General features: G+C 61.2%; 50 protein-coding genes, 2 tRNA genes, 1 other RNA gene and 1 pseudogene (2 of these 54 cut by a window edge). 22 read left to right on the top strand and 32 right to left on the bottom strand.

The window, feature by feature from the left end; all coding sequences use genetic code 11:
* The 13 genes from ftsY to ACKXF9_RS07285 form a co-directional block, all read right to left on the bottom strand.
* On the bottom strand, positions 1–750 hold the 5' portion of the coding sequence (ftsY, locus tag ACKXF9_RS07345) for a signal recognition particle-docking protein FtsY (RefSeq protein ID WP_418265718.1). 201 nt of this gene lie to the left of the window's left edge; 750 of the gene's 951 nt are visible here — the first part of the coding sequence; it begins with the start codon at positions 748–750; the stop codon falls past the left edge of the window.
* Between the two features lie 31 nt (positions 751–781).
* Positions 782–4339 carry a chromosome segregation protein SMC gene (gene smc, locus ACKXF9_RS07340; RefSeq protein WP_418265717.1) on the bottom strand — a complete coding sequence of 1186 codons (3558 nt, stop codon included), beginning with the start codon at positions 4337–4339 and terminating at the stop codon, positions 782–784.
* Complete coding sequence (gene rnc / locus ACKXF9_RS07335) at positions 4340–5014, bottom strand: ribonuclease III (protein WP_223451991.1); 675 nt, start codon at positions 5012–5014, stop codon at positions 4340–4342.
* Between the two features lie 18 nt (positions 5015–5032).
* Positions 5033–6049, bottom strand: a complete 1017-nt coding sequence (plsX, locus tag ACKXF9_RS07330) for a phosphate acyltransferase PlsX (RefSeq protein WP_418265716.1) — start codon at positions 6047–6049, stop codon at positions 5033–5035.
* Between the two features lie 15 nt (positions 6050–6064).
* Complete coding sequence (gene trmFO, locus ACKXF9_RS07325) at positions 6065–7441, bottom strand: methylenetetrahydrofolate--tRNA-(uracil(54)-C(5))-methyltransferase (FADH(2)-oxidizing) TrmFO (protein WP_249238342.1); 1377 nt, start codon at positions 7439–7441, stop codon at positions 6065–6067.
* Positions 7442–7581: 140 nt separating this feature from the next.
* A complete protein-coding gene (topA, locus tag ACKXF9_RS07320; protein ID WP_249238341.1) occupies positions 7582–9666 on the bottom strand; it encodes a type I DNA topoisomerase in 2085 nt (694 codons plus the stop codon).
* Positions 9667–9793: 127 nt separating this feature from the next.
* A complete protein-coding gene (gene dprA, locus ACKXF9_RS07315) occupies positions 9794–10930 on the bottom strand; it encodes a DNA-processing protein DprA (RefSeq protein ID WP_418265715.1) in 1137 nt (378 codons plus the stop codon).
* Positions 10927–11709 (bottom strand): TrmH family RNA methyltransferase, encoded by a 783-nt coding sequence (locus ACKXF9_RS07310; RefSeq protein ID WP_418265714.1) that lies wholly within the window; start codon positions 11707–11709, stop codon positions 10927–10929. The genes dprA and ACKXF9_RS07310 overlap by 4 nt, the downstream gene beginning before the upstream one ends.
* Positions 11710–11885: 176 nt before the next feature.
* Positions 11886–12236, bottom strand: a complete 351-nt coding sequence (gene rplT / locus ACKXF9_RS07305) for a 50S ribosomal protein L20 (protein WP_005928218.1) — start codon at positions 12234–12236, stop codon at positions 11886–11888.
* A 55-nt stretch (positions 12237–12291) separates the two neighbouring features.
* Positions 12292–12495 (bottom strand): 50S ribosomal protein L35, encoded by a 204-nt coding sequence (gene rpmI, locus ACKXF9_RS07300; RefSeq protein WP_005928215.1) that lies wholly within the window; start codon positions 12493–12495, stop codon positions 12292–12294.
* A gap of 18 nt (positions 12496–12513) precedes the next feature.
* Positions 12514–13065 (bottom strand): translation initiation factor IF-3, encoded by a 552-nt coding sequence (gene infC / locus ACKXF9_RS07295; RefSeq protein ID WP_212792169.1) that lies wholly within the window; start codon positions 13063–13065, stop codon positions 12514–12516.
* 478 nt (positions 13066–13543) lie between these two features.
* The gene (locus ACKXF9_RS07290; RefSeq protein ID WP_418265713.1) at positions 13544–17236 is read right to left on the bottom strand and encodes a UvrD-helicase domain-containing protein; all 3693 of its coding nucleotides are present in this window, start codon (positions 17234–17236) and stop codon (positions 13544–13546) included.
* Entirely contained in the window at positions 17233–20589 is a 3357-nt protein-coding gene (locus tag ACKXF9_RS07285; protein WP_418265712.1) for a PD-(D/E)XK nuclease family protein, read from the bottom strand. The genes ACKXF9_RS07290 and ACKXF9_RS07285 overlap by 4 nt, the downstream gene beginning before the upstream one ends.
* A 142-nt stretch (positions 20590–20731) precedes the next feature.
* Here ACKXF9_RS07285 and ruvX point away from each other — a divergent pair, with 142 nt between their 5' ends.
* Entirely contained in the window at positions 20732–21163 is a 432-nt protein-coding gene (ruvX, locus tag ACKXF9_RS07280) for a Holliday junction resolvase RuvX (RefSeq protein WP_418265711.1), read from the top strand.
* A 30-nt stretch (positions 21164–21193) separates the two neighbouring features.
* Here the strand turns inward: ruvX and ACKXF9_RS07275 are convergent, their stop codons facing one another.
* Positions 21194–21922, bottom strand: coding sequence for a peptidylprolyl isomerase (locus ACKXF9_RS07275; protein WP_418265710.1), 729 nt, complete (start codon positions 21920–21922; stop codon positions 21194–21196).
* Between the two features lie 239 nt (positions 21923–22161).
* On the opposite strand from ACKXF9_RS07275, the gene ACKXF9_RS07270 reads away from it, so the two are divergent.
* From ACKXF9_RS07270 to ACKXF9_RS07260, 3 genes are all read left to right on the top strand, one after another.
* Positions 22162–22476, top strand: coding sequence for a DUF1292 domain-containing protein (locus tag ACKXF9_RS07270; RefSeq protein WP_249238333.1), 315 nt, complete (start codon positions 22162–22164; stop codon positions 22474–22476).
* Positions 22477–22498: 22 nt separating this feature from the next.
* Positions 22499–22703, top strand: a non-coding RNA gene (ssrS, locus tag ACKXF9_RS07265) — 6S RNA.
* A gap of 93 nt (positions 22704–22796) precedes the next feature.
* Positions 22797–23444: an AhpC/TSA family protein gene (locus ACKXF9_RS07260; protein WP_418265709.1), complete on the top strand. Its 648-nt coding sequence runs from the start codon at positions 22797–22799 to the stop codon at positions 23442–23444.
* 60 nt (positions 23445–23504) lie between these two features.
* On the opposite strand, the gene ACKXF9_RS07255 is transcribed toward ACKXF9_RS07260, so the two are convergent.
* From ACKXF9_RS07255 to ACKXF9_RS07240, 4 genes are read right to left on the bottom strand one after another with little or no spacing between them, the layout of a single operon-like run.
* Positions 23505–23714 carry a DUF378 domain-containing protein gene (locus tag ACKXF9_RS07255; protein ID WP_243111425.1) on the bottom strand — a complete coding sequence of 70 codons (210 nt, stop codon included), beginning with the start codon at positions 23712–23714 and terminating at the stop codon, positions 23505–23507.
* A 59-nt stretch (positions 23715–23773) separates the two neighbouring features.
* Positions 23774–24649, bottom strand: coding sequence for a 4-(cytidine 5'-diphospho)-2-C-methyl-D-erythritol kinase (gene ispE, locus ACKXF9_RS07250; protein ID WP_418265708.1), 876 nt, complete (start codon positions 24647–24649; stop codon positions 23774–23776).
* Between the two features lie 10 nt (positions 24650–24659).
* Entirely contained in the window at positions 24660–25844 is a 1185-nt protein-coding gene (locus ACKXF9_RS07245) for a pyridoxal phosphate-dependent aminotransferase (RefSeq protein ID WP_348583828.1), read from the bottom strand.
* Positions 25844–26323: an Lrp/AsnC family transcriptional regulator gene (locus ACKXF9_RS07240; RefSeq protein ID WP_005935606.1), complete on the bottom strand. Its 480-nt coding sequence runs from the start codon at positions 26321–26323 to the stop codon at positions 25844–25846. Before ACKXF9_RS07240 ends, ACKXF9_RS07245 begins: the two co-directional genes overlap by 1 nt.
* Positions 26324–26556: 233 nt before the next feature.
* Between ACKXF9_RS07240 and ACKXF9_RS07235 the strand changes: the two genes are divergently transcribed.
* The 10 genes from ACKXF9_RS07235 to ACKXF9_RS07190 all read left to right on the top strand — a co-directional run bounded on the left by ACKXF9_RS07235 (position 26557) and on the right by ACKXF9_RS07190 (position 35582).
* Positions 26557–26826, top strand: a complete 270-nt coding sequence (locus ACKXF9_RS07235; protein WP_418265707.1) for an ACT domain-containing protein — start codon at positions 26557–26559, stop codon at positions 26824–26826.
* 24 nt (positions 26827–26850) lie between these two features.
* Positions 26851–28212 (top strand): PFL family protein, encoded by a 1362-nt coding sequence (locus ACKXF9_RS07230; protein WP_374121318.1) that lies wholly within the window; start codon positions 26851–26853, stop codon positions 28210–28212.
* Positions 28213–28298: 86 nt separating this feature from the next.
* Positions 28299–28664 (top strand): endonuclease domain-containing protein, encoded by a 366-nt coding sequence (locus tag ACKXF9_RS07225; protein ID WP_418265706.1) that lies wholly within the window; start codon positions 28299–28301, stop codon positions 28662–28664.
* A 165-nt stretch (positions 28665–28829) separates the two neighbouring features.
* On the top strand, positions 28830–29447 hold the full coding sequence (locus ACKXF9_RS07220; protein ID WP_418265705.1) for a stage II sporulation protein R: 618 nt from the start codon (positions 28830–28832) through the stop codon (positions 29445–29447).
* 52 nt (positions 29448–29499) lie between these two features.
* A complete protein-coding gene (locus tag ACKXF9_RS07215) occupies positions 29500–29970 on the top strand; it encodes a peptidoglycan-binding domain-containing protein (protein WP_418265704.1) in 471 nt (156 codons plus the stop codon).
* A gap of 261 nt (positions 29971–30231) precedes the next feature.
* Complete coding sequence (locus ACKXF9_RS07210) at positions 30232–31374, top strand: exonuclease SbcCD subunit D (RefSeq protein WP_418265703.1); 1143 nt, start codon at positions 30232–30234, stop codon at positions 31372–31374.
* On the top strand, positions 31371–34175 hold the full coding sequence (locus ACKXF9_RS07205; protein ID WP_418265702.1) for an AAA family ATPase: 2805 nt from the start codon (positions 31371–31373) through the stop codon (positions 34173–34175). Before ACKXF9_RS07210 ends, ACKXF9_RS07205 begins: the two co-directional genes overlap by 4 nt.
* A 67-nt stretch (positions 34176–34242) precedes the next feature.
* Positions 34243–34683, top strand: coding sequence for a hypothetical protein (locus ACKXF9_RS07200; RefSeq protein ID WP_249238323.1), 441 nt, complete (start codon positions 34243–34245; stop codon positions 34681–34683).
* Positions 34684–34776: 93 nt separating this feature from the next.
* Complete coding sequence (locus ACKXF9_RS07195; protein WP_120079997.1) at positions 34777–34998, top strand: YdbC family protein; 222 nt, start codon at positions 34777–34779, stop codon at positions 34996–34998.
* Between the two features lie 2 nt (positions 34999–35000).
* Positions 35001–35582, top strand: coding sequence for a hydrolase (locus ACKXF9_RS07190; protein ID WP_418265701.1), 582 nt, complete (start codon positions 35001–35003; stop codon positions 35580–35582).
* A 181-nt stretch (positions 35583–35763) separates the two neighbouring features.
* Here ACKXF9_RS07190 and ACKXF9_RS07185 read toward each other — a convergent pair whose 3' ends face one another.
* The 5 genes and pseudogenes from ACKXF9_RS07185 to ACKXF9_RS07165 all read right to left on the bottom strand — a co-directional run bounded on the left by ACKXF9_RS07185 (position 35764) and on the right by ACKXF9_RS07165 (position 40152).
* Positions 35764–36303, bottom strand: coding sequence for a hypothetical protein (locus ACKXF9_RS07185; RefSeq protein WP_418265700.1), 540 nt, complete (start codon positions 36301–36303; stop codon positions 35764–35766).
* Positions 36304–36334: 31 nt separating this feature from the next.
* Positions 36335–37501 carry a cell division protein FtsZ gene (gene ftsZ, locus ACKXF9_RS07180; protein WP_249238320.1) on the bottom strand — a complete coding sequence of 389 codons (1167 nt, stop codon included), beginning with the start codon at positions 37499–37501 and terminating at the stop codon, positions 36335–36337.
* A 109-nt stretch (positions 37502–37610) separates the two neighbouring features.
* Entirely contained in the window at positions 37611–38300 is a 690-nt protein-coding gene (locus tag ACKXF9_RS07175) for a hypothetical protein (protein ID WP_418265699.1), read from the bottom strand.
* 97 nt (positions 38301–38397) lie between these two features.
* Positions 38398–38916, bottom strand: a pseudogene (locus tag ACKXF9_RS07170) (UDP-N-acetylglucosamine 1-carboxyvinyltransferase); the annotation flags it as partial.
* A 153-nt stretch (positions 38917–39069) separates the two neighbouring features.
* Positions 39070–40152 carry an FtsW/RodA/SpoVE family cell cycle protein gene (locus tag ACKXF9_RS07165; RefSeq protein ID WP_418265872.1) on the bottom strand — a complete coding sequence of 361 codons (1083 nt, stop codon included), beginning with the start codon at positions 40150–40152 and terminating at the stop codon, positions 39070–39072.
* Between the two features lie 174 nt (positions 40153–40326).
* On the opposite strand from ACKXF9_RS07165, the gene ACKXF9_RS07160 reads away from it, so the two are divergent.
* Entirely contained in the window at positions 40327–42216 is a 1890-nt protein-coding gene (locus tag ACKXF9_RS07160; protein WP_418265698.1) for a peptidoglycan D,D-transpeptidase FtsI family protein, read from the top strand.
* A gap of 119 nt (positions 42217–42335) precedes the next feature.
* Here the strand turns inward: ACKXF9_RS07160 and ACKXF9_RS07155 are convergent, their stop codons facing one another.
* Positions 42336–42929 (bottom strand): xanthine phosphoribosyltransferase, encoded by a 594-nt coding sequence (locus tag ACKXF9_RS07155; RefSeq protein ID WP_249238316.1) that lies wholly within the window; start codon positions 42927–42929, stop codon positions 42336–42338.
* Positions 42930–43154: 225 nt separating this feature from the next.
* Between ACKXF9_RS07155 and ACKXF9_RS07150 the strand changes: the two genes are divergently transcribed.
* A complete protein-coding gene (locus ACKXF9_RS07150) occupies positions 43155–44024 on the top strand; it encodes a patatin-like phospholipase family protein (protein ID WP_418265697.1) in 870 nt (289 codons plus the stop codon).
* An 86-nt stretch (positions 44025–44110) separates the two neighbouring features.
* On the opposite strand, the gene ACKXF9_RS07145 is transcribed toward ACKXF9_RS07150, so the two are convergent.
* Positions 44111–45022, bottom strand: coding sequence for a LysR family transcriptional regulator (locus tag ACKXF9_RS07145; protein WP_339396268.1), 912 nt, complete (start codon positions 45020–45022; stop codon positions 44111–44113).
* Between the two features lie 261 nt (positions 45023–45283).
* Between ACKXF9_RS07145 and ACKXF9_RS07140 the strand changes: the two genes are divergently transcribed.
* Positions 45284–45358 (top strand) — tRNA-Thr (locus ACKXF9_RS07140).
* A 249-nt stretch (positions 45359–45607) separates the two neighbouring features.
* Here ACKXF9_RS07140 and ACKXF9_RS07135 read toward each other — a convergent pair.
* The 5 genes from ACKXF9_RS07135 to ACKXF9_RS07115 all read right to left on the bottom strand — a co-directional run bounded on the left by ACKXF9_RS07135 (position 45608) and on the right by ACKXF9_RS07115 (position 52301).
* The gene (locus ACKXF9_RS07135) at positions 45608–46966 is read right to left on the bottom strand and encodes an FAD-dependent oxidoreductase (RefSeq protein ID WP_418265696.1); all 1359 of its coding nucleotides are present in this window, start codon (positions 46964–46966) and stop codon (positions 45608–45610) included.
* Positions 46953–47510, bottom strand: coding sequence for a hypothetical protein (locus ACKXF9_RS07130; protein ID WP_339396285.1), 558 nt, complete (start codon positions 47508–47510; stop codon positions 46953–46955). The genes ACKXF9_RS07135 and ACKXF9_RS07130 overlap by 14 nt, the downstream gene beginning before the upstream one ends.
* Positions 47511–47529: 19 nt before the next feature.
* Positions 47530–49680, bottom strand: coding sequence for a hydantoinase/oxoprolinase family protein (locus ACKXF9_RS07125; RefSeq protein ID WP_418265695.1), 2151 nt, complete (start codon positions 49678–49680; stop codon positions 47530–47532).
* A 185-nt stretch (positions 49681–49865) separates the two neighbouring features.
* A complete protein-coding gene (locus ACKXF9_RS07120) occupies positions 49866–51167 on the bottom strand; it encodes a C4-dicarboxylate ABC transporter (protein WP_418265694.1) in 1302 nt (433 codons plus the stop codon).
* A 69-nt stretch (positions 51168–51236) separates the two neighbouring features.
* On the bottom strand, positions 51237–52301 hold the full coding sequence (locus tag ACKXF9_RS07115) for a winged helix-turn-helix domain-containing protein (protein ID WP_418265693.1): 1065 nt from the start codon (positions 52299–52301) through the stop codon (positions 51237–51239).
* Between the two features lie 350 nt (positions 52302–52651).
* On the opposite strand from ACKXF9_RS07115, the gene ACKXF9_RS07110 reads away from it, so the two are divergent.
* Together ACKXF9_RS07110 and ACKXF9_RS07105 are read left to right on the top strand one after the other, a co-directional pair.
* Positions 52652–52736 (top strand) — tRNA-Tyr (locus ACKXF9_RS07110).
* A gap of 152 nt (positions 52737–52888) precedes the next feature.
* Positions 52889–53140: a DUF6061 family protein gene (locus ACKXF9_RS07105; protein WP_418265692.1), complete on the top strand. Its 252-nt coding sequence runs from the start codon at positions 52889–52891 to the stop codon at positions 53138–53140.
* A gap of 98 nt (positions 53141–53238) precedes the next feature.
* Here ACKXF9_RS07105 and ACKXF9_RS07100 read toward each other — a convergent pair whose 3' ends face one another.
* Entirely contained in the window at positions 53239–53415 is a 177-nt protein-coding gene (locus ACKXF9_RS07100) for a hypothetical protein (protein WP_412288600.1), read from the bottom strand.
* 17 nt (positions 53416–53432) lie between these two features.
* Positions 53433–54698, bottom strand: a complete 1266-nt coding sequence (locus ACKXF9_RS07095) for a plasmid recombination protein (protein WP_418265691.1) — start codon at positions 54696–54698, stop codon at positions 53433–53435.
* Positions 54699–55385: 687 nt separating this feature from the next.
* Between ACKXF9_RS07095 and ACKXF9_RS07090 the strand changes: the two genes are divergently transcribed.
* The 3 genes from ACKXF9_RS07090 to ACKXF9_RS07080 all read left to right on the top strand — a co-directional run.
* Positions 55386–56216, top strand: a complete 831-nt coding sequence (locus tag ACKXF9_RS07090; protein WP_418265690.1) for a helix-turn-helix domain-containing protein — start codon at positions 55386–55388, stop codon at positions 56214–56216.
* Positions 56200–56865, top strand: coding sequence for a sigma-70 family RNA polymerase sigma factor (locus tag ACKXF9_RS07085; RefSeq protein WP_371293107.1), 666 nt, complete (start codon positions 56200–56202; stop codon positions 56863–56865). Before ACKXF9_RS07090 ends, ACKXF9_RS07085 begins: the two co-directional genes overlap by 17 nt.
* Positions 56866–56929: 64 nt before the next feature.
* Positions 56930–57073, top strand: the start of a protein-coding gene (locus ACKXF9_RS07080; protein ID WP_097785869.1) for an RNA polymerase sigma factor. 387 nt of this gene lie beyond the right edge of the window; only the first 144 of its 531 coding nucleotides appear in the window; it begins with the start codon at positions 56930–56932; its stop codon lies beyond the right edge, outside the window.

The following is a 57073-nucleotide window of genomic DNA, read 5'->3' as shown; positions in this document are numbered from 1 at the left end:
CTCCTTGGCCTGACTGATGGCGTTCTGGCCGGTGATGGCATCCAGCACCAGCAGGGTCTCCAGACTGGCCTCGGGGCTGGCCTTTTTGACGCTTCGGCTGATCTTGGAAAGCTCTGCCATCAGGTTGGATTTGTTGTGCAGACGGCCTGCGGTGTCGGCAATGACCATGTCATAGCCGCGTGCGGTGGCAGACTTTACGGTGTCGAAAATGACAGCCGCCGGGTCTGCGCCCTCGCCTGCGCTCACAATGGGCACACCGGCGCGTTTTGCCCAGATCTCCAGCTGTTCGCTGGCGGCGGCACGGAAGGTATCGCCTGCGGCCAGCATCACCTTTTTGCCCTCGCGGGTGTAGTAATCCGCCAGCTTTGCAATGCTGGTGGTCTTGCCCACGCCGTTCACTCCAATGACCAGAATGACGGCAGGCTTTCCGGAAAGGTCCATTTCAGCCTCCGGCGTCATCTCCTCGGCAATGATGTCCCGCAGGGCATCTGCCGCTTCTTCGCCGGTCTTCAGGCCCTTCTCGCGCACCCGGTCCCGCAGCTTGTCCACCAGACGCACGGCCACTTCGCCGCCCACATCCGCAAGGATGAGCTGTTCTTCCAGATCATCGTACATTTCGTCGTCGATGACGCTGCCGATGAGGGTGTTGAGGATATTGCCCCAGAAACCGGTGCGGGTCTTTTCCAGACCCGTTTTCATTTTTTCCTGTTCTTTTTCTTTGTTTTTCTTGCCAAATCCGAAGAACCTCATAGTGTCCTCCTATCTTTTTCTTTAATATATATCAGGAAACCAGCGTGGCGTCAACCTGTTCCAGATCCAGTCTGAGCAGTTTGGACACGCCGTCCTCCTGCATGGTGACGCCGTAAAGCACATTTGCGGCTTCCATCGTACCGCGGCGGTGGGTGATGACGATGAACTGGGTCTTGTCGCTCACCCGGCGCAGATACTGGGCAAACCGCACCACGTTGGCATCGTCCAGAGCGGCCTCGATCTCGTCCAGAATACAGAACGGTGCCGGGTTCACCGCCAGAATGGCAAAGTAGATGCTGATGGCCACCAGCGCCTGTTCACCGCCGGAAAGCGCTTCCAGGTTCTTGATGACCTTGCCCGGCGGGGCCACCCGGATGCCGATGCCGCAGGACAGCACATCGGCCTCATCCTCCAGCAGCAGGCTGGCTTCGCCGCCGCCGAACAGCTCGGTGAACACCCGGCCGAAGTTTTCGTTGATGGCGCGGAAGCTGTCAGTGAAGATCTCCCGCATCTGCGCCGAGAGTTTGGAGATCATGCGGATCAGCTCGTGGCGGCTTTCCTCCACATCGGTCACCTGATGCACAAGGGCGTCGTAGCGGGCCCGGACCTCTTTGTACTCCTCGATAGCGCTGACGTTCACGCTGCCAAGGGCACGGATCTTGCCCCGCAGTTCTGCCACCTGTGCCCGCAGGGCCGTCAGGCTCTCGAACTCCACGCAGAGGTTCTCTGCCTGACTCACTGAGAGCTGGTACTCATCCCACAGCTTTGCCACCGTCTGGTCGTACTCGGTCTCGGCTGCGGCCTTGCGTTCGGCAAGGCGGGCCATTTCGCGGCCCATCTCCTCGCGGCTGTCGGAGGAAGTGCGCGCCCGGCCCAGTGCCGCAGTCTCTGCCTGCTGGCGTTCCAGCCGCTGTTCAGTGGCTTCGCGGATTGCCTTTTCTTTTTGAGTGATCTCGGTCTGGCTGTCGGACTTTGCCTGCCGGATGGCTGCAATTTCTGCCCGGCAGCTCTCGCTGCGCTGTGCCAGTGCCCCAAGGCTTTCTTCCAGCGAGGCGCGGCGTGCGGCGGCATCCTGTGCCCGCTGTTCCAGCGCAGCGATCTGGCTGTAGGCCAGCTCGGCGTCCTTCTGGCGGGTCACCTGTTCCAGCCGCTTTGCGCTGAGCTTCTGGTTCAGCACCGTCTGCTGCGCCACAAAGCTGTCGTCTCCCTCGGCGATGCGGTTCATTTCAGCCGTCAGCAGATCGACCTTTGCTGTGAGCTCTGCCTGCAGAGCAGCAGCGCCCTCGGCCCTGCTCTGGCTCTCGGAAAGGGACGCTTTCAGGGCATCGATCTCCTGCTGCCGGGCGGCAAGAGTGCTCTCCTGCTGCTGTACGGCAGCTTCCAGCCGCTTCTGCTCTGCCTCGGCACGCACCCTGTCGTTGGCTGCGGTGATCTGTTCACTGGCCGTGGCGGTCAGCTCTGCCTGAAGGGCATCTGCCTGCTCTTTGCAGCGGTCGGTCTTTTCCTGCGCGGCAAGGCAGTCCTTCTGCAGTTTTGCAGCCTTTACCCGCAGCTCTTCCATCTCCTGCTTGCGGGTGAACAGGCCCGCGCTGCGCTGGACACTGCCGCCGGTAAAGCTGCCGCCTGCATTGACCACCTGACCGTCCATGGTGACCACCTTGCTCCGGAAGCCGTTATCCCGCGCCACGCGGGAGGCTTCGTTGATGTCGTCCACCACGATGATGCGGCCCAGCAGATTTGATACGATGTTGTCGTACCGGCGGTCGGCCTGCACAAGGCTGGAAGCCAGCCGCGCCGTGCCGGAAAGACGCCCCCGGAACACGCCGGGCTGGACGGTGTCCAGCGGCAGGAAGGTGGCGCGGCCCGCATTGTCATTGCGCAGCAGGGCGATGGCCGCTTTGGCGGCGGCCTCGTTTTCCACCACGATGTTCTGCAGTGCGCCGCCAAGGGCGGTCTCCACAGCCACCTCACAGCCCGGCTCCACCGTCAGGATAGCGGACACCGGCCCGATGACCCCCCGCAGACGGCGGGCACCGGCGGCACGCATGACGGCCTTGACCGAGTTCTGGTAGCCGTCCATGTTCTTTTCCAGCTCCCGCAGCACCGAAAGACGCTGGCGGGCGGCATCCAGCTCCCGGCCAAGCTTCTGCTCTGCCGCGTCGGCATCGTCCAGCGCGGCTTTGCGGCTTTTCAGCTTGAGCTCCAGACCGGAACGGACATTCGCCAGCTGCTTTTCGTTTTCTTCCAGCATCCGGCGGTATTTTATGGTATCTTCCAGATCCCGCTTTGCCTCGTCCCGCTGGGCGGTGCTCTCTTCTGCGTTCGCTTCGAGGGCGGGCAGGCGCTGGCGGGCTGTTTCCCCGGCAGCTTCGGCAGCGGCCTGCGCCACCTGCGCTTCGGTGCGCCGGGCCGTCAGGTCAGCAAGCTCCGCTTTCAGGGTGTCCTTGCGGGCACCGCTGGCACTGCTGGCATCGGTCAGGCGGGCGATCTCCGCGTTCAGTGCATCGATCTCTGCCGCCAGCTTTTCGCCTTCCGCTTCCATGGTCTTTGCCACGGCCCGGTGACGCTGCAAGGCGGCCTGTGCCTCGGTGCTGTCCTGTTCCCCGGCGCTGATCTCTTCCCGCAGGGATGCGGCGCTCTCCTCGTTGCGGAGGATGTCGTTTTCCAGCACGGCGATGCGGCTCTCCGACCCGCTGATCTGCTGGGTGATGCTGCGGATATCCCCATTCAGGCGCTCGACGGCAACCGTCAGCTGCTGTGCCTGCATCCGGATCTCCTCAGCCTCCTGCTCGGCGGCTCTGGTCTCGCGGTCAAAGCGTTCGTAATCGGCCTGCGCCGTCTCGTAGTCCCGCACCTGCTGGCGCACGGTCTCCCGGGCGCGGTGCACGCCGTCGGTCCAGAGGGTCACTTCCAGCGTCTTGCGCCGGGCACTCAGCTCCAGAAACTTTTCTGCCTTGGCGCTTTCTTTTTCCAGCGGGCCCACCCGGCTTTCCAGTTCGCCCAGAATGTCCCGCAGGCGCTCAAGGTTCTCGCCCGCCGCAGCAAGGCGGCGCTCGGCTTCGGTCTTGCGGTAGCGGTATTTTGCAATGCCGCAGGCTTCCTCAAAGATCTCGCGGCGTTCGCTGCTTTTTGCGGCCACGATCTCCGCGATGCGGCCCTGCCCGATCACCGAGTAGCCGTCGCGGCCGATGCCGGTATCCAGCAAAAGCTCATAGACATCCCGCAGGCGGCACACCTGCCCGTTGATGGTATACTCGCTCTCACCGGAGCGGTAATACTTGCGGCCAATGGTCACTTCGTCCGCGTCCAGATCAAAGGTATGGTCGGCGTTGTCCAGCGTCAGCCGCACCTGTGCAAAGCCCATGGCTCCGCGCCGCCGGGTGCCGCCAAAGATGACGTCCTCCATCTTGCCTGCCGCGCGCAGCTGGCGGGAGCTGGTCTCGCCCAGCACCCAGCGCACCGCGTCCGAAAGGTTGGATTTGCCGGAGCCGTTGGGGCCCACCACGCCGGTCACGCCTGCATCAAAGCGAATCTTGACCTTATCGGGGAAGCTTTTAAAGCCCTGGATCTCCAGTTCTTTGAATACCATTTACTTTTCCTTTATCACGCCCAGCAGCTTGAGCGCTTCTTTCGCGGCGCACTGCTCTGCGGCTTTCTTGCTGCGGCCTTCGCCACGGGCCACGCGGTCAGAATTGAACCGCACCGCCACCACGAAATGCTTGTCGTGGTCGGGGCCGGACTCGCTTTCCACCACATAGCTCAGGCGCTCTTCCGGGTTCTGCTGCACGATCTCCTGCAGGCGGGTCTTGTAGTCAGCCTCGGCGTGCTTGCCCTCGGTGATGAAGGGCAGGATGAATTTGCGGGCCACCTCCATGCCGCCGTCCAGATACAGCGCGGCAATGACCGCCTCAAAGGCGTCCGACACCACGCTGGGACGGGTGCGTCCGCCGCAGCGCTCCTCGCCGCGGCCAAGGCGCAGGTATTCGCCCAGATCGATCTCCTGCGCGAACTGGAATAGGGCGCCCTCGCTGACAAGGCTGGCGCGGATGCGGGTCAGATCGCCCTCCGGCCGGTCCGCATAGGCGTGGAACAGATAGTCTGCCGAGACGATCTGCAGCACGCTGTCGCCCAGAAACTCCAGCCGCTCGTTGTGCTTGACCGGGGTGCGGCTCTCGTTGGCATAGCTGGTATGGGTGAGCGCGATCTCCAGCAGCTCCGGATTTTTGAACTTATAACCAATAATTGTTTCCAACTGATGGCTCATGGTCGTTTTTACTCCCTTTTATTCCTCAGTTTTCTGTGCCGCAGCCAGCTCATCCAGCGCAGACTGCATGGTGCCGCACAGATCGTTCTCCACGCAGATCTTTGCCTGACGGATGGCGTTCTTGATGCCCTTGGCCTTGGAAGAGCCGTGGGCCTTGATGACCGGCTGCCTTGCACCCAGGAAGGGTGCGCCGCCGTATTCCTCGCTGTCCATCTGGTGCTTCAGGTCTGCCACACTGCCCTTGAGCAGCAGGTAAGCCAGCTTGCCGCCGAGGTTTGCGAGGAACATTTGCTTCAGCATGCCCAGCAGCATTTTTGCCACGCCCTCGGTCAGCTTGAGAATCACATTGCCGGTGAAGCCGTCGCACACCACCACGTCCACTTCGCCACCCGGCACATCGCGGGGTTCGATGTTGCCCACAAAGCGGATGCCGGGGGTGGTCTTGAGCAGCTGGTGGGCTTCCTTGAGCATGGGGGTGCCCTTGCTCTCCTCCGCACCGTTGTTGGCCAGCGCCACGCTGGGGCTGCGGCGGCCTTCCACCTTGTTCACATAGCAGCTGCCCATGACGGCGAACGCCGCCAGCATCTCAGGACGGCACTCCACATTGGCACCGCAGTCCAGCAGCAGGTAGGCCTGCTTTTTAGCGGGCACCATGGTAGCCAGAGCCGGGCGCTTGATGCCCTTGAGGGTGCGCACGATGAGGCTTGCGCCCACATGCAGCGCGCCGGTGCTGCCGGCCGAAACAAAGGCGTCGCCCTTGCCGTCCTTGAGCATGTTCAGGCCCACCACGATGGAGGAGTCCTTCTTCTGGCGGATGGCACGGGCAGGCTCATCGCACATGTCGATGACCTCGGTGCAGTTCACCAGCTCGATGCCGTCCAGCGGGATGCTGTTTTCCTGTGCGGTCTTGCGCACCAGCGCTTCGTCGCCCACGCCGACGACGTTGACGCCGTACTCCTTCACGGCCTGTGCGGCACCCTCCAGCACAGCCAGAGGGGCGTTGTCGCCGCCCATCATGTCCACGATAATCTTCATAGCTTTTCTCCCTTCTTAAAGAGAAGTTTCATCCAGCCAATGCTGGAAGCTGGCAACAGCGCGCTGGGCCTGTGCCATGTAACGCAGGCGCTTGTCCCGCGGGCGGCTCTCCTCCGGCAGCGGAGGAAGGATGCCCATATTCGCGCCCATGGGCTGGAAGTGCTTGTTCTCGGTGGTCAGGTACTGCACCAGTGCGCCGCACATGGTGTCGGCAGGCGGGGCGGGCAGCTCCTTTCCTTCCAGACGGGCATACAGGCTGCGGGCCGCCAGCAGGCCGCAGGCAGCGCTTTCCATATAGCCCTCAAAGCCGGTGATCTGCCCTGCAAAGAACACATTGGGGTGCTCTTTCAGGCACAGCTGGGCGCTGAGCACCCGGGGCGCATCGAGGAAGGTGTTGCGGTGCATGACGCCATACCGCACGAACTCGGCATTTTCCAGCCCGGGGATCATGCTGAACACCCGCTTCTGCTCGCCCCACTTGAGGTTGGTCTGGAAGCCCACGATGTTATACAGGGTGCGTTCCTTATTTTCGGCCCGCAGCTGGACATTGGCCCAGGGGCGGTGTCCGGTGTTGGGGTTCACAAGGCCCACCGGGCGCAGGGGACCGAACCGCATGGTGTCGGCGCCCCGGGCAGCCATGATCTCAATGGGCATGCAGCCCTCGTAGACCGTGACGGTGTCGGCCTTTTTGCCGTGGGCGTCCGGGTCAGGCTGAGCGCTCTGCTCTGCGCCGGTATCAAAGTCGTGCAGAGGGGCACGCTCGGCAGACGCGAGAGCCGCGTGGAATTTCTCGTACTCTTCCTTGTTGAAAGGGCAGTTCAGGTAGTCAGCCTCGCCCCGGTCATAGCGGGAAGCGGCAAACACCTTGTTGTAGTCCAGACTTTCGGCGGTGACGATGGGGGCCACAGCATCGTAGAAATGCAGACGCTCGTCCCCGGTCAAAGCCCCGATCTCGTCGGCCAGTGCGCCGTCGGTCAGGGGGCCGGTGGCCACCAGAATGGGGGCAGTCTCGTCAATGTGCTCCACCCGTTCCCGGTGGACGGTGATATTTTCACAGCTTTCCACCATGCGGGTCACTTCGGCGCTGAAGGCATCGCGGTCCACCGCCAGCGCACCGCCTGCGGCCACACGGGCCGTCTCGGCAGCGTTCAGCAGCTGGCTGCCCATCCGCCGCATCTCTTCCTTCAGCAGGCCGGAGGCAGAGTCCAGCCGTTCCGCTTTCAGGCTGTTGGAGCAGATCAGCTCCGCAAAGCCTGCGTTCTTGTGCGCGGGTGAAAAGTGAACGGGCTTCTGCTCGTACAGGTCCACCTGCACGCCCTTGCCCGCCAGCCAGAGAGCCGCCTCGCAGCCCGCAAGACCCGCACCCAGAATGGTTACTTTGTATTCGCTCATTTGGTTTTTCCTTTGCTCCAACCCTCTCAGTCATTGCCTGCGGCAATGCCAGCTCCCCCGAGGGGGAGCTTTTGCCAAAGAGGGAGGTTGTAGCGTATTCTCTGAAAAGCTTTCCCCGTCCGGAGGAAGGCTTTTATTTATCAGTCCTTCTTCGGCACCGGCATCTCAAAGCCGCAGCCTTCCTTTGCGCAGTAGAGCTTGGAACCCTTGCGGAACAGGGTGCTGCCGCACTTCTCGCACTTGGTGGGCACCGGGGTATCCCATGTCATGAAATCGCAGTCCGGGTAGCGCTCGCAGCCGTAATAGATGCGGCCCTTGGAGCTCTTGCGTTCCAGCATACGGCCCTTGCCGCACTTGGGGCAGATGCCGCCTGTATCCTTGACCAGACGCTTGGTGCCCCGGCACTCCGGGAAGCCGCTGCAGGCCAAAAACTTGCCGTACTTGCCCACCTTGATGACCATGGGCCGGCCGCACAGGTCGCACACCTCACTGGAAGGCTCGTCCGGCACTTTGACCTTCTTGCCTTCCATGTTCTTTTCGGCCTGCTCCAGACTGGCGGCAAAGCCCTGATAGAAGTCATCCACCGTCTTGTGCCAGTCGGCCTTACCGCTCTCGATCTTATCCAGATTCTTCTCCATCTGGGCAGAGAAGTCCACGTCCACGATGTGGGGGAACTGCTCCAGCATCAGGCCATCCACCGCCCGGCCCAGCAGGGTGGGCTTGAGCTTTTTCTGGTCGCGCTCCACATAGCCGCGGTCGATGATGGTGGTGATGATGGGCGCATAGGTGGAGGGACGGCCGATGCCGTTTTCTTCCAGCGCCTTGATGAGGGTCGCTTCGGTGTAACGGGCGGGCGGCTGGGTGAACTTCTGCTCGCTCTTCAGCTCGCGCAGCTTCAGCACCTGACCCTGTTCCAGCGGGGGCAGAGCGGTCTCCTTCTTTTCCTTTTCATCGGTGGCTTCCTCGTACAGAGCGGTAAAACCGTCAAAGGTGACGGTATAGCCGCTGGCCTTGAAACGGTAGTCTGCCGCGCTGACGGTGACGGACACGGTGTCCTGCTGGCAGTCTGCCATCTGGCTGGCCATAAAGCGGCTCCAGATCATGCGGTAGAGTTTTGCGGTGTCGCCGCTGATGCTCTTGTCCACCTCGTCGGGCGTCAGGGACGGCACCGAGGGACGGATGGCCTCGTGGGCGTCCTGCGCGGCAGTGGCGCTCTTGGTCTTCCAGGTGCGCTTGTAGGGGCAGATATAGGCTTCACCGTAGGCCCCTGCGATATACTCCTTGGCGGCAGCCACCGCTTCGTCCGAAATGCGCAGGCTGTCGGTACGCATATAGGTGATCAGACCCATGGTGCCGTGGCCTGCAATATCCACGCCTTCGTACAGGGTCTGGGCAGCGCGCATGGTGCGGGTTGCCGTAAAGCCCAGCCGGCGGGACGCCTCCTGCTGCAGGGTACTGGTGATGAAGGCCGGAGTGGGCTGCTTTGCCCGCTTGCCCTTTTTCAGCTCTGCCACCACGTACTCAGCCCCTTCCAGACCCTTTTCAATGGCCCGGGCCTCGGCTTCGTTTTTGGGCAGCAGCTTTTTGCCCTTGGCATCGGCAGCCAGACGTGCCGTAAAGCTCTTGTGGCCTGCGCCGAGAGTGGCGTCCACGTTCCAGTATTCGTCGGGCTTGAAGCTCTCGATCTCCTTTTCGCGGTCATCGATCAGCCGCACAGCCACGCTCTGCACGCGGCCTGCGGACAGGCCCCGGCGCACCTTGCGCCAGAGGAACGGGCTGAGCTTGTAGCCTACCAGACGGTCCAGCACCCGGCGGGCCTGCTGGGCGTTGAACAGATCCTCGTCAATGGCGCGGGGGTGGGCCATACCCTCCTTGACGCCCTTTTTGGTGATCTCGTCAAAGGTGACGCGGTTGGGCTCGTGGGGGTCCAGCCCCAGAATGTTTGCCAGATGCCAGCTGATAGCCTCGCCTTCGCGGTCCGGGTCGGTCGCCAGCAGCACGCCGTCTGCGTGTTTGGCCTTGCTCTTGAGCTCCTTGATGAGCTTTTCCTTGCCTTTGATGCTGATGTACTGCGGAGCATAGCCGTGCTCCACATCGATGCCCAGCTGAGACGCGGGCAGGTCGCGGATATGGCCCATGCTTGCGGTGACTTCGTAGTCATCGCCCAGATATTTGCCGATGGTCTTCGCCTTGGCAGGCGACTCCACGATAACCAGTTTCGCCATTCGAGTTTACTCCCATTCGTTTTTCTTTCTTCTTTATCGGTAACGCGCTGTGCGATGCGCACAGTACGGGATTCTCTATTTTTATAATATACCACAGCTGTTGTGTGCTGCGCCAGCGGAAATTATACTATTTTATCATATAGCGCTTTCCCGGCATGCACAGCACCCTGCCGGAAAGCTCCAGCTTCATCAGGGTGCCCAGCAGTGCTGCCGTGGGCAGGCCGCTGCGCACGCAGAGCTCCTCAATGCCAAGCGGCTGCGGGCCGATGCAGGAAAGCACCTTCCGCTCGTTCTCGCTCAGAGGCTCCGGCTGCTTTGCCGTCACCGCCGCTGTGCTCTGCCGGCGCAGGCCCAGCGGGCCCATCAGGTCATCTGCACTGCTCACAGCGCGGGCACGGCCATCCCGCAGCAGGCCGTTGGTGCCTGCGGAGTTGGGCGAGTAGATGCTGCCCGGCACCGCAAACACCGGTTTCCCATAGCGTTCTGCATGGGACACGGTGGACATGGTGCCGCTTTTCTCCTGTGCTTCCACCACCAGCAGCGCAGAGCTGAGCGCCGCAATGAGCCGGTTGCGCTGCAGAAAGCCATTGGCGCCAACGCCCTCACTGCGGGGCGGATATTCGCTGATGACGCAGCCCTTCTGCTCGATCTTATGCCGCAGCACCGCATTCGCTGCCGGGTAGGTGCGGTCGATGGGCACGCCCATCACCGCAATGGTGGGGCAGTTGTTTTTCACGGCGGCACGGTGTCCGGCGCTGTCCAGTCCGTCGGCAAGGCCGCTGACGATGACTGCACCGCTCTTTGCCAGTGCCCCGCCGATGTCTGCCGCTGCATTCAGGCCGTATTCTGTCGGCCTGCGGCTGCCCACGATGCCGATCGTGCCCGGTTCATTGAGCCAGCGCGGGTCGCCGGTGCAGTAGAGCACCAGCGGCATGTCCGGAATGCGGGAAAGGGCCAGCGGGTAATCCGGGTCATCAAAGGTCAGGATGCGTACACCGAGGTCATCGCACCGCATGACCAGTGCGTGATACTGCTCCGGGTCCAGCTGCTGTGCGCGAAGCGCGGCAGCATCCCCGGCTGCAGCGCGGAATTCAGCGGTGTCCCGCGCTTCCCACGCTTCCTGCGCACCGCCAAACGCATCCAGCACACGTCCCGCGTGGATGCTGGCCGGGCCCAGCACGTGGGCCAGCCACAGCCAGCACAGCAGCGGGTCCGGCGCAGGCTCCGGCGGAAAAAGGCCGGTCTGCCCGGCAAGCTCCCTCACAGGCTCTCCTCCCGGAAATGCCACAGCAGGATGCTGCCCGCAATGCCGGCATTCAGGCTTTCCACCCGGTCGGTCATGGGGATGCGCACCGTGCTGGTACAGGCGGCGATGGTCTCATCGGTCAGGCCCTGGCCCTCGCTGCCGATGACGACGCAGACGCCGCCGGGATAGCTGGCCTGCGCCGCGCTCAGCGGCTGGGACTTGTACAGCGCAGCCGCAAGGCAGGTGATGCCCTTTTCCCGCAGCTGGGCAATGGCATCGGGCATGGCACCGGCTTCGATCACCGGGATGCGCACGGCGGCTCCCATGGAAGCCCGCAGGGTCTTGGGGGCCCACACGCTGGCACAGCCGTCGCTCAGGATCACGCCGTCAAAGCCAAAGGCAGCTGCAGAGCGCAGCAGGGTGCCCACGTTGCCGGGGTCCTGCACCCGTTCCAGCGCCAGATACCGCCCGCCGGTCTTCACCTCGTCCAAGCCGTGCACCGGGGTGCGGAATACGCCGAACACCCCCTGATGGGTGCCCACATCGGCCAGCTTGTCGGCCACGTGATCCTCCACAAGGTAGTGCTCGCCGGGCAGGTCTGCCAGCTCCGGGCACTTTGCCATGGCGCTCTCGGTATAAAACAAGGTCTCCAGCTGTGCGCCGCGGGCAAGCTCCGGGCACAGTTTGCGGCCCTCGGCCAGAAAGCGGCCCTCACTGCGGCGGAATGCCGCGCCGGAAGAAAGGCGGCAGGCATATTTGATCTTTGCGTTTTCCCGGCTGGTGATCTTTTCGTCCATTGTATTCCTCCTGCTGAAAGCGGGCATTCATCTGTAAAAAAGCAAAAAGGGCAGCGTCTGCCACAAAAGCTCCTGCGGCAGGGCACTGCCCTGAAACACTGTTTTCGTCCGCAAGAACCCCGGATACAAAACGGACGCCCGCGCGTATACGCGGGCGTCACGATTCAGGTTCTTGATCAGGCGTTCTTGACGGTCTCGACCAGAGCTGCAAAGCTCTTGGGATCGTTGATGGCCATCTCGGACAGCATCTTGCGGTTCAGCTCGATGCCAGCCTTCTTCAGGCCTGCCATGAAGGTGGAGTAGTTCATGCCCAGAGGACGGACTGCATTGTTGATGCGGCAGATCCACAGGTTGCGGAACTGACGCTTCTTCATGCGGCGGCCAGCCAGAGCGTAGTTGCCGCTCTTCATGACCTGCTGCTTGGCCATCTTAAAGTGCTTGCTCTTGCAGCCGTAGAAGCCCTTGGCCAGCTTCAGCATCTTCTTACGACGTTTGTGAGTCATGGTTGCGCCCTTGATACGTGCCATTTTATATATCTCCTTTAGTTATCTGTAGTAGAATGTTTGTGCCTGCGGCTCGCTCTTAGGCGTAGGGCAGCATGCTCTTAATGGTAGCTGCGTTGGTCTTATCAACGTAGCTGGGCTGACGATAGCCACGGGTCAGCTTGGTGGTCTTCTTGGTCAGGATGTGGCTGCGGAATGCGTGGCCGCGCTTGATCTTGCCGTTCTTGGTCAGCTTAAAGCGCTTCTTAGCGCCGGAATGCGTCTTCAGTTTCATCTTAGCCATTTTAGTTTCCTCCTAAAATTAGTCCTTATTGGGTTTCGGGATCAGCAGAATGGACATCGTGCGGCCCTCGAGCACCGGCGGCTTGTCGGTGGATGCCTGCGGCAGAGCCTCGGCAAAACGCTTGAGCACGTCTGCGCCCAGAGCACTGTGCGCCATTTCACGGCCGCGGAAGCGGATCGAAACCTTAACCTTGTGGCCAGCTGCCAGGAATTTGGCAGTCTGGTTCAGCTTGGTATTGAAGTCGTTGGTGTCAATGTTGAGCGAGAGGCGGGTCTCCTTGACTTCGACCACCTTCTGGTTCTTCTTGGCTTCCTTCTCCTTCTTCTGCTGTTCAAAACGGTACTTACCGTAGTCCAGCACCTTGCACACAGGCGGGACGGCCTGCGGTGCGATCTTGACCAGATCCAGTCCGGCCTCTTCTGCAGCGCGCATAGCCACCTGAATGGACACAACGCCCTTCTGCTCGCCGTCTGCACCGATCAGACGGACCTCACGGTCACGGATCTGACCGTTGATCTCCAGTTCCTTCGACTTTCCAGCGGTAGCGATAATGAATGCACCTCCAAACAAAATCCATTTTGTTGCAATATTTGGCATAGAAAACGCGGCCGCCCATTTTCAGGACAGCCGCGCAAAAATTCACTCAAAAGCCGCAATCCACACAAAGATGAACTGCTTTTCGGGTATAGCCCGGGGATTCCGACCCCACAAGGCGAGCGCGGCACAGGCCGTAGCTGCTTTCTTTACCCGGTTATTCTACCACAGGCAGAAAGCGCTGTCAAGCACTTTTTATGCGTTTTGCGGGAAAAATATGACTTTTGAAAAAGAAGTAAGTTTCCGATAGCGTCCTCGCCCTCTCCGTCATTGCTTACGCAATGCCACCTCTCCCAAAGTGAGAGGCTTTGGCAGTCCATACAAAGTTTGCGGTTTTGCCAAGGGCTCCCCCTTTGAGGAAAGACTTCCCCCGGTCCGGGGGAAGATGTCGCGCAGCGACAAAAAGGGGAATCTGTCGAGCAAATGCGAGACTGAGAGGGCGAGCCCGGTTTCCTTACACCTCGATCAGCTTCCCCAGCTCCAGCGAGCAGATGCCCTTATAGGTCACCTTCTTCGGGGCAAAGCGCTTATCGATGGCAAGGGCGTAGAGGTTCAGCTGCGCGCGGTAGGCCCGCAGGAAATCCGCCTCGGTCTTGCGGCGGTCGGTCTTGTAGTCCAGCAGTTCCAGATGATCCGGATATACCAGCACAAGGTCTGCGATGCCCTGCACCAGCACCTGCTCTCCCTCGGCCCGGACGCCCTCTGTGCCCTGCGCAGCCAGCACCGCTTCGGCAGGCAGCGCCGTGATGAAAGCCAGCTCCCGCAGCACCTCGTCTGCTGCGCAGATCTTTGCAAAGGCCTCGCCTTCCACAAAGCGGCGGATCCGGCTCACATCCAGCTTTTCCGCGATCTCCGGGGCCACAAGCTGCCTGTCCACCTGCCGCTGACGCTCGGCCAGAATGGCTTCCTCAAGCCCGCCCGCGTCTTTTGCAGCTGCAAGGGCCGAAAAGTCCGCATGTTCCAGAAAGGCGTGCAGAGCCGTACCCATTTCGGCGGCGGTCAGGCCGTCTCTGGAAAGGAAAGCAGGCCGTTCCAGCGTGGTCTGCTCGGCTTTGTGCACGATACTGGTCACGCTGACCTTGGCGGGCACAGCGGCCAGCTCCGCCGCCGGGTAATGCCAAGCAAAGCCTTCCTGCAGCCCGGCCACCAGAGCCGGGTCTGCCGGGACGGCTGCAGGCTGTTCCGGCTCCGGTCCGGACGCTTCCGGTTCCGGCTGGGCTTCCTGAACCGATACGGTGATCTCGCTTTCCGTAAACACGAAGGGCAGTTCCAGATCTCCGGCCAGCCGCCGCAGCGGCCCGCCAAAGGGATGCACCAGCAGCGCCGCACGCAGCCAGTCGGCAAAGCTGTTCGCCTGCCGGTTCAGGGTTTCCCCCGCTCCTGCCGCCAGAAACGCCGCCGCCCGGGCAAAGGGATTGCCGGTCTTGGTCATGCCCAGCGGGATGGTCAGGATCAGCATATCCTGTGCGCGGGTGAGCGCCACATACAAAAGGCGCATCTGCTCGCTGCGGGTCTCCTGTGCGTGAGCATTGGCAAGGGCGGTGTATGCGGCGGTCTTGTACAGGTCCCCCTGTTCCGGCCGCAGCCGCAGGCCTGCCCCGTATTCCCGATGCAGCAGCACCGGCTGATAGGTGTCGCTCAGGTTGAAGTGCCGGGCCGTATCGCCCACGAACACCACCGGAAACTGCAGGCCCTTGGAGCGGTGGATGGTCATGATGGTCACGCAGCCCGGGCGTGCGCCGCCCGGCACTGCGTCCTGCCCGGTGGAGCCTGCCTGTGCCGCCGCATCGATGGCACGCACCAGCGCCGAAATGCCGTTTGTGCCGGATTCCGCACAGAACGCTGCAAACCGGCGGGCATCCTCCCGGCGGCGGGCTCCGTTTTCCAGCACGCCCAGCGCGGCAAGGTAGCCGGTGGAGACAAAGATCTCTTCCAGCAGCTGCTCTGCCGGAACACTGCGGGCCATGCGCCGCAGCTCGGTCAGCCGGGCGTAAAAAGCCTTCACCTTTTGGGTGAACGGTGTTTCATCTTCACTCTGCACCACCTGCAGCACTGCGCCGTACAGGCTCATGCGGGTGAGCTTTGTGCCGGGCTCCTGCTGTTTTTTCTGCGTCTCCTCGCTGCAGGCCCGCAGACGCACAAGGTCGTCGTCTGTAAACCCGAACATCGGCCCCAGCATGGCAGCAGCAAGATAGATGTCCTGCGCCGGGTTGTCGATGACCTTTAAAAGCGAGATCAGTGGACGGATGTGCGGGGCTGTCATCAGATTTTCCCGGGCGTCCGCGTAGACCGGGATGCCCCGGGCCGTGAGCGCTTCTTCGTAGGCAAGAAAATCGCCGCGTGCCGCCAGCAGGATGCAGCAGTCCTCGTACTGCACGGGCCGGACAGACCCGCCGTCCCGCACCGGGGTGCCGTTTTGCACCAGCTCTTCGATGTGCTGGGCGATCCACGCCGCGTCGGTCTCGGCGGTGTCGTCCGGCAGAAAATGCGCTTCCACGCTGCCGGCGTATTCGCCGGGTGCACCACACACCAGCCGCTGGCCGTCGCCATAGGCGGTATCGCCCAGCCGGGGCGTCATGAGCTGTTCAAAGATAAAGTTGATGCCTGCCACCACCTGCGGGGCGGAGCGGAAGTTGGCATCCAGTGCCAGCAGTGCATCGGTGCCCGGCGTTCCCTCTGCCGGGCGGGGCCGTGCCGTGCCGCCGGGCAGAGGGGCCCAGACATCCAGCTTCGTCCGGAAGATGCTGGGGTCGGCCTGCCGGAAGCGGTAGATGCTCTGTTTCAGGTCGCCCACCAGAAACAGGTCGTCCCCCGCCGGGGATGCAAGGCAGCGATAGATGGCATCCTGCAGCGCGTTGGTGTCCTGATATTCGTCCACCATCACAGCGGCATAGTTCTGCCGGATGCTCTGGCACAGTGGGGTAGGTTCTCCCTCCGGCGTGCGCAGCAGCCGCAGGGCCTGATGCTCAAAATCGCTGAATTCCAGCAGCTTGCGCTCCTTTTTCTTTGCCGAGAAACGGGCGTCAAAGTCCCGCACCGCGGCAAACAGGGCCCGCAGCCGGGGCAGCGCCTCCCTGCGGTCGGCTTCGGCCTCCTCCTCGCTGCAGGAGATAAGCTCCGTGATCTGCTCGAACAGCTTGGCGGCTTCGTCCGTGCGGGTGCGCACCGCCGCCTTGTGGTCGCCGGTCAGCCGCTTTTTCATGCCCTTGAAGCCGGGCATCTCCTCCATGCCCAGCACATAGGGCGTGAGCTTATCATACAGCGGCGTCCACTCCCCTGCCGCCGCCAGCCGTTCCACCTCGCCCAGCAGGGCGGCGGCGCTTTCCAGCCGGGAGAGCGGCTCTGCAAATTTATCGTTGACGCCTGCTGCGGCCTTGGCTTTGGAGGCTGCCGTCTTGCCTTTTTCCTCGGCCTGCGCCTGCGCAAGGGCAAAGTCCTCTCTGCAGTCGGCCAGCGCCGCCGTCAGCAGCTCCCGGGCCGCTCCGGCGCAGCGGGCCGCTTCGGCCAGCAGCAGGTCATGCCAGCAGGTGGAGCCAAAACCGTTCTCCTGCTGCCATGGAGCCAGATATTCGTCCATGCGGCGGTCGTAGTCCGGCAGTGCCCGCAGAAAATCGTACACATGCAAGATGGTATTGCCTGCGGCCTGATCGGTGCGGCCCTTGCCGTAAAGGTCTGCAAAGGCGCAGAAATCCGGGTCGCGGTAGGCATTTTCCAGCGTTTCGGCCAGCGCCGAAGCCCGCAGCACCTCCACGCTGCCGGGGTCTGCCGGGGCAAAGTCCGGCGGGATGTCCAGCGCCTGAAAGTGTTTATGCAGCAGGTCCAGACAGAAAGCATCGATGGTGCAGATGGGTGCCCGCTGCAGCAGCATCCGCTGGCGGCGCAGGGCCGTGTTGTGGGGCTGCTGCACACTGAGCCGCAGCAACGCCTGCCCGATGCGGGCCCGCAGCTCTGCCGCCGCCGCATTGGTAAAGGTGACGATGAGCAGCCTGTCTGCATCCACCGGGTGCTCCGGGTCGGTGATGAGCCGCACGGCACGTTCGGTCAGCACCGCTGTTTTGCCGCTGCCCGCCGCCGCGCTTACCAGCAGCGCACCGCCCCGGTCCTCGATGGCGGCCCGCTGGGCCGGGGTCCATTTGGGTTCGCTCATGCCTGCTCACCCTCCTTCTCGTTCTCGGTCTCTTCCGGCTCAAAGGGCTTGGCCGGAGCCTCCAGTGCACGCTCGCCGATGCCGGTCTCGTGGCAGCAGATAAAGCTGTAGTCGCACCAGACGCAGGGGTTCCTGCCTGCCCCGGCTACCAGCGGTTCCGCTTCGATGCGGCCGCTGTAGAGCTGGCTGCCCATCTGCGTTACAAGGTCATCCAGATGAAGCTGTATCCGGTTGAGCTTGGCGATATCCGCACGCTTATCCTTCTGGTTGGGGCTGGGTTTGCCGTCCCGGTAACCAAAGGGCAGGTAGCGGCCGGTCTCGGCGGCGTCCATGGCATCGAACACCCGCTGCTCGTCCCGCACAAGGCCGTCCAGCTCGTATTCCGTTCCGCGCTCTGCCTGCTGCCGGGCCGTGGTCTTGGGGGCCGGGTCTGCCAGCAGGTACAGAACACCTGCGGGTTCCGCGCCGGTAAAGCGCCCGCTTTTATCCCGGGTCAGGCTGAACAGATACAGCAACATCTGGCAGTCCAGCCCGCAGTAGACCTCCTTCAGGTTCAGCTTCTTGGTGCCGGTCTTGTAGTCCACCACCCGCACCCAGCGGGTGCCGTTTTCCTCCACCCACTCGTCGGCGCGGTCCACCGTGCCCACCAGCTGCACCGTGCGCCCGTCCGAGAGATGATACACCTGCCCGGGCACGGCGTCCTCCCCGGAGCCGATGCGCAGCTCGCAGGCTGCCGGGTGGAAGCAGGACTGCTTCTGTTCGTCCCGCAGATAGCACAAAAGGCCGGTCATGCTCTTTTTGAGGCGGGAGAGCAGATAGGTGAACCGGGCCGTATCCTCGGGCAGATAGCGCTTTGCATATTCATCCACCAGCAGGCCGGCAAGGCCCGCCATGGCTTCGTCGTCCAGCTCCAGAAAAGGCGTCAGCGCCTTGCAGGGGTTATCCGCAGCCGGGTGCGGGTCCAGCGCCATCTGCAGCACCCAGTGCATCAGGGTGCCGCTCTGGTCGGCTGAAAGCTCGGCCCGCCTGCGGGGGCGCAGGCCCAGCACATACTGCAGGAAATAGCCATACCGGCAGGTATAGTATTTTTCCAGCTGGCTGGGCGAAATGCGCAGCCGCTGCCCCAGCAGGCCGCTCAGCGCGGACAGGTCGTTCACCTGCCGGGGCGGGTCCTCCTCCATGCGCTGCAGCAGCGCAAGGCCCCGGGGTGCATCCGTCTGCGGCAGGCGCAGCGCCTCGGTCAGACTGGCGCGTTCCGTGTCGGTCAGCGGCCAGCCGCCCAGCGTATCCAGTGCATCGGCGGGGGTAGCCGCAAGGTCGGGAAGCTCCAACTCCGGTGCCGCCGGGTGCAGGGCCTCCACGATGGGCTCCAGCGCTGCGCACAGGGTCTTGCCCTGCCCCTTGGGCCAGCTGAGCCACAGTCCCTTGGCCGGGACGGTAAGGGCCTTGTAAAAGCACACCTGCTCGCGCACCACGCGGTTCTCAAAACAGTCCGGCAGATCGATCTGCTTTGCCATCAGGGCATCGCGGTCGGCGTGGGTCAAAAGACCCGTCTCGGACGGCGCACAGGGGAACTCCCCTTCCGCAAGGCCCAGCACAAATACATAGTCCGGCGCATCCAGGCGCATTTTGCCGGCGCTTGCCAGCACCACCGCGTCCAGCGTCTGCGGGATGTGCCCAAGGTCCGACGAGCGCAGCAGCAGACTGAACAGGTCCTCATATTCCGCAAGGGTCACACCCTGCCCGCCCAGCAGATGGGCCATTTCGTCCAGCAGCTGCATCACCACGTTCCACTCCCGGGCCGCTTCCTCTGCCGCCGGGATGCCCCGGGCCGCACGGATGGACTCGATCTGTGCGGCCTGCTGTTCCTCTGCTCCCAGCTCCTTCAGGCAGAAATACAGCGCCCGGCTGATCTGCTCCGCGTTGGCCCCGCGCACCCTGCCGCGCAGGCTGTCCACCGCCGTCACCAGCAGCTGACGGGCCTTTTCGGCATCGGCCAGCGTTTTCCGGTCCTCTTCGGTCAGCTCGTTCTCGCCAAAGCCCCGGGGGCTTTTTTCAAAGCCTGTCCGCCACGCCGCCGCATCGGGCGACCAGGTGTAGGCATAGTTTTCCAGGGCACAGACCTCCGGCTCGCTCAGGGCGCACAGGCCGGTCTTGGCCAGAACGGTCAGGTTCTCGGTCATGTCCGCGCCGCGCACAAGGGCCAGCAGCGCCCGCACCGCTGTGGCCGGGGCGCTGAACTCCGGCGTGGTGGGTTCATCGCAGTAGAGCGGGATGTCTGCCATGCGGAACTCGTACCGGATGGCGGCGCGATAGCCGGCGATGTCGCGGCAAACCACCGCGATCTTTCCGCAGCGCACACCCTGCCGCATCAGGCGGCGGATGGCCGCAGCGGTGCAGCGGGCTTCTTCTTCCCGGCTGGCAGCCGCAAACAGCCGCACCTCCGGTGCCGCAGGCGGCACCTCACAGGTACCGGTCTCCAGCAGTTCCGTCACAGCGGCAAGACCGGGGGCGTCCCTGTGGCGCAGGTCTGTGCGCAAAAGCTCCGGCACTGCCGCTTCGGCCCCGTTTTTGCGGGCCAGCTGGCGCAGCTGCGCCGCCACCTGCTTTGCGCCGGAAAACAGCCCCATCTCCCCCGGCACCATGGGGGAACCGTCGTCACACAGGGCCACCGTGACCGTGGGCAGCGCCGCCAGCATCGCACCCATCAGCCGCTTTTTGGGGGCGTTGAAGGTGTCAAATTCGTCAATGAACACCTCCCGCTCCCGCAGAAAGTCCGGCAGCTCGCCCCGGGCAAGGGCAGCTTCCAGCCGGGCCGCCGCCAGCTCCAGCCGGTCAGAGGGGTCCATGCCGGTGCCCGCCAGCAGCGTCTCGTAGCCCTGAAAGATCAGCGCCAGCTCGCTCAGCTTGCCGCTCTCGGGGCCGCAGTCCCGGGCCAGCTCTGCCAGCTGTGTGCCGGAAAGCCCGGCACTCTTCAGCTCGTCGATGGTCTGGGCCGCCATCTGGCAGAAGGCTGCGCTGCGGCGGTGGCGGTAGTAGTAATGCACATTGTCCTGCAGTTCTTCCAGTGCGCGGCGCACCAGCACGGCCCGGCCTGCGTCCGAAAGGGTCTGCACCGCCGCGCCGCCCTCAGCGGAGAGGATGCGCTCGGCCAGACTGGTAAAGGAAAAGCTTTCCACCATGCCGGAAAGCGCATCGCCCAGTTCCCGGTAGATGCGGCCCTCTGTGCTGGAGGTGAACTGTTCCGGCACCAGCAGGATGCTGTACCGGCCCGCCTCGGCCCGGGCACGGATGCGGGAATAGAGCAGCGTCGTTTTGCCGCTGCCGGAGCCGCCTAAAACCAGTTTGAGCATGGGGCACTTCCTCCTTGAAAAACGATCTGTGTTTATTGTAACACGAAAATCCTCTCAAAAAAAGTGTGATTATCTACCCTTTAGCCTTCAGCTGTGGTACACTTGGACCGATAAACTTTTCCACACAAGAGAGGAAGCCTGTATGAAAATTTTAGCTGTTGACTACGGCGACAGCCGCACCGGCCTTGCCACCTGCGACCGCACCGAGTTTCTGACCACAGCCATCACCCCGCAGATCACCCTGAAAGCCCGTAATAAGGTAGCCGCCCGGGTATGCGAGGTGGCAGAGGAGATCGGTGCTGAGCTCATCGTCATCGGTCTGCCGCTGAACATGGACGGCACCGAGGGCGAGCGCGCCGCCAAGAGCCGCAAGCTGGCAAAAACGGTCGAAATCTGGAGCGGCCTGCCCGTGCGCATGTGGGACGAGCGCCAGACCACCTGCGCCGCTGCCGACCTGCTGGACGAGAGCGGCACCTTTGGCACAAAGCGGAAGGAAATTCTGGACTCTGTGAGCGCCACGGTCATTCTGGATGACTATCTGGCGTGGCGGAAGGAGCACCCGGGGGAAATATAAGAAAAAGGACACCTGACGGTGTCCTTTTTCTTATTCGTACTGCGTAATGCTCACGCTGTTGATGGTGATGTCCTCACGGGGCTTCTGGTTCTCGTCCACGGCAGTCTGGCCGATGGCATCCACCACGTCCATGCCCTCGTACACCTGCCCCAATACCGTGTCGGTGTAGTCGAGGTAGGGCGCACCGCCCGCCGTCTGGTAGGCAGAAACGACCTCCGCGCGGTAGCCGGCACTGTTCATCTGATCCACCAGCTCCTGCGTCACAGACTGCTCTCCCGGCAGGGTCTGCACCACGTAAAAGACGCTGGCGCACTCACCGGAAGCATCCGTGCCCATGCACAGGGCACCGGAATAATGGTGCAGGCTGTCGGTGGTCTCAGCCGGGTAGCGGCCGCCGTTCCAGATGGTGTTGCCCCTGCCGTCGGCCCCCTGTCCGGCCTCCACCACAAAGCCGCTCTCCACACGGGAGACTGTCAGGCCGTTGTAGTAGCCCGCCTGTACAAGGCCCGCAAAGTTATCATAGGCCTGCGGGGCCTTATCCGGGAAGAGCACCGCCCGGAACACGCCCGCCGAGGTATCGAATACCGCAACGGTATCCCCCGCTGCCGGGTGGGTGAACTGCAGCTCTGCCGACTCCACCGCCGGGCGGTCGATCTTCTGGGCGGTGCTGCCGCCTCCGCCGACGCCGCCAAAGCTGCAGCCGGTCAGGGCCAGTGCTGCTGCCAGCACCAGTGCCGCCCATCTTTTTTTATGCATCATTTTCACCCACGCTCCATACACTCTAGTAACCGCACGGCACACCGTGCGCAAAAGATTCAGAGGATAGTATATCATATTCTGCCCCAGAGTGCGAGAGCAAATGCGTGAAAATTTGTTACACAATTTCTGTGCGAAAAAGCATCTTGACGAGCAGGCAAAAAAACGCTACACTATATGCAGACCCGAGCGGGCGGCACATAAGCGGCCCGTTTTATGACACGATACAGGAGACGCTATCTATGTCTGATGAGATCAAGAACCCCAATACCGAAGAGGAAAATCAGCCTGACCTGATGACTCTGGAAGATGAGGACGGCAACGAGATCACGTTTGAGGTGATCGATGCGCTGGACTACAAGGGCGTGCATTATCTGGCTGCTGTGGAATACGCCGAGACCGAGGAAGAGGCTGAGAACGCTCAGCTGGTCATCCTGAGCGTCGGCGAAGACGATGAAGGCGAGTATCTGGACGTCGTGGATGACGACGAACTGCTGCTGGAGCTGGGCAAGCTGTTTGAAGAGCGCTTGAGCGACGAGTACGACATCGAAGAATAATTCCAGACAAATTACCCGGCAAGACTTCCTGCCCGGCTCGATTTGTTGCGGTTTATATGATCCTACTAATCATTCAACGGGAGCCCGGAGTTCTCCGGCGGATTGCAGACCTCCCCGCCATGGGTCGACCATGGAGGTTCGATGAGGAAGCGTGAATCCGGCGACAGGGCACCCACCTGTCCGTAAGGGTAGGTTTGATTGACCGCAGACGACCGGGCGGGATCTTTTTATAGCAATCCATCCACCGCTGTCCTCTGCAAAACAGAGACAGTGTGTGGATTTTTTATTTCCCTGAATATGGAAAGGATGTGCATTGCGGCATGAAGTCAGAACATCTGGTTGGCACCTCCATCCCCCGTTTCACCTTTGATACCCCCACCACACCGGGAAACGATTTTTATAAGCTGTGCGAGGGTGAGCACCCGCTGGTGATGATCTTCCTGCCAGCCTTCGACCACCCTGTCACCCGGGAATACCTGACCCGCTACCTGCAGACCCTGCCCAGACTGCGCGGCGTGCGGCTGGCCTGCGTGGTGCACTCTTCGCCCCGCACGGTGGCAAAAGCCACACAGGGAGCCGAGTTTCCCTTCACGCTCATCTGCGACGCGCCGGGGGTGCTGTACGGTTATCTGGGCGTGGAGCAGGCCCGGGGCATCCTGAGCTGGAGCTTTGCGGCCCAGCGCATCTACAAAGCCGCCAGAGAGCAGGGCTACCGCTATGACAGCAGCGCCCCGCAGCTGCTGCCGCTGACGCTGGTGGTGGGCCATCAGGGCAGGATCCTGTTCACCCACTCCGGCCGCAGCCAGACCGACCTGCCCGAGGACTGCGCCGCCATCCGGGAGATCACCCGCGAGGTGGTGCGCACCATGGCCGAGGACCAGCGGCGTACACATCCCCACTGCTCGGACGAGACGCTCACCCTGCCGGATCTGGTAGGCTGGGACGATCTTGACGGAAGCAGTAATTGAGTCAACAAGCAAAAGCACCTGCAATTGGTTTTGCAAGTGCTTTTGTTTTTGCATGATTTTTCAGCTTTCAGAGGAACTATCGTCCGAAAACAGCCCCGGGATGCCGCACAGGGCTGCGATGCCCACCAGTGTGAACACGATGCGGGACCAGATGGATGCACTGCCGCCCAGCAGCCAGCCCACAAAATCGAACTGGAACAGCCCCACAAGGCCCCAGTTGATGCCGCCCACGATCAACAGGATCAGGCAGATTTTATAAAAGGTCTGCACAAAAAAGACCTCCTTCCCTTGCGGACAGTATGCCCCGTGGGAAGGAGGTCTATGCATTTTTATCGGCTCACCCGTGCGCCGCCGCGGTCAGGCTGCGCCACGTACACCTGCTTCCAGCGCCGCTTTGCGGCCTGTGCAGCAGTCCGTGCGGCCCCTTCGTCCCGGAACACGCCGAACACCGCCGCACCGCTGCCGGTCATCAGGGCGGTGACAGCGCCATGCTCCCGCAGCAGGGTCTTGATGGCCCCGGTGTCCTTTGCTCCGCTGCACTCTTCCAGCGCATTGCCGGCGGCAGCGCAAAGGGCGTCCAGATCTCCGGCACGGATGGCGGCTTCCTGTGCGCCGCAGTCCGGGTGGACACTGCTGCCCACCCGATCGTAGGCCGCAAAGGCCTCCGGGGTGGAAACGCCGTAGTCCGGCATCACCACCGTGAACCAGCACTCCGGCACCGGCGGCAGGGCCTTGAGGAAGTCTCCCACGCCCTGCACCCGGCAGGTGCCGCCCATCAGGGCAAAGGGCACATCCGCACCGATCTTTGCGCCCAGTGCACACAGCTCACTCATGGAGAGCCGTGCACCGTACAGCTCGTTCATGCCCACCAGCACGGCAGCGGCGTCAGCGCTGCCGCCTGCCATGCCTGCCCGCACCGGGGTATTTTTATAGATGGTGATGTCCACGCCCGCCAGAAGGCCGGTGTAGTCAAAAAAGGCCAGCGCTGCCTTGATGGCAGTGTTTTTGTTATTGGGGGCCACCAGACTGCCCGGCAGCCGCAGGTTCAGGTAGGGGCTGCGGCGCAGCACCACCCGCTCGTAGAGGGTGATGGCCTGCATGGTCATGTCCAGATCATGGTAGCCGCTCGGCAGAAGACCCACCACATCCAGCGCCAGATTGAGCTTTGCGGGGGCCAGAACGGTCACGCAGTTCAGCCTTGCCATTTGTTCCTCCTCAGATGCCGTGATAGATGCCGTTTTCCTGCAGGAATTCCCGGATGCGCCGGAGCGCTTCCTTCAGATGCTCCACGCTGTAGGCGTAGGAAATGCGGGCGTAGCCTTCGCCGGAAGCGCCAAAGGCGTCGCCGGGGATGATGGCCACATGCTTCTGTTCCAGCAGTTTCGTGCAGAAATCCTGACTGCTCATGCCCGTGCTCTTGATGCAGGGGAAGGCGTAGAACGCGCCGCGCGGCTCAAAGCAGGTCAGGCCCATATCGTTGAAGGCCTTCACCACAAGGCGGCGGCGCATATTGTACTCGTCGCGCATGCGGTCGATCTCGCCGTCGCACTCCTTCAGGGCAGTGATGGCGGCGTATTGGCTGGTGGTGGGGGCGCTCATGATGGCGCTCTGGTGGATCTTGGTCATGATCCGGATGATGGGTGCCGGACCGCAGGCATAGCCCAGACGCCAGCCGGTCATGGCGTAGGTCTTGGAGAAGCCGTTCACCACGATGGTGCGCTCTGCCATATCGGGCAGGGTGGCAATGGACACATGGGGCCGCAGGCCATAGTTCAGCTCTGCATAAATTTCATCCGAGAGCACCATGATGTTGGTGCCGCGCAGCACCTCAGCAACGGCTTCCAGATCCTCGCGCTCCATCACCGCACCGGTGGGGTTGTTGGGGAACGGCATGATGAGCAGCTTGGTGCGGGGGGTGATGGCAGCCTTGAGGGCGTCGGCACGCAGGCGGAACTCGTCCTCCTGACGGCAGGCCACATGCACCGGCACACCGCCGGACAGGGTGGTGATGGGCTCGTAGCACACAAAGCAGGGCTCCGGGATAATGACCTCGTCCCCGGGCTGCACCAGCGTGCGGATGCACATATCAATGGCTTCGCTGCCGCCCACCGTGATGAGCACCTCGTGCAGCGGGTCGTAGTGCAGGCCCATGCGGCGCTCCAGATACTTTGCCACCTCGGCGCGCAGCTCCTTCAGGCCTGCGTTGGAGGTGTAGCGGGTGCGGCCATGCTCCAGACTCTCGATGCCGGCTTCGCGCACGGCCCATGGCGTCTTGAAGTCCGGCTCGCCCACGCCCAGACTGATGCACTCGGGCATTTCGGCAGCCAGATCGAAAAATTTGCGGATGCCGGAGGGGCGCATGGCCTCAGCGGCAGGCGCGATCAGTTTATCGTAGTCCATCACAGCACCGTGCACTCTCTTTCATCGATTTCTTCGTCCTGATACAGGCGGCCCTCCTTTTTATAGGTGCGCAGCACAAAGTGGGTGGCGGTGGACAGCACATCGTCCAGCGGGGACAGGCGCTTTGCCACGAACAGGGCGATCTCCTGGAAGGTCTGCCCCTTGATGACCAGCTGCAGGTCGTAGCCGCCGCTCATCAGCAGCACGCTCTCCACCTCGTCAAAGGCGGCAATGGTGGCTGCGATCTCGTCAAAGCCGCGGCTCTTCTTGGGGCTGACGTTCAGCTCGATGACGGCCTCCACACGGTTGACCCCGGCCTTTTCCCAGTCCACAAGGGTCTTGTAGCCCTTGATGATGCCCTGCGCCCGGGCCAGATCGATCATGGCCGCCACCTCGGCGGGGGATTTATTCAGCATCGTGGCGATGTCCTCAATGGGCAGCCGCGCATTGTCTTCCAGGATCTTCAAAAGCTGTTCCATAGTATCTTGCTCCTTCTCAGCCCGTAACCGGGAAATAAATTATTTATAAGTATAGCACAAGCTGTAAAAGATTGCACCCAATTTTTTGGGATAGAATGTCTTTTTCCCTTCGTGTCTGTTCTTTTTTACAAAAAGTGTGTTCAAATTTTGCCAAATCTGATATACTGGAAGGGTAAGAGTGTGCCGGAGCTTTTGCGGCACCGTTCATCAAAAGGAAAACGAGGGTGGAAACGATGAAAGCATTCATTACCGTCATTGGTCACGATACCGTGGGCGTTGTTGCCAGGGTCGCCGGTCTGTGCACCGAACTGAACATCAACATCGAGGACGTGACCCAGAGCATCCTGCAGGGCATGTTCGCCATGATCATGCTGGTGGATATCTCCAAGTGCAATGTGGGCCACGAAGAGCTGCACAAGCGCTGCGATGCACTGGCCGCCGAGATGGGGATGCAGATCAACGTGACCCGTCAGGAAGTCTTTGACGCCATGCACACCATCTGATGGAGGGAGTACACTGCAATGAGTATGTTTAATACCGGTGACATCCTCGAGACCATCGAGATGTTCACTCAGGACAATCTGGATGTGCGCACTGTCACCATGGGCATCAGCCTGCTGGACTGCATCGACCCGGACCCGAAGAAGGCGTGCGAGAACATCTATAACAAGATCACCACCAAGGCCGCAAGCCTTGTGCCCACCGTGGAGCACATCAGCGCCGAGTATGGCATCCCCATCATCAACAAGCGCATCAGTGTCACCCCCATCGCCATGCTGCTGGGTGCCTGCCCGGATGCCGACCCCGTGGACTTTGCAAAGACCCTGGACGCCGCCGGCAAAAAGGTGGGCGTCAACTTTGTGGGCGGCTACAGTGCTCTGGTGCACAAGGGCTTCTCCGCCGGTGACCGCCGCCTGATCGAGTCCATTCCCCGTGCGCTGGCCGAGACCGACATCGTGTGCAGCTCGGTGAACATCGGCGCCACCAAGGCCGGCCTGAACATGGACGCCGTCAAGCTGATGGGCGAGGCCGTCAAGAAGGCTTCCGAGCTGACGGCCGACCGTCAGTGCATCGGTGCCGCAAAGCTGGTGGTATTCTGCAACGCACCGGAGGACAACCCCTTCATGGCCGGTGCATTCCACGGCCCCGGCGAGCCGGACTGTGAGATCCACGTGGGCGTTTCCGGTCCCGGCGCTGTGCGCGCCGCACTGGCCCGCCTGCCCAAGGATGCCCCCATCGACGAGGTGGCAGAGCTGGTCAAGCGCACCGCCTTCAAAATCACCCGCGTGGGCCAGCTGGTGGCAAACCTTGCCTCCAAGGCTCTGGGCGTGCCCGCCGGCATCATCGACCTGTCGCTGGCACCTACCCCCGCCATTGGCGACAGCGTGGCCAACATTCTGGAAGAGATGGGCCTTGAGACCTGCGGCTGCTGCGGCACCACCGCCTGTCTGGCCCTGCTGAACGATGCCGTGAAGAAGGGCGGCGTGATGGCCTCCAACCACGTGGGCGGTCTGTCCGGTGCCTTCATCCCGGTCAGCGAGGACGCCGGCATGATCCACGCCGCCGAGATCGGCTGCCTGACCATTGAAAAGCTGGAAGCCATGACCGCCGTCTGCTCGGTGGGCATCGATATGGTCATCATCCCGGGCGACACCACCCCGGCCGTCATCAGCGCCCTGATCGCCGACGAAGCCGCCATCGGCATGGTGAACAGCAAGACCACCGCCGTGCGCGTCATTCCCGCCATTGGCCGCAAGGCCGGTGAGGTGCTGGACTTTGGCGGTCTGCTGGGCTATGGCCCCATCATGGCCGTGAACCAGCACGACCCGTCCGTGTTCATCAACCGCGGCGGCCGCCTGCCTGCCCCCATGCAGTCGCTGAAGAACTAAAGGACCCTCTCAGTCATCTCGCATACGCTCGATGCCAGCTCCCCCGAAAGGGGGAGCTTTTTTCAAACCGAAAGCAGGTGTTTCCTATGAAACCGAACATCGTTCCCAAAAATGGCGATATGCTGCCTCGTGCACGCGAGCTGCGCCGCGAAATGACGCCGCAGGAAAGAAAGCTATGGTATCAGTTTTTGCGCCGCTACCCGGTAAAAAATTATAAGCAGCGCATCATCGAATCTTTTATTGCTGATTTTTACTGTTCTCGCGCACAACTGGTCATCGAATTGGATGGAGCACAACACACCACCGAACAAGGGCTTCTGTATGACCGTGAACGGAGCAGCATCTTTTCGCAGTACGGCTTGGATGTTCTTCGTTTTTCTAATTATGAAGTGGATCTTCAGTTTGAAGCAGTCTGTGAAAAAATCCATCAGACGATTCAATCTCGCCTTTGAAGCTGCACTTTCCCGGTATATGCACAAAAGCTCCCCCCCTCGGGGGAGCTGGCATTGCGCAGCAATGCCTGAGAGGGTTCGTTCTTTCCGGAATAAATTCTTTTCAACAGGCCCATCCTCTGGATAACATTTCCAGAAGAAGGGTCTGTTTTTATGTTATCCAGAATGCTTACACGCGCTCAGATGGCTCTGCTCTGCCTTGGCCTGTTTCTCGCCCTTGCCCTGTGCGGCGCATGGCAGACATTTGCATGGGGCCGCACCCAGCTGGACACCGGGGCGCTGGTGTGCGCCGACACCCTGCGGCTGCACATCCGACCCGAGAACGATTCCATCGCCAGCCAGAGCGCAAAGCTCCATGTGCGGGACGCCGTGCTGGCCTATCTGGACGCCGCCTGCCCTGCCGAAAGCAAGCCTGACGCCCTTTGCTGGGCGGCACGGCATCTGTTTGAACTGCAGCTCACGGCCCGGCACGCGCTGGCAGAGCTGAACATCCGCACCCCGGTGCGGGTGCAGCTGGTGAACATGTACTTCGACACCCGGCGCTACGCTTCGGGCATCCTGCCCGCCGGGCGGTACGACGCGCTGCGCATCCAGATCGGCAACGGCAACGGCCGCAACTGGTGGTGCGTACTCTACCCGGGTCTGTGCCGCTCTGCCTGCGGGGGCTACGCCCGGCCCGCCGAAAACGACCTCGTCTGCGGGAACTACATTCTCCGGCTCCGGCTGGTGGAATGGGTGCAGCAGCGCACCGCCCGTCGGGAGGACGTGGTGCTGCTTGGGTAACGCCCGGCGCTTTCGCCGCATAGCATAGGGCGAAAGGAGTGTGTTATCCACTATGGCGATCCCTGCTTATTATTCTCTGCTCCAGCGCGGCTCCTCCGGGCCGGACACCGCCCTTGTGCAGACCTGGCTCAACGGTGTGCGCGACGCCTGCACATGGTACAGTGAGCTGAAGACCGACGGAAAATTCGGCATTTCCACCGAGAACGCCGTGAAGGAGTTCCAGCTGAAAAACAAGATGAATGTGGACGGCAAGGTGGGCGCGAACACATGGAACGTGCTCTACACCCGCTACACGGCCAAGCACGGCCTGCATGTGCCCTACCCCGGCATTGCCCTGCGCAGCGGCTCTTCCGGCGGCACAGTGCGTCTGGTGCAGCAGAAGCTCAACTCTCTGGGCGAGCGGCTGACCGCAGACGGCAGATTCGGGGCTTCCACAGCCGCAGCGGTGCAGCGGTTCCAGCGCCGCAACGGCCTTGCCGCCGACGGCGCGGTCGGCAAAGAAACGTGGGAGAAGATGTTCTAGTGTGAACAGCCTTGCCCTCTCAGTCTCGCTTTGCTCGACAGCTCTCCCAAAGGGAGAGCCCTTGGCAAAACCAGAAACTTTGCGTGGACTGCCAAAGCCTCTCACTTTGGGAGAGGTGGCATTGCGCAAGCAATGACGGAGAGGGCGAGCCGCCTTACCTCGTCTGCAGGATTTTCCGTCCTGCAGACGCTTTTGTTTTCCTTGCCCCCACCCCCGCCCTGCTGTATAATAAAGAAAACTCTGAAAAGGCGGTGTTTCCGTTTGCGTTTTCTGCATCTTTCCGACCTGCATCTGGGCAAGCGGGTGTGCGAGTTCTCCATGCTGGACGACCAGCGGTACATTCTGGAACAGATCCTCTCCCTGCTGGACAGCACGCCCGTGGACGGTGTGCTGCTGGCGGGCGACCTCTACGATAAGCCCGTTCCCCCTGCCGAGGCCGTGCGCCTGCTGGACTGGTTCCTCACCCAGCTGGCTGAGCGGCAGCTGCCGGTGTTCGCCATCAGCGGCAACCACGACTCCGCCGACCGCATCGCCTTCGGCGCGGCCCTGCTGCAAAACAGCCGGGTGTACGTCAGCCCGGTGTTCTCCGGTGCGCCGGTGTCCATCCCCCTCACCGACGAATACGGCACGCTGGACGTGTACCTTCTGCCCTTTCTCAAGCCCGCCATGGTGCGGCATGTCTGGCCGGACGAGCCCGTGGAGAGCTACAACGACGCCCTTGCCTGCGTGCTGCGCCACTGCCCGCCGGACCCGGCGCACCGCAGCGTGCTGGTGGCCCATCAGTTCGTGGCCGGTGCTGCCTGCTGCGAGAGCGAGGAGGTATCGGTGGGCGGCGTGGACAGCGTGGACGCCAGCCTGTTCGATGCCTTTGACTATGTGGCCCTCGGCCATCTGCACAGCCCTCAGAAGGTGGGCCGCGACACCGTGCGCTACTGCGGCACCCCGCTCAAGTATTCCTTTTCGGAGGCCCGGCAGCACAAAAGCGCCTGCTTTGTGGAGCTTGGGCCCAAGGGCGAAGTGTCCATCACCACCGCGCCGCTCACCCCGAAGCACGACCTGCGGGAGGTGCGCGGCAGCTACATGGAGCTGACCGACCGCCGCCGCTACGCAGACACCGCCGTGGACGACTACCTGCACATCACCCTGACCGACGAGCAGGATGTGCCGGACGCGCTGGCCCGCCTGCGGGTGATCTACCCCAACCTGATGCGGCTGGACTACGACAACCTCCGCACCCGGGAAGATCAGCAGATCACCGCACCGGAGCGCGCCGAGAGCATTACCCCGCTGGAACACTTCTCGGCGTTCTACCAGCTGCAGAACAACCAGCCCCTGACCGCTGAGCAGGCGGCATTCTGCCAGCAGCTCATTGAGGAGATCTGGAAGGAGGGCGAGGACGCATGAGACCGCTCAGACTGACCCTTTCGGCCTTTGGCCCCTATGCGGGCGAGACCGTGCTGGAACTGGAAAAACTGGGAAAAGGCGGCCTGTACCTTGTCACCGGCGACACCGGCGCAGGCAAGACCACCCTGTTCGATGCCATTACATACGCCCTGTACGACCATTCCAGCGGCGGTGTGCGCGAGGGCGCCATGCTGCGCTGCAAGTATGCCGACCCCAGAACGCCCACCTTTGTGGAGCTGGAATTTGAGGTGAACGGGCAGCGCTATACCGTGCGCCGCAACCCGGAGTACACCCGTCCCAAGGTGCGCGGCGAGGGCTTTACCACCGAGAAGGCGGATGCCGTCCTCACCTTTCCCGACACCCGCCCGCCGGTGACCAGAGCCAAGGACGTGACCGCCGCCGTCATGGAGATCATCGGGCTGGATTACAGCCAGTTCTGCCAGATCGCCATGATCGCACAGGGACAGTTCACCCGGCTGCTCAACGCTTCCACCGAGGAGCGCAGCCGCATCTTCCGCAAGCTGTTCCGCACCCAGCGCTACGCACGCCTGCAGGAGCGCTTGCAGGCCGAAAGCGCTGCCCTCAGCCAGCAGCGCACCGCCCAGAATGCAAAGCTGGACAGCCTGCTCTCCGGCATCCAGTACGCCCCCGATGACCCGGACACCGAGGCTCTTGCCGCGCTGAGTGCCCAGACCGAGCCGGACGCCGCGCTTGCTTTGCTGGACGCCCTGCTGGCCCGCCAGCGGGCCGCGCAGGAAAGCACAGCTGCCGCTCTGAAGGACACCGAAGCGCAGCTGGACGCCGTGCAGCAGCAGCTGGGTGCGGCACAGCAGGCCCGGCAGCTGGCAGAGCAGCTGGCTGCAAAGCAGGCTGACCTTGCCGCCGCGCAGCCCGTACTGGAAGCCGCCCGGGCCGAGAGCGCCCGTCATGCAGGCGATGCCGCACAGCTGGACCTGCTGGCCGGGCAGGCCACACAGGCCAAAGCCGCCCTTGCCGCCTATGACGAGCTGGAACGGCTCTGCTGCCAGCAAGGCACTGCCCGGGACGCCGCACAGCTGGCCCGGGCGCAGGCCGCACAAAAGCGCGCCCAGCTGGAAGAGCTGGCTGCAAAGCTTGCTGCCGATGAACAGGAGCTGGACGCTCTGGCCGATGCTTCCACCCGCAGGCTGGCGCTGGAAACGAAGGAAAAGGAGCTGGCCCAGCGCGGCACAGCGCTTTCCACCCTGACCCAGCGGCTGACCGCCTGCCAGCAGCTGGCCCAGAAGGCCCACCGTGCACAGGAGGCCTACCACACCGCCGCCGAAGCCAAGGCGCAGGCTCATACCCGCCGGGATGCTCTGGACCGGGCATTTCTGGACGCACAGGCCGGGCTGTTGGCCCAGAGCCTGACCGAGGGCACTCCCTGCCCGGTGTGCGGCAGCACCCACCACCCGGCCAAGGCCCAGCTGCCCCGCACCGCCCCCACGCAGGCACAGGTGGACGCTGCCAAGCAGGAAGCCGAGACCGCAGATGCCCTTGCCCAGAAAGCCAGCGCCGCCGCACAGAGCGCCAACGCTGCCGCAGAGGAAGCCCGCCGCTCTCTGCGCCGGGATGCCGAGGACCTTCTGCCCGAACGGTTCACTGCGCCCGACGGCCCGGTGCAGCTGACCTTCAAGGGAATGAGTGCCGTGCTTACCGAGGAGACCGCCGCACTGCACGCGGCACAGACCGAATGCACCGCAGCCCTGCGCCGGGCCGCAGCCGACTGCACCCGCCGCGCCGCATTGGAGGCCGACCGGCAGACGAGGACCCGCCAGCGCCCGGCACTGGAACAGGCGGCATCCGAGGCAGACCGCTCTGCCGCAGCCCAGGCCGCACAGGCCGACGCACTGGAACAGCAGATCGCCGGGCAGCGTTCTGCCCTGCCCTACCCCCAGCGAGCCGAAGCACAGGCTGCGCTGGATGCACTGGAAGCCCGCCGCACCGTTTTGCGCACCGGCATGGAGCAGGCGCAGGCTGCCCTCAAGCGGGCAGAGCAGGCGCACGCCGCCGCGCAGGCCGCCGTGGATGCCCTGCAGGCGCAGCAGACCGCCGCAGCACAGGCCGTGCCCGCACAGCCGCTGGAAGATCTGCAGGCCCTGCAGACCCGGCTCACCGCTGCCCGGAGCGCTCTGCGCGAGCAGGCACAGCAGCTGGCAGCACAGCTGCTGCCCAACAGCGCTGCGGCAGAAAAATACCGCGCAGCCGCTGCCGCCCGCACCCAGCTGGAACAGCGCTGGCAGTGGGTGAGCGCCCTTGCCGCCACAGCAGGCGGCACCCTGACCAGCAAGCAGAAGATCCGGCTGGAAGCCTATATCCAGATGAACTATCTGGACCGCATCCTGCGCCACGCCAACACCCGCCTGATGCAGATGACCGCCGGGCAGTACGAGCTGGAGCGCATCGGGGCGGAGAACCAGCGCAGCCAGTCCGGACTGGACCTCGGCGTCATCGACCACTACAACGGCACCCGCCGCAATGTCAAGACCCTTTCCGGCGGCGAGAGCTTCAAGGCCTCGCTGGCGCTGGCGCTGGGCCTTTCGGACGAGGTACAGAGTGCCGCAGGCGGCATCCGGCTGGACACCCTCTTTTTGGACGAGGGCTTCGGCAGTCTGGACGAGGAATCGCTGGAACAGGCCATGCGGGTGCTGGCGGGGCTGACCGAGGGCGACCGGCTGGTGGGCATCATCTCCCATGTGAGCGCCCTGAAGGACCGCATCGACCGGCAGGTGGTGGTGCGCAAAGCCCGCACCGGCGGCTCTGCCGTAGAACTCATCGTGTGAAACACCGCAGACCTCTTTATAAGTTACATCTTTCCGGGGCATCCTATGGGCGGAGGTGATTTTTTCAATGAACTCTCTCACGCCCTTCATCCGCCACGAGATGGACGAGCAGCCCGGTGCTTCTTCCGCACCGGAAAACAGCTGCTCCCGCTGCAGCCCGCCGCTGGGCAAAGAGCCGGAGGCCCCCGTCATCCTGCCGCCCGGCGACCCCACTGCCCCCGGCACACAGGTGCCGCCGCACATTGAAACGCCGGGCCAGACGCCCCACCCGGACACCGGCAGCACCCCGCAGGGTGTGCCCATGACCGACGGCACTCCTGTGGCCTGCCGCCAGAAAAACGCCAAAGATTTTTTAGCCGGAGACGTGCAGACCAGCGTGATGGCCCACTATGCCCCCGGGCTGTTCAGCACCGGCCAGCACACCCACTCCCGCCATCCGGCCCCGGACGAGGACACCGCCGCCGTGCTGGAACTTGTGGACTGGCGGGAAGAATCCCCCTATGGCTAAAAATTTTTCAAATTATTTTCGCTCTACCTGTTGAAATCTTCGTCCGCTTCCCTTATTATGGTAGCAAACAAAGATAAAGGCAGGTTTTGCATCATGGCAGAGATCAAATACGAAGTAGTTCAGCGCATTGCAGTGCTCTCGGAGCGTCCCCGCGGCTGGGAGCGTCAGCTGAACCTCATCAGCTGGAACGACGGCGAGCCCAAATACGACATCCGCGACTGGTCCCCGGACGGCACCCGCATGGGCAAGGGCATTTCCCTGAGCCATGACGAAATGGCCATCCTCAAGGGCCTGCTGGACGAGCTGGAGCTGTGAGCATGGGCGACCGCGAAGAGTTTTTGCAGATCTGGAAGCAGCACGTCACCCGCCCCGGCAGCGAAAAGCTGCTGGACTGGCTGGACCACAAGACGGATTTCTTCACGGCACCGGCCTCCACCCGGTTTCACGGTGCCTGTGAGGGTGGGCTGTGCATGCACAGTCTGAACGTCTATCACGCGCTGCACGACACCTTTTTTGCCGAGGGCGACAGTGAGGAGAGCTTTGCCATCTGCGCACTGCTGCACGATCTGTGCAAGGCCAACTACTACAAGCCCGGCACCCGCAACGTGAAGAACGAGGCCACCGGCCAGTGGGAAAAGGTGCCCAGCTACAGCGTGGAGGATCTGTTCCCCTACGGCCACGGCGAAAAGAGTGTATTCCTCATCGAGCGTTTCATGAAGCTGCGGGTCGAGGAGGCCGTTGCCATCCGCTGGCACATGGGCGGTTTTGACGATGCGGCCCGGGGCGGCTGCTTTGCCATCTCGGAAGCCTACGACAAGTATCCCCTTGCCGTCAAGCTGCACATCGCCGATCTGGAAGCCACCTATCTGATGGAGCACCGCACCAGCGCGGTGCGCTGAAACCGCAAAGAATAAGCCCGGACAGGCCGCAGTTTTCTCTGCTGTGCCTGTCCGGGCTTTTTAAATCGGATCGCCTGCGGGACGGATGAGCACAAAAAGGGACTGCCACCCCATCCGGTGCAGCAGTCCCTTTTTTATTTCGGTTCCTGTCCCGCAGAAGCGGAGCATCCCAGCCAGCGCATCATGCGCCCATCATATCATCGAACCAGTTCATCAGCTCCACCGAGAGGTGCTCCAATCTGGTCTGGGGCTTCCAGTCCGGCTGAGCAGGCTGTGGGGCTTCCGGCTCGGGCTGCGGGGGCTGTTCAGCCTCCGGCTCCGGTCGCGGGCTCTGGGCAGCCGATGGTTCCGGCTGCGGGGGCGTATGTGCCGCAACCGGCACAGGCCGCACAGCTTCCGCATGGCGGGCCAGCTCCTGACGCAGTTGCTCTGCATGAGCGCCTGCGCACTCTGCCTCCTGCCGCGCCTGTTCACAGGCCGCTTCCAGCTGGGCATTTTCCTGCCGCAGTGCCGCCATCTGCCGCTCGCAGGCAAACAGACGGGTCTGGTAGCGGAGGATCTCCGCGCTGGCAGCCGCCAGCTTGCGGTTCAGCTGTTCCAGCTGGGCACACACCGCCTTGGGCGGCTCTGCCGAAGCCTTTGCCGCGGCAGACTGGGCACAGCGCTGCCGCGAACCATTGTTCTGCTGCCTGCCCTGCGCCATGGTGTCCCTCCGATCCATCCGTTACGCCTGTATGCTTATTTCCCTGTTTTTATCTGCGCTTGTTCAGCATGGCCATCAGCTGATCGTAATAGCCATTGTCGCTGTTGTCCTCTTCCACCGGCTTTGCAGCAGCGGAAGCAGCCGGTGCTGCGGCAGAAGGCTCCTGCGCTGCCGCCTCGCTGCTGAACACGGCAGACGGGGTGGACTGTGCGCCGCCCATGGCATTGCTGATGCTGCTGCGCAGATCGTTTGCGCTCTTGTTGTCAAAACCGGTGGCAACAACGGTCACGCGCATCTCGTCCGAGAGGTTCTCGTCGAACGCAGTACCCCAGATGATGTTTGCATCCGGATGTGCGCTCTGGGTAATGAGGCCTGCTGCGGTCTCCACATCCTCCAGTCCGATGTCCGGGCTGGAAGTGATGTTGATGATCACGCCGTGTGCACCGGCAATGCTGGTCTCCAGCAGCGGAGAGGAAATGGCTGCCTTGGCAGCGTTCTCGGCCTTGCCTGCGCCCTTTGCGCTGCCCACGCCCATGTGTGCGTAACCGGCATCCTTCATGATGGAGCGCACGTCGGCGAAGTCCAGATTGATGAAGGCGGGCACGTTGATCAGAGCAGAGATGGACTCAACGCCCTGACGCAGCACGTTGTCTGCAGCCTGGAAGGCGTTCATCAGGGTGATCTTCTCCTGGCTGATCATCTTCAGTCGCTCATTGGGGATGACGATCAGGCTGTCCACATGCATGAGCAGGTTTGCAATGCCCTGCTCTGCCAGACCCATCTTGCGCTTGCCCTCAAAGGAGAAGGGCTTGGTGACGATGCCCACGGTCAGGATGCCCAGATCATGGGCGACCTCGGCCACAACGGGAGCCGCACCGGTGCCGGTGCCGCCGCCCATACCGGCAGTGATAAAGACCATCTGAGAGCCCTTGAGTGCATTTGCGATCTCGTCCTTGCTCTCCTCGGCAGCGCGCTGGCCGATCTCCGGGTCTGCGCCTGCGCCGCGGCCCTTGGTCAGCTTGGAACCCAGCTGCACCTTGGTGGCAGCGTGGTTCTTGGCCAGAGCCTGCTGGTCCGTGTTCATTGCGATAAATTCAACGCCCTGCAGGCCATCGCTGACCATGCGGTTGACCGCGTTGCCGCCGCCGCCGCCAACACCGATCACCTTGATCGTCGTAACGTTTTCGTCCATTTCTTCATCGAGCATGAGTGCCATAACTTTGTCCTCCATCGGATTTTATCGTAGAAGTGCGCGGAACGCACAGAAAGTATCCTGTTTACATTTATATAACTGTATCGTATCATCTTTTTGCCCTGAATGCAAGTCAAATTTGCTTTTTTGAAGGTGTTTTTTTCTCACAGGTGCTCCCGCATGGCATTTCCCGCTCAATTTGGGCCCCAAGTTCCGTCAGCATCTGCACAAAACAGGCATATCCGCGGTCGATATGGCCGGTGTCTGCAATGCGGCTGCGGCCTCTTGCCGCCAGCGCCGCGATCACCAGCGCAGCCCCGCCGCGCAGGTCCGGGGCCGCCGCCTCCGCGCCCTGCAGCTGCCGCACCGGCCGGATGTGCAGTGTGCGCTGCTGCACCCGCACGTCCGCTCCAAAGGCCGCAAACCCATCTGCGCAGGCAAACCGCCGCTCAAACACCACATCCTCGATGCTGCTCACGCTGTCGGCGCACAGCATCGCCGCCGCCAGCAGCGGGGCCGCGTCGGTGGCCAGTGCCGGATACACTCCGGTGAACACCCTGCCCGCCCCGTGCAGCGCACCGGACCGGACAATGACCGCACTTTCGGGCCCGGTTTCTATGCCGCACCCCATTTGTGCCAGAATTTCCAGCAGCGGCGCATAAACGGCAGGCGCGCAGCCGGTCAGCTCCACCCTGCCGCCTGCCGCCGCACAGGCACAGGCAAGGGTGGAGGCCACGACGCGGTCTGCCATGGGCGCAAAGCTGCAGCCGTACAGCACCCGCCGCCCCTGCACCCGGACCGTGCCGGTGCCTGCCCCCTGCACGCAGCCGCCGCAGCGGTTCAGGAATGCCGCCAGATCGATCGATCTCCGGCTCCCGCGCCGCACCGCGCAGCACGGTTTCGCCCTGCGCACAGACAGCCGCCAGCAGCAGCGTTTCGGTGGCTCCCACACTGGGGAACCCCAGCGTGATGTCCGCACCGTGCAGCCCCGCCGGAGCGGTCAGGATCAGCCGTGTTCCCTCCTCGCGGCAGTGCGCTCCCATCTGCGCAAGGCCGGAAAGATGCAGGTCGATGGGCCTTGCGCCAATGCGGCACCCGCCGGGCAGAACGGTCTCCACCCGGCCAAGCCGTGCCAGCAGCGGTGCGCAGAACAGGATGGATGCCCGCATCTGTGCTGCGGCCTCTGGCTCCAGACGGCAGACCGACGGCATGCCTTGCACCGTGATGTCACTGCCCTGCCAGCGGGCCGTGCAGCCTGCGCCCCGCAAAAGGACAAGGCTGGTGTCCACATCCGCAAGCTGCGGCACCGCCAGCAGCCGCACCGTGCCGCTGCACAGAAGGGACGCCGCCAGCAGCGGCAGGACACTGTTTTTGGCAGCAGGGATGCGCACCGTACCGTTCAGCGGCACACCGCCTGTAATGATCAGATCTCCGCCCATGCAAAAACCCCCGTTCCGCAAAAGATACCTCATGCTATGCGGAACGAGGGCAGTTTGTTTCTATTTGTTCTGCGGCCCGTGTTTTATTTGTCGGGTCATTTGTAGCAGTTCCGGGGCCGGAGCATACCGCTTTAAGGCGCGGAACGCCCGGTTTTACATCTCTCCGCGGGACACCGACAGCACGATGCCCATTTCGCCCAGCAGCATCATCAGGCTGGTGCCGCCGGAGGAGAAAAACGGCAGGCTGATGCCGGTATTGGGGATGGTGTTGGTGACAACGGCCATGTTCAGCACCGCCTGCAGGGCCACCTGCACCACAAAGCCCACCACCAGCAGCGCCCCGAACCGGTCCGGCGCGTGGGCCGCCAGCGTGACGCCCCGCCACAGCAGCAGCGCAAACAGCAGGATCACCCCACAGGCCCCCACAAAGCCCAGCTCCTCGCACAGGATGGAAAAGATAAAGTCGTTCTGGGGCTCGGGGACGAACAGGTGCTTCTGGCGGCTGCTGCCAAGGCCCAGCCCCGCCGCGCCTCCGCTGCCGATGGCGTACAGGCTCTGGATGGTCTGGTGGCCAGCCCCCAGCGGGTCCGCAAAGGGGTCCAGCCATGAGCTCAGGCGGCTGGCTGCATAGGGCACAAGGTCCGGCATGATGGCAATGGCCGCACCGATGGCCGCTGCGCCGCCCACCCCCGCCAGCACGAACCACCGCAGCCCGGTGCCGCCCACGAACATCAGCACCGCGCCAATGCACAGGATCAGCACCGTGCCGGAGAGGTGCGGTTCCAGCAGCATGAGCACCGCCACCACCCCCAGCACCAGCGCAAAGGGCAGCACCCCTACTGCAAAGCTGCCCATGCGGTCGTGGTTGAGGGAAATGATATGCGCAAACACCAGCACCACCGCAAACTTGGCGATCTCGCTGGGCTGCAGCGTTCCAAGGCCCGGCAGCACCAGCCAGCGTTTGCAGCCGTTGTACTCCGGCATAAAGAGCACCGCTGTCAGCAGCACCATGGAAAGCCCCAGCAGCGGCCATGCCAGCTTATGATAGATGTGGTAATCCACCCGGCTGGCCGCCCACATGGCCCCGATGCCCAGCGCCGCATACAGCAGTTGGGGCCGCAGGTAGGCAAAGGCATCGTTCCTCCGGTACAGCGCCACGGCACTGCTGGCACTGCCCAGCATCACAAGGCCGAACCCCACCAGCGTGAGCACCAGCACCAGAAAGGGCAGGTCCATGGCCGGCAGACGGCGCAGCGGCAGTCCCCGCCCTGTGTGGGTGTGCACCCCGTGGGCTGCGGCTTTCGGCATCTGCATCACCTCCGTTCCCTTATTGTACGCGGCGGCGGTGCCGGTTAGTCATAGGCCCGGCGCACCGGCGCATACATTCCATTTGAAAGAGAGGTGCCCGCCATGCCAAAACCGGAGTCAAGGCCCCTGCGCACCCTGCCGGAACGGGCATTCCGTGCCCGGGCACGGCTGGTGGCCGCCCTGTTGTGCTGCGTCTGCTTTGCAGGGCTGGCCGCGCGGCTGGCATATCTGCAATTATTTACGGGCAGCTGGTACACCAGCCGTGCGCTGGGCCAGCAATTGCGGGACACCGTGGTGCCCGCCGACCGGGGCCGCATCTACAGTGCGGACGGCGCGCTGCTGGCCGCCAACAGCAGCTGCTGGACCCTGCGGGCCTCCCCGCGTGAAATGCCGGAAGAAAAGCTCAGCCTTGCCGCAGACGGCCTTGCGGAGATCCTGGAGCTGGACAAAGCCGCATTATTGGAAAAGTTCAGCGACCGCCGCTCCAACGACTGCCTGCTGCGCTACCGTGTGGAGCGGGACACCGCCGACCGGGTGCGGGACTTCTGCGAAGCAAGCGGCATCACCGGCATCCGCATCAATCAGGACTCCAAACGCTGGTATCCACAGGGGGAGTTTCTGGCAAGCGTGCTGGGCTTTACCAACGTAGACAACGCCGGTGTGAGCGGGCTGGAGCTCAAGTACAACGAGGTGCTCACCGGGCAGAACGGTGTGGTGCTCACCGCCGTGAATGCATGGGGCTATACGCTGGAACAGAGCTACGAGACCGAGCGGGTGCCGCTGGAAGGCAGCGGCCTGCGGCTGACCATCAATGCCAGCATCCAGCACTACCTCGAAAACGCCCTGACCTATGCCGTCAGGGAGCACCATGTGGCGGCACGGGCTGTGGGCATCGTGATGGAGGTGAACACCGGGGCGGTGCTGGCCATGTCCACCACCCCCGCCTACGACCCCAACCAGCCCCGCGTCATTTACGACGCCGCCGCCCGGCAGAGGGTGGACGCGCTCTCCGGCAAAGAGCGCGCAGCGGCGCTGCAGCTGGCCCAGCAGACCCAGTGGCGCAACAAAGCCGTCAGCGACCTGTACGAGCCGGGCAGCGTGTTCAAGCTCATCACCTGCGCCGCCGCGCTGGATGCCGGGGCTGTGAGCCCCCATTCCACCTTTTATTGTGGGGACTCCATCTCGGTGGCAGGCACCCGGTTCCACTGTGCCAATCACAAGCGCCACGGCAGCCAGACCGTGACGCAGGCGCTGGAAAACTCCTGCAACCAGAGCTTTATCCAGATCGGGGCCAGGCTGGGCAAGGAAGCCTTCTGCGATTATTTTGCCGCTTTTGGCCTGCGGGAGCCCACCGGCATCGACCTGCCCGCCGAGCCGAAAAAGAGCCTGTACTACACCGCTGACCGCATGGGCCCGGTGGAGCTGGCGTCCTGTGCCTTTGGCCAGAGCAGCAAGATCTCCTACATGGAAATGGCCGCAGCCGTGTGCGCCGTGGTGAACGGCGGAAAGCTCATGCAGCCCTATCTCGTCAGCGACATCCTGAACCCGGACGGCAGCGTATTGCAGCACATCGCCCCGGTGTGCAGGCGGCAGGTCATCCGGCCGGAGACCTCCCGGATCATGCGCGGCATGATGGAGGCCGTAGTGCTGAACGGCGGTGGGCGCTACGCCCAGATCCGGGGCTATCGGGTGGGCGGCAAGAGCGGCACCAGCCAGAAGCTGGACAGCACCGACGAAAAAGCCCGCATTGCCAGCTTTGTGGCTGTGGCCCCCATCGATGACCCGCAGTTTTTGTGTCTGGTCTGTCTGGATGAGCCCCACAGCTGGACCACTGCCGGCGGCAGTCTTTCGGCCCCCGTGTGCGCCGAGGTGCTGGAACAGACGCTGGTGTACAAAGGTATCCCCCGCGCCGCCGAGCCGGAAGCAGATGCCGGTCCCGCCCAGACCGCCGCAGACCTGCCCGCAGACGGTGACAGCTTTGACGGAGCGTGACGATTTGGAATGCGCGCCGCGTGCGCTCTGGGCATTTTTAGCGGAATCATTTTTATTTTGCAATACAGAAAAAAGCCGCCGCACATCTTCTGTGCAACGGCTTTTTAAATGTTTGCTCTTTAATTCTGGTGCGGCTGGTCGCGGAAGACGATCTCGCCGGTCTCGCTGTTCATGGAGTCCACGATGGCAAGGCTTTCCAGCTGGATGCCCTTGCTGCGGATCAGCTCGCCGCCCTGCTGGAAGCCCTTTTCCACGGCGATGCCGATGCCTTCCACGGTGGCGCCGGCTTCCTTGGCCAGATCCAGCAGGCCCATCAGAGCGCAGCCGTTGGCAAGGAAGTCGTCAATGATCAGCACATGATCCTCTGCCGTGAGGAACTTTTTGGAGACGATGACGTTGTAGATCTTTTTGTGGGTGAAGGACTGGATCTTGGTCTCGTAGTTATCGTAGTCCAGATTGATGCTCATAGACTTTTTGGCGAACACCACCGGCACATTGAACTCGCTCGCCACCACGGCTGCAATGCCGATGCCGCTGGCCTCGATGGTGAGCACCTTGTTGATGGTCTTGCCGGCAAACAGGCGCTTCCACTCCTTTGCCATTTCACGGAACAGCGGAATATCCATCTGGTGGTTGATAAAGCTGTCTACCTTGAGCACGTTGCCCTCGCGTACAATACCATCCTTGCGGATACGTTCTTCCAGCATCTTCATAGCGAACCAGTTCCTCCAAGTCTATTTTCCATCTCCGTGCACTCTCCGGCACACATGTTTTTTATTTCATATAGTATACCGGATGCATCCTGCTTTGGCAAGAGCTTTTCTTGCCAAAGTTCAGCCCTTTCGGCCCTTGTACTTTTTGCAGAATTGAGTATACTAGAATTAGTATAAAGGGTTGTCCGGCAGCTGTGTGCCGGTACTGCGGAGAGGGAGAGCTGTATGAAAACTGGACTTGTGCTGGAAGGCGGCGCCATGCGCGGAATGTTCACCGCCGGCGTTCTGGATGTGTTGATGGAGCACGGCATCGTGCTGGACGGTGCCATCGGCGTTTCTGCCGGTGCAGTGTTCGGCTGCAACTATAAGTCGCACCAGATCGGGCGCACCATCCGCTACAACACGGAATACTGCACCGATAAGCGCTATGCCAGCTTTGGCAACCTGCTGCGCACCGGCAATCTGTACAGCGAGCAGTTCTGCTACCACACCGTACCGGAAAAGCTGGACCTCTTTGACTCCAAGACTTTCCGGGAGAACCCCATGGACTTTTTTGTGGTGTGCACCGATGTTCGCACCGGCGACCCCATCTATCACAAGTGCCGCACCGGTGACGCTGAGGACATCCAGTGGATGCAGGCATCGGCCTCCATGCCGCTGGCCTCAAAGATCGTGAAGATCGGCCACTACCAGCTGCTGGACGGCGGCATTGCAGATTCCATCCCGGTGCGGTTCTTTGAGTCCATCGGCTACAAGCGCAACCTGATCGTGCTGACCCAGCCCAAGGGCTTTGTGAAGAAGAAAAACAAGATGCTGCCCGCCATCCGGGCGCGTTACCTGCGCTATCCGGCCTTTGTGGATGCCGTGGCCGACCGCCACGAGCGCTACAACGAGACCCTTGCCCATGTTTCCATGCTGGAACAGACGGGCAAAGCCTTCGTCATCCGCCCGCCCATCCCGCTGGAGATCGGCTCCATGGAGCGCGATGCAGCCCAGCTGCGCCGTGTTTACGACACCGGCCGTGCCGTGGCCGAGATCCAGGTGGACAAGATCACCGCATTCGTAAATGAATCCAAGGCCGCTGCCGAGGAATAACAGCCGCCGTTCAGGGTGATGTCTCTGCACTTGTGCAGGGCATCACCCTGTTTTTTCTGCCCGGACAGCTTTTGCCGCATGCTGCATTACTGGGATACCGGCCTGCCGATGGCAGACTTTGTAAGCATCTGCTGGAACTTGCGCGCCGCCGTGTTCAGCGGGCGGTGGCGGTCATACACCAGACAGATGCTGCGCTCCGGGATGATCTCCTGCAGATGGAGCTGCACCAGCTCTCCACGTTCCAGCAGTTCTTTTGCCATGGGTTCCGGCACAAACGCAATGCCCAGTTCGCTTTTGACCAATGTCAGCATCTGGTCGGTGGTGGCGGCCTCGGTGTCCGGCTTCAGCACCGCGCCATGCTCCAGAAAGAACTGTCTGTAGAAGCTGCGGGTCATGCTTGTATCGCTGAGCGAGATCAGCGGATAATTTTTCAGCTCCTTCAAACTCAGGTTCTGGCTGGCAAGGGCCGTAAAAGTCCTGCCGCCCACCAGCACCTCGTAGAATGCTTTCAGTTCCACCATTTTCAAGCTGCCGTCCACCTCTGCCGGGGTGGATACAACGGCAAAATCCACCTCGCCGTTTTTCACAGCCTGCACGGCCTGCGGCGTGGAGTGGTTGGAAATGCGCAGCCGGATGCCGGGGTACTCGGTGTGGAAGGCGCGCAGCTTCTCTGAAAGATAGATGTTCAGGGCCGTCTCGGTGGCACTGATGCTGATGGCTCCGTGTTCCAGCGTAGCGCTGGCGCTCAGCTCTTCTTCCGCATCCTGGATCTGCACCGCCGCCGATGCAATGCGGGAATAGAGCAGCTCTCCTTCCGGCGTCAGGGTAACGCCGCGGTTGGAGCGGATGAACAGCACACAATTCAGCTGGCTTTCCAGCCGGTTCATAGCGTGGGTGATGTTGGGCTGATTGCTGCCCAGCACCCGCGCGGCCTTGGTAAAGTTCTGATACTTTGCCACATAGTAGAAGATCTTATAATATTCCCAGTCCACGTACATGGAGCGCCCTCCCATTTCATGTAAAAAAGATATTGTTGCCATGTGCAGGATTCATTTTACACATCCTGTATCTTCTCGTATCATAACACCAAAATCAAAATTTGCAAGAGGGAAATCCAAAAGCCCCTCAAGTCCGTTTTGAACCGCAGCGTTTCGGGCCGGCAGAATCTGCCGTGACAAAGTTTCCCGCATGGATATTGACAATCTGTACGATTTCTGCTATCCTATTTCAGGACGGCGATCTTCTGCCGTCCTGAATAAGCTGGTGTGGCGCAATGGCAGCGCAACTGATTTGTAATCAGTGGGTTGCAGGTTCAACTCCTGTCACCAGCTCCAAGAAAAATCCTGCGATATACCGTTAGAATAGCGGCATGTATCGTGGGATTTTTGCTTTTCTATGCGTTGTGAAACGCCCGGAAAGTGCGACAGATTGGCAGGTTCGTCTCTGTCGGCACAGCAGCTCCCCATAAAATAATCCCACCAGAAACGGCGAAGATCGTCATCTGGTGGGATTTTTTATGTCATTGTGCAGCTGCGCGGCACGCACTTTCAGCCCTTCGGCAAAGACGGGCATACCCGGCGCTTTCACTTTTGCGGCAATGGGGTCGGTTCAAACCGGCGCAGCTTGCTGCCATCCAGTCTGCACAGCGGCTGACCGGTGGTGTGCGCCAGCGTGCAGGCACTGCCCGCCACATCGCCCATGTCAATGACCGTGGGCAGGATGCGGACACTGGCCTGCATCAGGAAGGTGGTGGAAATGCAGCGGCCCGCCACGATCAGATTCTCGGCTTCGTCTGTGACCATGCTGCGGTAAGGGATCTCGTAGTAATCGCCGTGCTGGTAGGTGTTCTGGTGGAACAGTCCCTTTTTGTTGGAGTGCACATCAATGTACCAGTCCCCCTTGACCAGACCATCCGGGAAGCGCGCCTGCCGGGTGTAGTCCTCCTCGGTCAGCAGATAGTTGCCCTTGAGCCGCCAGCTCTCGCGCACGCCCAGCATGTCCGCTGTCTGCAGCAGATAGCTGTGCGCAAAGCCCGGCATCTTTGCCTGCAGAAAACGCACCAGACGGCCGATCTTCTCGTGTCCCTCTGCAATGGCAGCAGAGCGGGCCAGTGCATCGGTGTTCTGCTTCAGGCTGGGGAGATGCGGGCAGTTGAAGGCCATGCAGCCGGGCTTATTGGGCAGGCTGAAACACTGGTAATAGCGCAGGTCCTCCTCGGTGAGCAGACCCTCGGCTACACCCTCGCGGAAGATGGGCTCCAGCTTGAAGCTGCGCCCCGCCACCATGGCAGACTCGAAGAAATAGCCGGTCTTGAGGGGAGAAAATTCGTCGTGCAGAGACAGCACATATTCGCGGTATTTTTCCACGTCGATGCCGCCCATGATAAAGCGCAGACTGCTGACCTGATTGTCCCCGTTCTCATCGCCGGAGCTGGTGGGCACGCCAGCCATGCGGGTGAGTACAGCATCACCGGTAGCATCCACAAAGTTTCCGGCTGCAATGGCCTGCAGACCGTTCACGGTCATCACCACAATGTACCGGATGTGCTTGTCCTCGCACACAGCATCCACCAGTGTGGCGTCATACAGCAGCCTGCCGCCGTTGCTGACATACAATTCCTCAAAAGCATCACTGAGCTGATCCGGTGCAAACCAGATCATTGTGGTAATGCCGTCACGGGTGGTGACGCCGTGCCTGTTCAGGGTCTCCTCTACCCTGTGCAGCACATCCAGATGTTCCACATAGGTGGGCATCATGGGGCAGACCAGCGCGCGGGAAGCCGTGCCGCCCAGAAACGCCCCCTTTTCCACCAGCAGGACCTTCTGCCCGTCGATGGCGCAGCGGATGCCGGCTGCGGCACCGGCAGCACCGCCGCCCACCACAACAGTATCATAGTGGCCCAGAAGGGGCAGCTGCCTGCCCAGATATTCAATGCTTTCCATGTTGCGCCTCCAACAATTGATGATAGGTATGGGCAAAGCCGTGTGCGCCGATCTCGGAAAGGGCACGGATGCCGGTCTTGCCCAGACGGAGCGGGCCGATGCTGATCATGGGCACCTGATAGTCCCGGCTGGTCAGGCCCAGCTTGTTCCACTCCAGAAAGTGATAATATTCATGGCTGAGGATCAGGTTCTCCGCTTCCATGCGGGTCATTTTGTTCTGCTGCGCCCACAGGTCCACCGATCTGAGATAGAGGGTGACGCAGTTTTTGCCCGCAACATAGTCGCTGAAATAGCGCTGGTTGCCGGAAACAAAGTCGATATCCCGCTCCACCACCGTCAGCCCGTTTGCCTTGCAGATGGCAAAAAAGTCTGCACTGCCGCCGCTTTGTGCAAAGACATCCCTTGCCGCAGCGCAGCCTTTTTCCCACGCGGCATCCACGATGCGGGCGCGGTCTGCCTCCGGGATGCGGGGGCAGCACGGGTCGTAGGAAAGCTCTTTTTCCGCCAGATCACGGCCGGGAAAAGGCAGTGCATAAGACGACATGGCAGCCTCCTTTGGTCGGTCAGGAATCGATGCGCAGGGTCGCAGCCACAATCACCGGAGTTTTGGCATCGTAGCCGTTCAGCTCCACATTGGCAAGGCTGTAGATCTGCTCCTCGCTGGACATGCCGGACAGGTCGATGATGCGCTTGCCCAGCACGATGTACACATTGGGGTAGTTGGTGCCGCCGTCGTTGTAGACGGTCAGCTCTTCCAGCATATAGGCGACCGCATCACGCCAGCTGCTGATATCGGCCTGACGCACCGTAGCGTTGGCCTTCTGCAGGCGGATGACCCCCTCTTCGTCGATCAGGCGCAGCGGATGAGAGGTCTTTTTCATCAGGCCGAACAGCTTTTTCTCCACCTTATCCGCCGTCACTGCGCACATGTTCTCGCTTCTGGCTGCGATATGCAGGGCCTTGGGGTCCATGCTCAGGTTCTCTGCCGCCAGTTCCAGCAGCTTGTCCTCGGTCAGTTTTTCGGCGCTGCGGTTCTTGCTGCGCAGCTCGGTAGCACCCACGGCGATGGCGCGGATCACGTTGCGCTGGGTATCCACCTCCACGGTCACTTCCACAGAACCGGGCGCGGCTCCGTTCCGGATGGCCTTCTGTTCGGCCTCCCGGCGCACACTGATGATGTCACTGTCGGTGGGGTTGGAAACGCTGCGCTCCACCATATCACGCACCATGGCCAATGCCACGCCGATGGTGGAAATGACCGGGCCGTTCTTTGCCAGACGGCTCTTGTGATGCATGGTCTCGGCCAGATGCGGCACCACACTGGCAGCGCCACCGCCGCCGCCCACGAACACGGTGTGCTGGGGATCCATGTGGTAGTCCTTCATCAGCTGGGCAGCTACCCTGCTGTTTTTGGCGGCGGCAAAGCCCAGCACCTTGCGGGCAGCTTCTTCCACGGTGCAGCCCATGTTGTCTGCCAGCGGCTTCCACGCCTTGCGGGCGGCTTCCACGTTGCCATAGGCATAATCGCCGGGCTTGACGTAGCCCGCAATGTTGGCAGCGCCGGACATGGTAAGGCAGACCCTGACGCCGTTGTCGCACTCGATGCTGGCGTACTCCGGGTCGCCGGGCATGGGGCTCACGGGCACCAGACGGGGGTTCTGGATCTTGTCGGCATCGGTGAACACCTCATAGTCCAGACCGGCGATGTGGGCGCTGCGGGGGCCGGTATCGCAGGCCTTGCCGTCCTTCACCTCCACCATGCTGCCGCCGCCGATGCCGACGGTGCGCACGTCCAGACTGTTCAGGTAGGTCTTGTGGCCGCCCACCTCGGCGTACTTGATCATCACCTTGCCGTCCTTGACACAGGAGATGTCGGTAGAGGTACCGCCCACCTCAAAGAACAGGCCATCGGTCAGCTTTTCGTACATCAAAGCACCGGCAACGCCTGCGGCAGGGCCGGAGAGGATGGTCAGGATGGGGCGGCTGCGCACCTCGTCCACGGTCATCACGCCGCCGTCGCAGCGCATGACCATCAGCGGGCTCTTGATGTCCGCATTTTTGATGCTCTGGTCGGTCATGGTGGCGGCATCCAGCATCTTGGGCATGATGCTGGCGTTGATCACGGCGGTGCGGGTGCGGACCTTCAGGCCGTACAGCTTGGAGATCTCGTTGGTCGCTGTGGCAGGCAGGCCCATTTCACCGCAGATCTCGACCACCCGGTTCTCGTTCTTCGGGTCGTCCACGCTGAAGGCCTCGGCGGCAACAAAGGTCTGTGCCCCCTGCTCCTGCAGCTTCCGGATAGCCGCGCGGATACTGCCGTCCAGATCCGGTGCATTGGTGTCCACATATTCGTTGCAGCTGCGCAGGTACTTGCCCTCAGACAGCTCGATGTCCCCCATGGTGGTATCGCCCTTGCTCTTTGCGCCCTGCAGGCCGCTGCCCAGCGTGATGATGCCGACGGGGGCCACATCGCCCTCCAGCAGGGCGTTGGTGGCCTGCGTGGTGCCGTGGGCGATGAAGATGACATCCTCCGGCCGGATCTCGCACTGCTCCATGACCTTGTGCAGCACCTGTACGATGCCGGCAGCAACGCCCTCGGCAGCGGTATGGGTGGTGGGGACCTTTACGCTTCCAACGACCTCAAAGGTCTCGTTATCAATGGCAACGGCGTCGGTGAAGGTGCCACCGACATCAATTCCGATACGGACTTTCATAAAGCAAAAACCTCCTGTTTTTCCTTCTTCTTTGCTGCTTTTCGAGCCCGGGCAGATCCGGGTATAAGAATGGGCGGTCCCAGCATCTCGCGAAGATGGAACGACAAACGCGCGGGATACTCGGACCGCCCATGCAACGGACTGCGTACAGCCCGCTGCAGACGGCTTGTGGGGGAGAAAACAACTCAGAAGTAGAGCATCGCGCCCAGAATGACGCCGACGACGGACACTGCCCACAGATACGGCAGCATCTTCTTGGTGCAGGTGTTCACGTCCACCTCGCAGAAGTTTGCGGTCCAGACGTTCTGGGTGTTGGTGGGGTCGCCGCCGCACTGGATGCGCTCAGCCGCCAGGAAGGCAGCCATGACAGCCAGCGGGTTCAGGGTGCCCAGACCAATGATCAGCGCTGCGATGCCGGAGCCGAGGCCGAACATGTTCATGGGGCCGCGGTACAGCGCCAGAGGTGCCAGAATAGCGAAGAAGATGATGTAGGGCACGCGGCTGGTGGGAACGATGGCCAGCAGCAGCGGGTTCAGAACTTCCTTGACGCTTGCGTTGGTGACAGCCAGGAACAGGATGCCGATGCCGACCATCAGGATGACGGCGGGGCCTGCATCGGTGATGCCGTCGTAGCAGGTCTTGGTCATCTGGTTCATGGCCTTGCTGAAGCTCTGCGAGGTGAAAAGCAGGCACCAGATGATGCCAACGGTGAATGCAGGCGTGACAGGCACTTTCAGGAAGGCGACCAGCACGATGGGGATCAGCGGGGTGATCATGGCCAGACCGCCGCGCACGCCGGTGAGCTGCTTTGTGGGCTTTGTGTTGTCCACGGGAGCGGAGAATGCAAACTTGATGCCGTTGCGCTTGAACTCCACGATGACCATGATGAGGGTGGCGATGGCAGTCGCTGCCATCAGGTAGATCTCAAAGCCCTGAATGTCGGCGATGTCCAGCGAGAAGATGCTTGCAAAGCTCTTCCAGTTTGCAATGTTGCAGGCAAGGCCGGTGGTGAATGCCATCAGGAAGATGCAGGCTGCGCTTGCAGCAGGCACGCCGACAGAGATGAGGATGGGCAGCACGATGGAGCCTACCATGATGATGGAGCCCAGACCGCTCAGGGTGGTGAACAGGACGGCGGTGGCCACAACCATGATCAGGGTGACTACCAGCGGACGGTCGCCGCCCAGCTCAGCGCTCTTTTTGATGATGTTCTCGGTGACGCCGGTCTTGTTCATCAGCTGACCCAGCCATGCACCAAAGATGGTTGCCATGATGGCGCTGCCCATACGGACGGTGCCGGCTTCAAACACAGTGGTCAGCCAGCCGATCTCTGCGCCGTCCGCGTTTTTGCCGAACATCGGCACACCGGCGATGATGCAGATGACGACAGCCATCAAAGGAAGCGCCAGCAGAGTAGGGATCTTCTTGGTCATCATCAATGCCGCGACGACCAGGAATGCCACAACGATCAGAATGCCTTGTAACATAGTTCTGCTCCTTTTTTTGCGGGGGCAAGCCCCCTTTATTCTCACCGTAAACCACGGCAAGTTTCATTTTCAGGCGTCCGTGCTGCACAGCAGACTCTGACGCAGATCCGTTGCCATAAAGGCAGGCGTATGGACAGGATCCGGGTTCAGCACCACCGGACGCATCTCCGGGCTTTTCAGCTTCTGTACCACCCCGCGCATGAACGCCGGGCTTGCAGCCGCCGGGCCGGAGAGATACAGCTTCTCGATCACGAACAGCGAACAGAGCATCCGTGCCACATTGCTCAGCCGCACCGTAAAGCAGCTCACCGGGCTTTGCTCACTTTTCAGCGCTGCCGCCTGCTGAGCGGGCGGTGCAGCTTCAAAGTTCTGCGCCAGCTCCAGCAGAGAGCCGCCTTCGGGCAGCAGCAGACCTGTGATGTCTGCCTGTCCCTCGCTGCGCAGTGCCACCGGCTGTTCCTTCTGCACGATCTGCACCACGGCTCGGTCGCCAAGGTCGATGTGTGCATAGTTGGAACCTACCGACTTGCCGGCCTCTGCCAGTGCACGGCTCACGGTATAGACCCGGCTGTATTCCTCCACGATTGGCACTTTGAACTGGGTAAACAGCGCCTCCCGCAGAGAAATGGTCGCCGCGGTATAACCGGTGGAGTACATCACGCGGAACTCGCTGATCTCGGTGTCGTCCTGAAACAGCAGCCCAATGCTCTTCATCTTGCCTGCGTGGAGCTCCTCCATGGAAAAGCCCTGAAAGATCGCATCAGAGATCGAAGTCAGCAGCTCGTTTCCATCCCCGCCGTGGTCGGGCAGCACCGTGCGGAACACACACTGCAAAGCCATGTCGTAGAGATATAAAACCGCATGGCTGCGGCCGATATCCACCACAACGACCCTGCCATAGTCCGGACAGATGGTCAGTCCGGCACGGCTGCGCCCTGCCGTTGCGGCACGCAGGCCGCTCTCCTGCACGACGCCCTCTGCCAGCAGCTCTCCCACCAGTGCCGTGATGGTGCTGGGAGAAAGCCCTGTCTGCTTTGCCAGTTCGATCCGGGAGAGCCCGCCCTCGGTGAGTAGTGCCCGCAAAATCAGGCGGCGGTTCTTCTCCTTTACTGTCCGCAGGCTGGATTTTTTCATAGCTGTGATTCCTTTCAGACCCCATTGTCTTCGCTTATTTCGGATTATGAAATAAGCACTGTCTACAGAATAACACGCTGTTTGGGATACATCAATACTTTTTTCGGATTCCGAAATAATTTAGCGTCCTGAACATTTTCAAGGTATGTTTTTTGTGCATTTTTCTTTTTGAAAAGTGTCGGAACATGTTCAGTTCCTGTCACCAGCTCCAACAAGCTCCGGGACGCCTTGATCCCGGGGCTTTTCGCTTACTTCCGTCCCCTGCAAGAAAATTTCCTCAAAAAACATTGACAAACCCTTGCCCCAGTGGTAATATATACAGGCAGTCTGTGAGACTGCGAATTGAATATGGGCGTGTTCCCGAGTGGCCAATGGGGACAGACTGTAAATCTGCTGCTTTCAGCTTCGGTGGTTCGAATCCACCCGCGCCCACCAAACAAGAAAAATCCGAACCTGTTTCCGATTGGAGAAGGGTTCGGTTTTTTCGTTTTCTTTGGGTACAACAACGAAGGCTCCCGTGGACGGCGCAAAACTCCGATACCTTGTCATAGACCGTAAGCCAATAACAAGATTTGGAGGATGCGATTATGAAGTACGATGAAAGAGCCTGCAAGTTCAACATGGATACTGGCTGCGTGGAGCTGCTGCTCCGGGATGGGAGAATGATCTCTATCGACTGCACTGGGGTCGAGGATGCACTGGATGTGACCATGGCGCAGAGGTCAGAACTGGATTATCTCATCTACAATGACCCGCTGGGCTACGCAGATTTGATTCTGAATGGTGACCCGGAGGAATATTTGAAGAATACAACTGGGAGCCATGGTTTAGAAGATTAAGGGCAAAAAAATAAGAGGTGTGCCCAACTGGACACACCTCGGTGAGATACATCTATATAAGGCAGGGCGTTCCCTTTACTGGAAGCGTTCTGCTGTTTTTATGCTGCAACAGGCAAGGCTTGTAGAGCTTCCTGCTCTTTCAGCCATTCCTCATATTCACGCTGGCCTTCCTCGCTGTTGAAAAAATCAACCATGGAGGGATAAAAGCAACGTGCAAGAGTCTTGATTGCTTCATCCGGGTAGCCGGATTTGTTTGACTTCTTCTTTTTGCTCAAATAGTGTCCTCCGAAAATCAAAGTTCCATATCCTGCCCGCGCTTGCGGTTTTTCTGCGGCACATTCATGGTGCGCTCCTGCTTAGGGGCAAGAATCTTTTCGAGAAAGCCGCGCACCAGTTCGGGCGCACGGTGGAGAGCATCCAGATAGGGTTTCACGTCGTACCACAGGTCGTGGTACTTGTTGCTCCAACGAACGGCCTCCTTCTTGGCGGTGGAAAGTTCTTCTTTCAAGCGGCGGTTCTCCACGTCCATCATATAGCCGTGGTCGGCTTGCTTTTTCAGTTTGGAAAATTCTTCTTCGGTCAGCGAGTAGTTACCGAGAAAGGTGCGCTTGCCGATATAATCCAGATCGCGCACATGAATGAGGGCTTCTTTTGTGAGCGTGGCCTTTTTCTGCACAGCGGCAAGTTCCTTTTCGGTCTTGGAGAGGGTTTTGTTTGTTTGGGTGAGGTGCTGCTCTTTCTGGTCAATCTGGGCGGTCAGGCTGTCCAGCCGTTCCTGCTCCCGTTGAACTTTGAACTGGGTGACGGTCAGGTGTTCTTCAGTGCTGCCACGCTCACCGCGCTCTACATCCGTATACCCGGCGTTGCGCATATAGTGGAAGAAATCGTCTTGCAGGACACTGTACGACTTCTTCAGGACTGGCTTGCCGCTCTTTTGCAGGACAGGCTTTCCGGCATCGTCCAGCAGGGGCTTGGAAGCCCACTTCTTGCTTCGGCTGACCTGCATGACGGTCTCCTTGACTGTGCCGACCAGTGCCTTGTCCTTGCAGCGTTTCGACCAGAGAATCTGCTTTTCCACCACAGGCACATAGACCACATGGAGATGATAGTGGTAGACTTCACGGCCTAATGCTTCGGTCATGGCACGGTTGATCTCATCGGCGTGCATGACTGCCGAGAGGATATACTGCTCACCGCCCACGATTTGAACGGCAGCTTGGTAGGCATCCTCATAGAACTGCTTGGCGAACTCGTAGCCGCCGTGGTTGTCAAAGTAGGCCGAGTTGACATCAAAGACAAGCTCGCAGTAATGGGTGGCATCCGGCTTCAAGCCGCGTGTTGAAATCGTGCCAGCGGTTTCCAGTTGGGAGAACAGGTCGGTGTAGCTGGCGGTTGGCTTTTTGAAGTGGATGTTCCATGCAGTGCGCTGGGGGATGATGTCGGGGTTCCGGTAGCTGTCCTTTTCGCGCTCGTTGTGCTGCTGAGTGTTGCCAACGGCCTTGTCCGAAACGGCGAGATTTCGAACACTGGTGCGGTCAATGCCATCATTTCTTGCCAAAGGGCATCCCTCCTTTCAAGGTTCATCGAGAGGTGACGGGGAACGGAGATGCACTTCTGCGGAAGTGTAATAACCCACTATAACACTTTCATCCCTATGGGCTGCAAAGTGTAGTGGGCTCTTTGAGGACTCTCCGAGGGGGAACGTCTCCTGCGGGAGAGCTACGATCAAGTTCGCACAATGCGAACTTGATCGCTCCGTACGCATCTGAAAAAATTGCGTACGGACTTCAAATAACCTGTACGGCTCGTACGACGTACGGAAATCCGAAATATAAACGATAATTCGTTTTAATTTGTTTCAATTCGCCGTACAGATGCGTACAAGTACAGACCGTACAGGTTGTACGAACTTCTTCCGTGAAAAAATGCACTTTTTACGGGCAGGGGTGGACAAGCGGCTCGATGCCCACAAAGCCCCGCACCCTGCGGCCACCGGGCAGGGCGATGTTATGTACTGCACCAGAGTACCCCAAAGTGGGAACTCTGGTGTTTTTTTGCCTTGTGCCTGAATATACGGAAAATTTTGCAGAAAGGGCGAAAAAGCGGCAGAACTGCAACGGAAAAAGAAAAAAGCCCTTACTGGTTGCAGAGTTGCAACAGCAAGGGCAGAGAGGAAACCGTATATTGAACAAAACGGCAGAGCGTATTATAATGAGGAAAAAACTCCAAAAGGAGGGCCGACCACATGGCACAGGAATATCTGCCCGCACCATCCAACATCCGTCTTGCGGACTTGATGAAAGAGCACGACATCAGCCAACCGGAGCTTGCCAAGGAAATCGGCTGCTCTAAAAGCACCATCAGCCGCTTCATCAGCGGCGCAAAAGGGACCCTGACCCATGAGCAGGTGCTGAAAATTGCAAGGCTGTTCAACGTGTCCACGGATTTTCTGCTGGGAGAAACCAACATTCCCGACCGCAAGAACTACGACATTGCCGAGTTAGGCTTGTCCGTAGAAGCTGCAAAGAACCTCTACACAGGACGTGTCAATACAGAGGTGGTCAACCTGCTGCTGGAAAACGCTCGCTTCGCAGAGCTTACTTACCGCATATCGCAGTATTTTGATGATACCTTTGCTTCCGGCATCGCAGCACAGAACGCCATGCTTACGACATTGAGCACTCTGCTGCGCACAAGGGTCAAGACCCCGGAAGCAGCGAAAGCCGCAAAAGACATCAGCCTTCGGAGAAAGCCGGTGTACCAAGGCGACCTTGATGACATTGAGATGTACTTCATGGCGGCGGTCAAGGAAATCAAAAAGGGTATCGGGAGCCACTACGCTGAACAGGAAGCCATGAGCAAGAAAGTGGCAGAGAAGATGTTCACCGAATTGACCAAAGGGCAGGATGTGCAGCACCCAACGATTACGGCAGAGCAGCTGACAGACGCAATGTTGGACAGTGTTTCGGGCATGGAAGGAGCCACGCCGGAAGCACTGGAACAGCTGCGGAGCGGTCTGTTGGGAATCTTGCAGTCCGCCGCAGAGCAGGAAAACGCCCATGAAGCAGACGAATGAACGGCTTTGTGCGCTGGCACAGAAAGGCGATGCCGCCGCGCTGGACAGCCTGATCGACAACAACAAGTCCTTTATCGGCAAGGTGGCAAATGACCTTTTCCGCAGCATGAATCTGGCACAGTCTGGCCTGAACCTTGACACGGACGATTTGAAACAGGCAGGCAATCTGGGATTGTGGAAAGCTGTGCCGAAGTTCGATGCAGTGCGCGGCATGAAGTTCCTGACCTATGCGGCTCCTGCCATTCGCAACGCCATGATGGACATGGTGCGGGATGCCTTTGCCGCTTTTGAACAGCGGATGGTAACGGAGGACAAGGACGGCGTCTGCTACCAGCGCGTTTCGCTGGACGATGTTCTGCCGGGAGAAGAGCAGCTGCGGCGCATTGAAGCCATAGCCGACCCCTACGCCATGCAGCCGCAGAGCATTATGGAGGAGCAGGAATCGCGCCGGGAACTGTACGATGGCCTGAAACGGCTGACCCAACGGGAGCAGACCTATCTGCTGTACCGCTATGGCTTCACCGATGGCGAGGAACATCCGCTGATCGGCACGGCGATATACTTTCACCTGACAAAAGGCCGCGCAAAAAAGACGGAGGAACAGGTCATGGATAATCTGTGGCTGGAACTGCCGTGGTGGTTTATATGAATGGGCAGAGAGGAATTGTGTCAAATTGACATAATTCCTCCCGATAAGAGGGATGTGAGCGAAAATGCTGGCAATGTATCTGGCAGTTCTGGATGACCAGAGCGGTGAAGAACAATTTGTAGATGTATACAATACCTACAAGCGGCTGGTCTACCATACTGCTTACAAAATTATGGGCGATTCGTATCTGGCAGAAGATGTACTGCAA

It is taken from the genome of Faecalibacterium sp. 9, from assembly GCF_048320955.1.
In the GTDB taxonomy this organism is placed as follows: Bacteria; Bacillota; Clostridia; order Oscillospirales; family Ruminococcaceae; genus Faecalibacterium; species Faecalibacterium wellingii.
Note: the sequence above shows the minus strand (reverse complement) of the source record. Positions and strands in the feature narration are given on the sequence as shown.

Coding starts and splice junctions, on each gene's coding strand:
- ACKXF9_RS07230 (WP_374121318.1), top strand. CDS start 26,851: ATGTTTAATACCGGTGACATCCTCGAGACCATCGAGATGTTCACTCAG.
- ACKXF9_RS07270 (WP_249238333.1), top strand. CDS start 22,162: ATGTCTGATGAGATCAAGAACCCCAATACCGAAGAGGAAAATCAGCCT.
- ACKXF9_RS07125 (WP_418265695.1), bottom strand. CDS start 49,680: ATGAAAGTCCGTATCGGAATTGATGTCGGTGGCACCTTCACCGACGCC.
- plsX (WP_418265716.1), bottom strand. CDS start 6,049: ATGAAGATTATCGTGGACATGATGGGCGGCGACAACGCCCCTCTGGCT.
- ACKXF9_RS07215 (WP_418265704.1), top strand. CDS start 29,500: ATGGCGATCCCTGCTTATTATTCTCTGCTCCAGCGCGGCTCCTCCGGG.
- ACKXF9_RS07290 (WP_418265713.1), bottom strand. CDS start 17,236: ATGAGCGAACCCAAATGGACCCCGGCCCAGCGGGCCGCCATCGAGGAC.
- ACKXF9_RS07155 (WP_249238316.1), bottom strand. CDS start 42,929: ATGAAGATGCTGGAAGAACGTATCCGCAAGGATGGTATTGTACGCGAG.
- ftsZ (WP_249238320.1), bottom strand. CDS start 37,501: ATGGCACTCATGCTCGATGAAGAAATGGACGAAAACGTTACGACGATC.
- ACKXF9_RS07090 (WP_418265690.1), top strand. CDS start 55,386: ATGGCACAGGAATATCTGCCCGCACCATCCAACATCCGTCTTGCGGAC.
- ACKXF9_RS07185 (WP_418265700.1), bottom strand. CDS start 36,303: ATGGATCGGAGGGACACCATGGCGCAGGGCAGGCAGCAGAACAATGGT.
- rpmI (WP_005928215.1), bottom strand. CDS start 12,495: ATGGCTAAGATGAAACTGAAGACGCATTCCGGCGCTAAGAAGCGCTTT.
- ACKXF9_RS07145 (WP_339396268.1), bottom strand. CDS start 45,022: ATGTACGTGGACTGGGAATATTATAAGATCTTCTACTATGTGGCAAAG.
- ACKXF9_RS07120 (WP_418265694.1), bottom strand. CDS start 51,167: ATGTTACAAGGCATTCTGATCGTTGTGGCATTCCTGGTCGTCGCGGCA.
- ACKXF9_RS07130 (WP_339396285.1), bottom strand. CDS start 47,510: ATGTCGTCTTATGCACTGCCTTTTCCCGGCCGTGATCTGGCGGAAAAA.
- ACKXF9_RS07275 (WP_418265710.1), bottom strand. CDS start 21,922: ATGATGCATAAAAAAAGATGGGCGGCACTGGTGCTGGCAGCAGCACTG.
- ispE (WP_418265708.1), bottom strand. CDS start 24,649: ATGGCAAGGCTGAACTGCGTGACCGTTCTGGCCCCCGCAAAGCTCAAT.
- ACKXF9_RS07195 (WP_120079997.1), top strand. CDS start 34,777: ATGGCAGAGATCAAATACGAAGTAGTTCAGCGCATTGCAGTGCTCTCG.
- ACKXF9_RS07260 (WP_418265709.1), top strand. CDS start 22,797: ATGAAGTCAGAACATCTGGTTGGCACCTCCATCCCCCGTTTCACCTTT.
- ACKXF9_RS07115 (WP_418265693.1), bottom strand. CDS start 52,301: ATGAAAAAATCCAGCCTGCGGACAGTAAAGGAGAAGAACCGCCGCCTG.
- ACKXF9_RS07310 (WP_418265714.1), bottom strand. CDS start 11,709: ATGGACGAAAAGATCACCAGCCGGGAAAACGCAAAGATCAAATATGCC.
- ACKXF9_RS07190 (WP_418265701.1), top strand. CDS start 35,001: ATGGGCGACCGCGAAGAGTTTTTGCAGATCTGGAAGCAGCACGTCACC.
- topA (WP_249238341.1), bottom strand. CDS start 9,666: ATGGCGAAACTGGTTATCGTGGAGTCGCCTGCCAAGGCGAAGACCATC.
- ACKXF9_RS07200 (WP_249238323.1), top strand. CDS start 34,243: ATGAACTCTCTCACGCCCTTCATCCGCCACGAGATGGACGAGCAGCCC.
- ACKXF9_RS07150 (WP_418265697.1), top strand. CDS start 43,155: ATGAAAACTGGACTTGTGCTGGAAGGCGGCGCCATGCGCGGAATGTTC.
- ACKXF9_RS07160 (WP_418265698.1), top strand. CDS start 40,327: ATGCCAAAACCGGAGTCAAGGCCCCTGCGCACCCTGCCGGAACGGGCA.
- smc (WP_418265717.1), bottom strand. CDS start 4,339: ATGGTATTCAAAGAACTGGAGATCCAGGGCTTTAAAAGCTTCCCCGAT.
- ACKXF9_RS07220 (WP_418265705.1), top strand. CDS start 28,830: ATGCTTACACGCGCTCAGATGGCTCTGCTCTGCCTTGGCCTGTTTCTC.
- ACKXF9_RS07085 (WP_371293107.1), top strand. CDS start 56,200: ATGAAGCAGACGAATGAACGGCTTTGTGCGCTGGCACAGAAAGGCGAT.
- ACKXF9_RS07165 (WP_418265872.1), bottom strand. CDS start 40,152: ATGGACCTGCCCTTTCTGGTGCTGGTGCTCACGCTGGTGGGGTTCGGC.
- ACKXF9_RS07105 (WP_418265692.1), top strand. CDS start 52,889: ATGAAGTACGATGAAAGAGCCTGCAAGTTCAACATGGATACTGGCTGC.
- rplT (WP_005928218.1), bottom strand. CDS start 12,236: ATGGCACGTATCAAGGGCGCAACCATGACTCACAAACGTCGTAAGAAG.
- ACKXF9_RS07205 (WP_418265702.1), top strand. CDS start 31,371: ATGAGACCGCTCAGACTGACCCTTTCGGCCTTTGGCCCCTATGCGGGC.
- trmFO (WP_249238342.1), bottom strand. CDS start 7,441: ATGAGCGAATACAAAGTAACCATTCTGGGTGCGGGTCTTGCGGGCTGC.
- ACKXF9_RS07135 (WP_418265696.1), bottom strand. CDS start 46,966: ATGGAAAGCATTGAATATCTGGGCAGGCAGCTGCCCCTTCTGGGCCAC.
- ACKXF9_RS07235 (WP_418265707.1), top strand. CDS start 26,557: ATGAAAGCATTCATTACCGTCATTGGTCACGATACCGTGGGCGTTGTT.
- ACKXF9_RS07225 (WP_418265706.1), top strand. CDS start 28,299: ATGAAACCGAACATCGTTCCCAAAAATGGCGATATGCTGCCTCGTGCA.
- ruvX (WP_418265711.1), top strand. CDS start 20,732: ATGAAAATTTTAGCTGTTGACTACGGCGACAGCCGCACCGGCCTTGCC.
- rnc (WP_223451991.1), bottom strand. CDS start 5,014: ATGAGCCATCAGTTGGAAACAATTATTGGTTATAAGTTCAAAAATCCG.
- ACKXF9_RS07245 (WP_348583828.1), bottom strand. CDS start 25,844: ATGGACTACGATAAACTGATCGCGCCTGCCGCTGAGGCCATGCGCCCC.
- ACKXF9_RS07240 (WP_005935606.1), bottom strand. CDS start 26,323: ATGGAACAGCTTTTGAAGATCCTGGAAGACAATGCGCGGCTGCCCATT.
- ACKXF9_RS07285 (WP_418265712.1), bottom strand. CDS start 20,589: ATGCTCAAACTGGTTTTAGGCGGCTCCGGCAGCGGCAAAACGACGCTG.